This is a genomic window from Bacillus sp. DU-106, from assembly GCF_004799705.1.
In the GTDB taxonomy this organism is placed as follows: Bacteria; Bacillota; Bacilli; order Bacillales; family Bacillaceae_G; genus Bacillus_A; species Bacillus_A cereus.
Map to the genome: position 1 here is coordinate 3154705 of NZ_CP026607.1, position 57671 is coordinate 3212375.

Sequence of the window (57671 nt, forward strand, 5' to 3'; positions counted from 1 at the left end):
AATGATAGTAGGCTGGCTGTTAAAATTATTTAAGAACTGGGTTATGTTCTAAATGATAAGCTTTCATTATCAAAAAGAGTATTACTAGTTCCCTCCACAAACAAAAACACCCTATCACTTCGGTTCTAAATTTAGCACCTTCCCCTCTATCCCCTCCGTATTCAATGTAGTCGTATGATACGTGCCATTTACCCAATCATCTATTTGATCATGATACCAATCGCTTCTAAAATGGCCCGACTGTCCTGGCCCTACGATATGATAACCGTTTGACATATCTTTCGTATCAATAATGAATCTCCAAGACGCCCCGTGATTTACAATGCCGTTTTCGCCGTAACTCGCTGCTTGCACGGTAACTTGGCTCCCACCAATCGGAACTGGTTTCTCACGATTAAAAGCGAGTAATGCTAACATACTCGATGATTTCGAAATTGGATGTGTAAAAGCGAGTTGATGGTAATCGCCCCACTTCCACTCTCCAATATCGGGTCCATATTCCTTCTGCAATTTCTTCATTACATTCTCGTACGATGTATGCACAACTTTTGTGAAACCTCCGTACTTCGTAAACCAAACGCTATTTTCTCCCGCTACTTCTTTTCGAATCAATTCATCAACAACTTGTGACTTCCCTTCAAATAACTCCATTACATCTTTCGGTATTTCTTTTGAAAATAACGTATTTGAAATCTCTTTCATTAACAAATGGAATATTAATGGTGCCGCTTCATCTTTACTATCGTAAAAATTCCACTTTGTTAATTGGTCTACGCCTTCTTTCTCTACCTCATTTAAAGATGCTTTATTTAACTCTTTTAAAAATATAGGAGTAAACTCTTTCCCATATAAATTCTTTTGATCCATCTGTAACTCTTCTAAATCTTTCACCGTATACTTTTCCTTCTCTTGCAAAAATTCTTGAATACGCATTTGCCTATATGGCTGCGCCCACGTATTGCTAATATGATACGGATAATCATCATCAACAATTTTATTATTCGCAGTTGAAATAAACCCTTGTTTTGGATTAATTACTTTTGGAAGTTGATCAAACGGGATATACCCTTCCCATTCATATTCATCTGTCCATCCTGGAACAGGTAAGCTACCATCACCTTTTTTACGCACTGGTATATTTCCATTCGCTTTATAAGCAATTGTGCCATCGTTTGATGCAAACACAAAGTTTTGGGTTGGTGTATGAAAATCTTGAAGAGCGGTTTCAAACTCATTCCAGTCTTTTGCTTTGTTCATATTTAATACAGCTTTTAACTCAGCTGACGGTTCTAAAGCTGTCCACTTTAAAGAGAATACTGTTTTCGTTTTCTCCTTCCCCTTATCCGCAAACTCTGAAATTACTGGTCCATGCCTCGTAATCGTAACGTTATAAGGAATTGTCTTCCCGCCTTTTACTTTAATAGACTCGTCTACAACGGTAGCTTTCTCCCATTTATCGTTATACAGAAATTCATTTTCATTATTAGGATTTCTCTTCTCAATATATAAATCTTGCACATCAGGCCCTGTATTCGTAACACCCCACGCTATTTTGTCATTGTGTCCTAATATAACACCTGGTACTCCAGCGAAAATAACGCCACTCACATTTAAACCTTTCATTTCAAGTCTCGTTTGATACCAAATAGAAGGCGTCGCAAGAGATAAATGAGGATCATCTGCTAAAATTGGCTTACCTGACGCACTCTTCTCACCGCTCACAACCCAGTTATTACTACCGTTAAACTCCGGCGGAATTATCGTTTTTGAAAAACTTTGTGCTACGTCCACATTTGTATTTTTCAGTTCAGCTAGCAATCTAGGAGCATCTTTCGGATATGCAGGAAATAGCTCATTCGCTTGCTCTTTCGGAAGATTTTTCAGCGCCCAATATCGAAATGCCTGTCCGTGCCAATGTCCTCCTAAGTCAAACGCCATATACTTCCCAATCGTTAAAGTATCAACAATTGACCACTCAGCAGGTTCATAACCTAATATAGTAAACTCAACTGGTAATTTCTTTTCCTTTTTCGCCTCACGTATAAAAGCGTTCACCCCATCAGCAAATGACTGCAGGGCATCTTTCGCTTCTCCATTATATTGACTAACTGAAGCTTCGGCCGCTCGCCGTAAACCGAGTGTTCGAAACAATTTATCTCGGTCAACAGCTGCTTCCCCAACAACTTCACTTAACATACCAGACGCTTGTCTTCTACTTAAGTCCATTTGAAACAAACGATCTTGCGCTTGTACATATCCTTGTGAAAAATATAAATCATGTGCATTTTCCGATTTAATATGCGGGACACCTTTACTATCACGCTTCACCGTAACAGCGTGTTGTAAATCCTCTAGCTTTATCGTTCCATCTATCTTTGGCATAGATTTCAGCGTATATATGTTCAAAAAAATCGCAGCGGAAATAACTAACAAAAGAACGATACTACTAGCCCAAATAAAAATTCTTTTTCCCCTTTTTCGTTTCTTCTTTATAACGACTTCCATATAACCACCCCTTTCTCACACTATTCGCTTCTATAGTAAAAGAACCTTTTAGACTAGAAAAAATCCTTATCCAAACTATGGATCATACGAACCAAATACTTCTCTCCTATGCATTCCTTCACTAAAATCTACTCGTCCTTTCTTACACCAATTCCTCAAAATCCCCTTCACATAAGCTAACGTTTTCTTATTATTTTCAAACGCAATTTTAAGTGCCTCTAACACTTTCTCTCCAGAAAGTCTTTGTATCCAATTCTTCAATTCCTTCACAATATATGGGGATAAACTACTAATATTTTGTTCATAAAACTTATAAACTTCACTATTTGGAACGTCCTCTTCTATGGTTTCCACCTCTATCTCTTCCGCTTCTTCTTTCTCTTCAATAACTACTTGTGAACTACTATTATCCTCTTCTTTTGGCATACCAAAATGCTGCAGTACTAATGGAATCTTGTATTCTTTTTCAAGGCATTTACGTAAAAATATATGTATGAACTCATTACTTTTTATAGTCTTTAACTCACGTAATACGCACTTCTCCACATTCGTATTTGAAATAGGGTTATAGTGTAACCAATTTATTATGAATACCTCTTTCGTTTCCGTATCATATAGAATCTTTCCATACTCAACAAACCTGTTTAGCAACTTCTCAACAGTCTCCATACTATAACCTGTTTCAAGCTCTGCCACACGCTTCGGTAATATGTAGATACCACATTGCTTCGTTTTCGTACCAGTTAACAAATATATGTAAAAATAACGCTCCTCTGGCGTTAAATCTAATATGAATTCATCTTGCCAAAAGTTCACCTGCACATTACGGTATACCGCCATATGTTTCCCTCCACTCTTTGCTAGTAAATAGGAAAATTTTAATCCTTCATTATAAAGATAGGAATGCGGGAATGGTTTTGGCATTCGAATTACAATTTTTTTACTACTACAACGCCGGTTTCATTTTTTCGCGCTTGTTTTGTTCTTGTAGTTGTTTTTGTTTTTGCTTTTGTTTTTTCTTAGTGATTTATTACTTGGTAGGGGCTTATGAGGGGCTTGGAAGGGCATTCTACATTACAATCTATCAAATACAATTGTTCTTCCTACTAAATAGGAGCTATTCCAAATTATTATTTTGGATAGCTCCTTTCAAATTCTTCTTATTTTTTACTTCTACCAATGTCAGCTTCTACATACAATTTCTTCTGCTATTTGCGGGCAGTAAAACTCTCATTTCAAAATTTGGTGAATAAACTGCTTGATTGCAATGCGAGTGGCCCTCACTGATTAAAGTTTCATTTTATTTTTGCATTGAATCTAACATCTTCACAATAAAGGCAGCCGCCTGACCACGAGTTGCTGTGCCTCGAGGATCAAACTCATTATTTCCAATACCATTAACTACCTTTAAACTGTATAATCGTTGAACCGATTCTTTGTATGTTATTAAATGCTTATCTGTAAATGGTAATGCTACTAACTCACCTGTAATTCCTTTATATCGTAATGCTTTGTCAATCATAATAGATACTTCTTCACGAGTAATTGGTGAGTTAGGATCAAAAATCCCTTCACCACGACCATTAATAATTCCTGCACTTGCACAACGTTTAATACCGTCATGAAGTGATGGATGTGCCTCATTGATATCTACAAATGACTTATTTCCCTCTGGTAGTTTAAGAGCATTCGAGATTAATTTCGCAAACTCCGCTCTCGTTACATTTCGATATGGAGCAAATACACCATTGCCTTCGCCTTGCATAATACCTAGACTGTTTAATTTACGAATATGCCCTTCAAACCATCCACCTGTAATATCATCTTTTGGTTTTTGTACTTCTTCCTTAGGCTTTTGCACTTCTTCCTTTGGTACATTGTAGTTAATTTTAATCCAACTTGGGTCATAGAAAATCCATTCTCCAATACCTACTTTATACCAACCATTTTTAACCGCTAATACTTTGTAACGATCTCCGTTTGAAGCTTTACGTACAACACGATGTTCAATGCCCGCATCACTACGTACATTGATGCCACTACCATTTACCACTAGTTCCATGCTAGGTTCAGCTGGATTATTTTCATTTGGATTAAATGAGTCATTTTTATCTTGTAAAGGCGTATCAATCTGCGCATTTATATTTGCATACCACTGAATTCCTTGTACGAAACCAGCCCAATTACCTCGTGAAATTAAAATGTCAGGACATTTTTTCCCGCTCCATTGTTGATGCTTGTATATATGATCTGCACCAATTCCTTCTTTGTTCATTAAATAACCTGCAAGTCGTTTTGCATTTTCTAACGCTTTATTGTAATCACCGTCTTGGTTAACCGCAATCTCGATACCGATAGACTCCCTGTTTCCTGAACCATCTCCATCTCCTGCATGCCAACCATTTTCGTTTGTTGGTAAGTGTTGATAAATTTGTTTATCATCTACAGTAAAATGCCATGAAGCTGTTCGGAAAGTGCCTTCAGTTGCTTGCTTGTATAAATATTTCGCATGATTTTCAGCATTAGCACCAGCAGCTGTATTTGCGGTCTCATGGATTGTAATGTAACGTGCTTTCATCGGATTCGCAGGACGAATATCAGGATTTCCTGCTGGAACAATCCACTCCACAAATGGAACTCCTGCAAGTGTTCCATATTTCTTCGTACTCTGTGCACTATATTGAATACCTCTTGGCTTTGCAACAGGTTTCATTTGACGATCAGATCCATCATTTCGACCATCTACAGATTCAAATGCCTTTTCAATGTTTGAAATAGCTTCCTTTTCTGCTACTTGTCCCTTCTTAGCATCTTGCATTTTGTTTAATTCTTCTGTTTCAACATGTTTATGCTTATATTCTTCTAAAAGCATTTTTTCATTTCCAGATACTTCTGCTTCGTTAATTTGTACATGATCAGGAACTTCCAACTTGAAATTAGAATAATTTAATCCGCTCGTTCCGTGTTCTCCTTGGGCAATATTAAGTTGATCAGTTTGAGATTTGTTGATCTCTTCTGCTGATGCTGATAAAGGTACGCTCCCTAAAATCACTAGACTTGTTGATAGTGCGATTACTTGTTGTTTGATTGTCTTATTCATTATTATAATAAATACATACACACTCCCACCGTGTATGTATCTCAACCTCCCTTTATTGTCACATTAATTTTTAAAAATATGAATCTACTATGTAATCCTAATATATTTTCTTTTTATTTATATATTTAAATTATCATATTTTATACCCATTAAGAAAATATTTATATGTCATCCCTACAGATGAATTTCATCTAACATACTTTTTATAAAATTCATCAACAAACATTATTTTACAACTAATTACAAATACCGTCAAAATAATCAATTTAAACTTAGACAAATAACTGGCATACAATTTCATAATAAGAGATCCTATACTATCGAAATACATCTATTACAAATTCCCTTTAACGTTTTCAACAATCTCATTTATCGTATTCCGATCAAACTTATCACTAATTTCATATGACTCACGATCTCCTACGAATTGCACGCCTACGATATCATTGCGATCCTTACCGTATTGCACTTCAATAATAGATCCTCGCTCTATTTGTTTCCAAATGAGACCTGCTTCATCTTTATTATCTAAAATAATGCAGTCTTCAATATTTTCATCAATCCCAATTAATTTATTATCATCCATATATCCAATCTCGTATTGTTGCCGTTCTTTCGCTTTGCCACTTACTAATATACCTTTGCTACCATATGAGTAATCCATATAGTCCTTTTTCTCCGTTTGTACCGCTTTCGACTTTTGTGCTTCAGTTTTTTCAGCAGTCCCACAACCTGTAATAAGACTGATTGGGATAACCACTATTAATACGAATCTAGTAAATTTCTTTATCATTTGTAACCAACCTCATATATTTAATGCAAAACTCCATTTATTACTCTATTAAAGAATAACATGATATTAAGTAAACAGAACGAAAGATAACATATTATTTACATACTCGCACTTTAATGAAGGACTAGGCCATTTAAACCTAGTCCTACATAACTTTAACTTTGCTTCACATACTTAATTGTATGAAATGACGTCTCATTAAATAATTGCAAGTTTTCCCCATCATAATCTTGAACTTTATATGCTATTTTCTTTTTTTGAATTGTATCTTCTACACCGTCTACTAAACGTTTATTGAGATGTAAATAGATTGTAAAAGCTTCCTTATCATATTCCCAAGTGCCTTCAATATAATTCTTTTTATTTGGATACTCACCTTTACCATACGTTTCAAATGTCTTATCACCTTTTAGAATAAGTGACATAATGAAACCGTCTGTTCCTTTGAATCCCCAATTACCGATTAATTCCGTACCATCTTTCACATTCTTCATAACGTTATCCGTATTAATTCCAGCTTTCTTATCTAACTCTTTCAAATCTTTCACAGATACTGTACCGTCACCGATTTTAATATCCCCTTCAAGATCTTTGAATGCCTTAAGCCAGTAAATATCTCCTTCTTTCACTAACTTTTCAGATTTCTCCATTAACTCTTTATCAGTCTTATCGCCTTTTTCTCTTTTTTCTTTTCGGGTGAATACTTCATTTATTAAAGAAAAAGACTCTCTAAAATAACCAATTGCTTTTTCAAAATCCTTTTGTTGATTTACATACTCTGCAGGGGGATCTATCGACTCAAATTTATCTAACACTTTATTTAATTCTTTCACACTATCTACTATATCTGATTTCTTTTTCTTACCGTCAAAAACCTCTCTTGTAATATTGTTATGCTCCGCAAACAACTTATCAAACTCTACCCCTAATTTATACACTTTATTAGGATAGTCTTCCTTTGAAACTTTTTCTTTCTTACTATTAGACTTCGATTCTTTTACTTTAGACTCTTCCGTTTTCTCCTGTTTAGAAGTGTTCGTTTTCTCAGAAACTCCACAACCAAATAACAACATGACCGGAACTGCTACCCCTAGTAGTTTCTTTGCATTCATGACTGATTTCTCCTTCTACTTGAATGGATTACTCTTGCTATACCCATCCTCTTTTTTTATCTTGTAATTAAAGTTACAATCGCAATAACTCCTAGAATCGGTCCCCAATATTCCATTTTTATAAAAAATAATGAGTGCTTTTTGTTAAACATAACTTTTTCACCAGTTTCGGCATCTATATAAACTTTCCCATCTGGCTTATTAATATATTTACCTAAATACCAAGACATAACCCCTGATATAATAAACATTACCGCCATTGGCCAACTATGGTCTTGAAAATATGTAGCGTCCCCCGTTATAGATCCAAAGATAGCCTTACCCAAAAGAGTATTAATAATTACAATAATTGCGACTAAAAAACCCCAACCAGACCAAATAATCATCTATTTCTCCTCCTAAAGCGTACAACTTTGTACTTTATGTTAATTTGAACTGCAAACGAAAATGTTTAAAAAACCGAATATTCAGACGTTTATAATTATATTTAGCTTACATTCGATTCTAACTTTAATGTCCTAAATGCAAATGAACCAGATATAATTTGTAAAATTGTCGGAATAAGTAAAAAGAATAATGACATAAACAACATAACTATAGGAATCACAATCATACAAACTCCATAAACTTTATTATTAACCTTGTTTACTAAACACGATAAAATGAACAATCCTATTTGAACCGTTAAAATAATAGAGTAATAAGCTAAAAGTTCGTAATCAACACCTTCCATAATATTAAACGCTACAACTATTAATATTATGGAAATAATAATTCCCAAAATGCCACCAATTAAACCTAATACAAATTCAGGTGTTCTTTTCAATTCAATCCCCCTTTTTTGAAAAACTAACAACTTGTATATTTTTCCCATTCACCATCATACCAAATATCCATTGGAAAAACTATACAAATGTATTTTTTATTCTACTATACTTTGCTTCTAACTATAGATAGCTTGTAGCAGTCACAAAATCAAAAGCTTCAAAATTACTTACTGAATTGTCATATTGAAAATTATAAATTAAAACGATAGAATTATAGGATTTATTTAATTTAACTACTTCCTTAATTCGAGAAAGTATTTTATCATCATATGAACATCCCGTTAATAACATAGAAATGTCATCACTCGCTTCTTCTAACACTTCCTTTTCAATAAAATCTTCATCTACATCAATCATATCAATATTAAAATCAACAAAAAATCTTGCTGGTATAGAGTCTCCTTCTTCATCATACGTAACATCTATATATGTATCCAACTGATCTTGCGTTTGCATATTACCGAACCATATTGAAACCATTCCGTGTACTTCCATTAATAGCGTCCTCCATTATGAATATATATTCTCATTCAACTTACGCTTTAAAATTCATGATTTTTATAAAAACCATTTCTTCTTTCCTTTCAGTCAAATAGGATTATTCGGAAATTCATTGTCATACTTATTAATTAGCTCTTTATCATTTTCATCAATTGGTACTTCACCTAAGTATTTATGTTTCCAAATAATCATCTGATCACTAAAACTATATTCTGTATCGAACCAATTTGTATAATCGAAATGCATGTTAAATTTCCCACTATGTTCAAGAGACATTGTAAAGGAATACCAAAGTTCTTGGTGGTTATCTTTGAAAACATTTCTTAATTCCTTACTCAATTTATATAAAAAATCTTCTTTCCTTTCAAACTCCTCTTCATCAACTTCGTATTTAAAAGGAATTTCTACACTATACTTATAATTTTCTTTATTTCTGAAGTTGTTATAGAAAAAGTAAGTTCCCCCTCCATCTTCTGATATTTGTGCATAAAAATAAAATTTCTCCCATTCTTCTGGAATCATGGCATGAACCGTTTCCGCTATCTCTCTATATAATCGATTCAATTTTATTTCCAATTGAATACCCCCTATTTGATTTTCATCATTCACTTTTTCTATATTATACCACCCTTTTAATTAGCTCTTTATTTCATCTAAAATTCAAACCAAGTTTCGATACTTTTAGAAAGTAGACATACCTCTTGAATACAATTAGTATTAAAATAAGAAATATGAAAGACTTAAAAAGGCTCTTACATGAAGGAAGGAAGTGCACAGCTATGGATTTTAAAACAGTTATGCAAGAACTTGAGGCTCTAGGTAAGGAACGAACGAAAAAAATATACATATCTAACGGTGCGCATGAGCCAGTATTCGGAGTAGCTACAGGTGCTATGAAACCAATCGCTAAAAAAATAAAATTAAATCAAGAGTTAGCTGAAGAGCTTTATGCCACAGGTAACTACGATGCTATGTACTTTGCAGGTATTATTGCCGATCCAAAAGCTATGAGTGAGTCTGATTTTGATCGCTGGATAGACGGGGCATATTTTTATATGCTATCTGATTATGTAGTGGCAGTAACTTTATCAGAGTCAAATATCGCACAAGATGTTGCTGATAAATGGATTGCAAGTGGGGACGAGCTTAAAATGTCTGCCGGCTGGAGTTGCTACTGTTGGCTATTAGGAAATCGCAAAGACAATGAGTTTTCCGAAAGTAAAATTTCCGATATGCTTGAAATGGTGAAAGATACAATTCATCATTCTCCAGAACGAACAAAATCCGCTATGAATAATTTCCTAAACACTGTGGCAATCTCATATGTACCACTACATGAAAAAGCAGTCGAGATTGCAAAAGAAGTTGGTATAGTTGAAGTCAAACGTGATAATAAAAAAAGCAGTTTGTTAAATGCTTCTGAAAGTATTCAGAAAGAACTTGATAGAGGAAGACTTGGTTTCAAGCGTAAGTATGTAAGATGTTAAAAGTATGAAGGTGTCAATCTAGGAGAGATTGACACCTTTTTAGTGGACATTACTAGACTAACGGAGCTGCAAGTTAAAGGGAACCAATCATTCATCTCCCACTATACATCTCAAACTTCTTCTTTCAATTTATATACCCTATCTCTTTTCTCATCATCTTTGATAAAAATAAGTTTTCCTTCTGTAACAAAACCTTCTAATAGTAAGCATACTTGCCCATATGCTTTAGGCTTATTCGTTGTGAATCTTTCATCGGGTATTTTACCAGATCGTATTAATCGTTCACATAGCTCAAGCGCACTTATTTCTTCAGAATCAATTAATTCTAAAATATCTTTTTGTAATGGTGATAAAGGGGCTGGTACCTTACATACCTCAGCTACCTCCACCTTTTCTTTTTCTTCTTCAAATAAATCTTCAAATGAAATTTGATTCATTACATCTTTTCCTTTCTAACAATTGATTTATATAACATGAATTGAATTCTATAGGTACAAGAACTTTAAATATTAGCTATTGTTATGTATTGCTTGCTTACCTTATTACATGAATTTCAAACTCATATACATCATTTCATATAGTATATTTTGATTATACCAAATATATGTTCTGTTTTCTATTGTAGAATTTTCATAACAGAAATGAAAGTAATAGTGAACATTTTTCTTCTCTTTAGTTGTATAAAAAATCACGTAAAAAGTTTACATAATAAAATTATAGTGCTCTGTTAAATTTCTACGCTAAAACGCAAAAAAACACTCGTTGCCTTTAATCGACAATCGAGTACTTTAAGTTCATCTATTTTTAAGTAGCATAAATTTATAAATTTTGTAGTAACAGTATGACACCATTTATATGTCGTGACAACGACTATGTTAACACTTACGAGTTTGTATGAGTTCGTTAGTTTAATATGCATTCCATGTGTTTTGAAGTATGCACTTTTTAATAGCCTACTCTTTTTTTTCCACTGCAAATACACTTTATTTTCTATTCATCTACATATATGATTGTTATCTTTAGCCAAGCACCACATTTTTTAGCATTCTCATGTATAAAGTATAGTTTTAGCATTTATAAATTTACTGTAACCCATTTCATATATTTGCTTAATATCTTAAATTATTAATTACAACATACAAAAGCTGGTAATTAAGGATTCTTCAATCCATTAATAAAATCCTTAAAGCTATCAGCTATTTTATACGTATTTTCTTCTTCACTAGACTGTGGAAAATAAAAAGAGTGATCCCAATAATATACACCATGGTTTTCAGTATCTGTAATAAGTACAATTAACCCTGAACTCGGATCATCTCCTATGATTAAACTGGTCGGTAACATATCTTCTTCAAACTCTTCATAGCATTCACTTAAATCAAAAGTTTTTTTTACACCTATACCATACAAAACATCTAAAGGGATTTCCTGATTTAATTCTTTAACAAAAAATTTACTATACCTAACTTTCGAAGTCCCTCCGTTATATTCACTTAAAAATTTTTTATAATCTTTCGGAAGTAAAAACCCTAAAAACTCTTCTAATTCTTCAATTGATTCTTCAGTTGCTTTACCAAAAGCATTTAAATTCATTTATTTCACTCCTATTTAATCTTTTAACTTCTTAGCTAATGACATTCCACCCATATGTCGAAATCTTCTGTGCATCTCTTTACTAACTTCTTGCATTGTTGTTAAATCTTGATGATGGTGCCATGTGTTTTCATCTAATTTTGGTCCATTTGGAGCTAATTCATCAGCTTTAGCAAAATCAATGTCATATCTATTAAATTCACCTATCGGAACTTCTTGTCTTACCAACCCAGCAGATTTAAAGTTGGGAAAACCTCCAAGATAAGAAACTCAATTTGGAGGAATCTCCCAATCAATATAAGTCCATATTCCTTCCTCACTAATTTCGATTTCCCCACCTTTTTCTGCCATTTTTCAGGATCTCTAGAATATAAGGGTTTAGTAGATAATTGTTCCTCTGTAAATTTCACTATTTCTGGATTTTTACCCGTACCCTTACTAGCAAGAGAAGCCTCTACACCCTTAATCTTATCATCTATAATCTTATTACTTTCTGTATGATGCTTATTCACCCAGCTTCGTTTAGACGTTATTAAACCTTAATCGTCAATTTCAAAACTTTTCGATTTGACTTTCATATCATCTATGCTTTTCGCTATTTTTTTCAATCTTATCCCCTTATGAATTCTGGATTTCTCTATACTTAGCAAATTTGCAATAGCATAGGTAGTAGTTTGTTGAACCTCTCTGTTAAATAACCGTTCTATTCTAAAATAAAAAGGGGTAGCTCATAAGCAAGTGAAACCCACCGCTTATAAGATAGCCCTTTAATTTTAACGCTCTATTAATCATGTAATTTACTTAAGAACTCTGTGAACGTATTAGCAACATAAAATACATTTTCTCTTGCGATTTTCTCTGCTTCTTCTGCCGTAATCCCTTCACTTTCCATCAGCGCTTCCTTTTCCCATGCATCTTCATGTTCCCAAAAAACAACAATTGGATTTTCTTCATGATTTTTATAATCAAAGCAAATTAAATTTCCTGCTGGGTCAAATGCAAATGGAATTAATTCTTTAGGTAATGTATCACTAAAGTCATTATATACTTCAACTATATATTCGTCACTATTTTCATCAAAAGATAATAAAGTCCCAAAAACTCTTTCATGATTATTCACATTAAATATTTCTGGTTCCACATTAGCACCATTATTCACAGCTACACATTTTATATAATCGTTTGGAAATTTAACACCTATTTCATTACCAATTTCCCCTACAAAATCTTCACTTACAGTTGCATCAGCAAATTGCCACTCTACTTTTCTCATCTAATTCCATCTCCCCATAATTTATTTCCGCCTAAGTGATTTACTTTATGTACTTTTGAAATAACTAATTGCATCTTGCCAGGGACTTGATGGTGATGCCAAGTTAATCCTTTTATTCTTGCCTTACCAGCATTTATTTGAGCTAATTGATCTGGAGAAAACAATTCTTTTGAAATCTTGCCTGAATCAATCGCTTCTTTTAATTTCCTTGTACATTCCTTAAATTGTGCCTCATCTGGACTAATATGTAAATTCTTATCTAGTCTCATTGTAAATTTAACATCGTCCCCTTTAAATATTGGGAATCCTAAAATATCAAAATCTACTCCTTTTTTCACATGTGTTCCTTCTGCTAAAGGCTTATTTAATATATTATTTTTCGTTTTAGTATTCAAATATGTTTCTGTTAGTTCTACAACTTCTTTAAACTCTTCAACACTATCATACCCAAATTCTTTGATAGTAGTATCATCTACTTGTTTTAAGAAATCTTCAACACTATCATATCCCTTAGGCACAATTGATCTATTAATCAAATTTCCATCTTTATCGTCATTATTTTTAATTACTTCGTCAATTTCAGATCTATGAACAGCGTTACCCGTACCCTTAACCCCTCCACTCTCCAAATTCGAGATCCTACTCTGAATACTCGCCTTTGAGGCGTCATGGGCTTCTTGGAATTTCCCGCTATAGTTTGTTCCAGTTCTAGCGACACTTCCATCTGGCAGTATTTCTACACCTTTAGCGAATGGGGTTACGGAGTCCGCACCTTTTGCTAGTTTAATTTCAATTATATAATACTAGGAATTTATGTTAGCCTTAATTCATAAAAAATTACTTTTTATAAATTTAACCCAAGTTTCTCGTTACCACATTTCTATATTATAACATTAACTCAATCGTATCTTTTAAAGCTTCATTTACATTAATAGCCTTTTAAATAAAAAAACTGAAAGAGGATTAATCCACCTTCCAGTTTCTTCTTTCATTATTCTATCGGCCCCATAAATTGAGTAATTAAATAAACATGCTCGATAAGTTTGACTTTTTGTAAGTTTTCTACTTTTTCTGGTCCACCTAGTGCAAGTAAAGGTGTGTAACCAAAACATTCATCTATTTCAAGCTTTCCGTATTTATTTAATGCCTGCTGATAATGCTTCCAATCCAATACTTTCTCTAAAAAATAATCATCTTTCGTATTTTTAAAGAAAAACTTGAATTTTCCAGCTACTACATCTACCGTACCTTTTCGATACTTAAGTAATAATAAATAGTTATTTTCCCACACAAGAATATCTCCCATACCTGTTGTAAAAATTGGGATAGCTTCTTCATAACGGATATAACTTTCCTTTAATATATCTAAATATTTTTCTGGGTTTATTGCTCTTAAGTATCCATTTAACATACTCCCAAACCCATAGCATTTCCATAAATCTATTATTTGATCTGGAACTTTCCCTGTATACTTTTCAATAACCTCTGTTGATGGTTTTTCGAAAGATATAAAATCATTTATATTTTCCATAGTATCCCCTACTCCGATTTCAATCTAACATTAAGATATGTCAAATTTTTTTCTTCCTCTGATAAGGTGTCAGCAACTCGTCTAATTTCCTTATCCACATTACCAATCCTGCTTTTCCACTGCGAACCTATTGATGAATTAATTCTAGAATCACCCATGCCAGTTATTTTTAATGGATTTCCACCCGCAATTTGATCTGGGTCATGTAATGTAGCTTTATCCTTTATCCACTTTAAAGCTTGCTCTTCTGCTTCCCTAAATGAAAAACCTTCTTCCATAAATTCATCAATTTTATCTTGCACAGCTTGTTTTCGTGTTAATCTTTGAGCTGAATTTGCTTGTTTTGATCTCCCATATTTTAAAAATTAGTTCCGATTCTAAATAAACTCATAAACTGTCAATTTTCCCAGTCCATCTTCTTGGTTTTTTAATTGTCATATAAACTCATCTTCATTATGTTTCCGATTACGTTTAAATTTGATTCCAATTTCGTCAGTACGCGAGCTATTATTACCCACTCCGCTAGTTTTATTACTTCCTTCTAATTTACTATGCCCATGAGCAAGTTGATAAACGTCATCCCTAGTTACCGTACTTGCCTTTGAAAACTTTCCAGTTACTTCTCCAACAGTTGAAGGAAGCTTCACTCCTATTCCAGTATCCACCATCCTAACCGCTACTGGAATAGGAGTATTTTTCATAGCATCTAGTGCATTCTTTAAAGTCTTATTTTCCCTAGGCGATTGTACCACATTATTTCTACGCTAAAACACAAAAAAGCACTTGTTGCCTCAAATAGACAATCAAGTGCTTTAAGTTTCATCTGTTTTTAAGCAGCATAAATTTGTAAGTTTTGTAGTAACAGTATGACACCTTTTATATGTGGTAACAACTACTACGTTAAAACTTACGAGTTTGTACGAGTTCGTTAGTTTAATATATATTCCATGTGTTTATATTCAGCACCCAGTAAAATGTCATCTCGCCAAAGCACGTACTTCTTTTTCTTTTCTATCATTGTACATAGTACTCCATGATGGTACAACCATCATGGAGTTTACTCTTCAAAATAGCCATTTCTTTTTCTACCCACTTCTCATATATGCTTATGCATGTTTACGTTAAACCACTATAAACTTTTATCATATATGGTATTGCACTCAATTTTTTGTATCTTCAAGATTTTTAAGATGCTTTTCTAAGTATTTTTTCCCTGAATTACTTTTAGGCATAAGACCAAGATGTTCATATTCCCAAATAATCATTCTCTCGTGGGAATTTTCATCTGAAAGGTCATCATAATTAAAGTCAATATTAAACTTTCCTGTATTATCAAAAATCATAGTGAAATTTGTCCAAGCTTCTTGATCATTATCAATAAACTCTTTCTTCATTCTCTTAATACAATCTAACAAACGATGCCACTTCTTAAAATATTCTTCTTCTGGGACATTAAAGAGTTCAAAAATACTATGACTGTAAATAGGAGTACTATTCTCTTCAGGGTAGTAATAAAAATATGATTCTTGAGCACCTTCCCCAACCTCACCATACAGGTAAACCTTAAACCACTTCTCTGGAATTGTATCAATTACAACCTCTGCTATTTCATTGTATAACTTGCTTAATTTTTCATCATTCATCTAATTTTCCTCCTGGTACATTATCAAAATTCTTTAATCTCCATCTATCTTCATCACCAATTTTATATCTAATAACAAAACTGTCTGGACGTTTTGAATTCCCGCTATAATTCGGCGTTATTTTCACCCTAACTTTATCACCATCATTAAGAGCATTAGCCCATTCATTCTCTAGTTTTTTCCATTCTCCTCTGTTTAAGTTACTATTCATTGGAACTAAATTATCCATATTACCAGAGCCTTTAAATATAGTTGCAATTAAATGTCCGCCGTCATCATCATCCAAACGGTCATTCCCACCTACCACTCTCTGAGCGTAGTTATTCCGCTTACCATCACCTAATTGAAGGCTACCCTCGCAACTTGCAACACGCCCTTGACTATCTGTTGTATATGTATATCCTTCTTTACTTGTATACTCAACATTTGGCTTTAATATCTTTTTACGTTTTTCCCTAGCATATTGTTCTCCATAGTTTACTTTTACAGGTCCTTCACCCGTACCCTTACTAGCAAGAGAAGCCTCTACACCCTTAATCTTATCATCTATAATCTTATTACTTTCTGCACTATGCTTATTCACCCAGCTTTGGAAATCTGTACCACCTTGTTTAGATATTAGTAAGCCATTTCCGTCAACTTCAAAACTTGCTGATTTGGCTGTCCTATCATCTATGCTTTTGGCTATTTTTTCGCCAAGTTGATACATCTTTTCATTTCCGGATTTCTCCATTTTAAGGCTTGCTAGTTTCAAACGGTCAAGCATAATAGCTTTATTATCACGCAATGATTGTACCACATTTTTACCCAAATTTGGATTAAAACCAGGCATTCCTTCTTTGAATTTTAATAATTTCGCTAAATCAGCTAATTCACTCGTGCCTTTGAATGCTTTTACTCCTTTTCCTACTGCTCCAACAACTGGGATTGCATCTAATCCGCCAAAAATGATGTTTCCTACCCGCTCTTCTTGGCTCAATTTTCGGTGTGTTCCCCAGTCTTCTCCGTCGATACCGCTTTTTATTTGTACACCTCCGTATACTACTGCGGCAGCGGCCCCGAGTGGTGGACAAAGGATTGTTGTGATGATGATTCCTACGCCTATTCCTATGTCTCGCACCATTTCTAGTTTTTTCTGTTCATCTTCTATCGATTTGTATTCAAATCCTCGTGTGGATGGGACTACTTTCTTGTATTCTTCATAATTTAATTTTGCATCTGGATTTTGTTTTTTTAGTTCTTTGTATTCCCCTCTCAGTACGTTATCAAATGCAGGTGAATCTCTAAAAATATCTTCTACTGTTATTTTATCTTTCTTCTTCTGTATTGTTTGTGGTACACTTCCGTAGCCTGCATGCGCACCTGGTAATACTGTCGTTGTTGTAGAGCCAATTCGGTTATTTGTTTCAAAACTGAGAATAGATGTATCTCTCATTTTTTGAGCGAATTTATCCATTTCTACTAAAAAAGGTTTATCTATATGTTCAGAGACTAATCGCCCTGCTTCTCCGCAATATTTTTGTAATGTCGAATAGCTATCAAGTAATTCCCCGATTTTTTGCGATTGATTTTTAGGATTAAAATGTATACTACCATCCGAGTCTAAATCTCGTATTCTTCCATCAATTCTTTTTAATGATTCATTTGCTTCCCGTAATTTCATGAGTGCATCTTTTGTAATTCGATTCATACCATCCCCCATGTTTTGCCATGGTTCAGGTCTATATTTCACATCCATCTCGTTTTCATCCCCCCAGCCGTATGGTGATTTCTACAACTTACTTAATATTTCACGTAATTGTTCATCCTTTTCAAACATTTCTACACATGCGTCCCTTACAACTGTCGCCGACCTATAATAGTGTTCAGCCAATTCAAGTGTTTTGTGTAATATATCAGGATATTTTTCAATTACTCTCATCGCTTCACCTTTTTGATAAAAATCACAGCTTAATAAACTCTCAATATTCGTTCCAATGACGTCTACATGGATTTTATATATATTTTCTAACTTCATTACTATATCTAGTAGTTCTTGAAAATTAACTAATACTTCTTCTCCACCACCAGAACCACTATCTCCCATTGATACTTGCATTATTGAATACCTCCTAACGAGAATTGTCTCGGGTCAATTAACTTTTTATATGGCATTTTTAACACGTCATACAATTTCTTATTAACCGCATAGAGGCTCACCCAGTCATATCGATTACGATCTACATCTATTTGAACGAAATCTTCTCCTTCAGTGAAATATAAGAAACATTCCCATTTTCCTCCTCTATTACTTCGAGGCCTCGTATACGTTTCTATCGCTATAACGTTTTTATTTGATAAATCTTTTTCCTCAAATGTTTGTTGTTCTTCTTCTGTCATTCTCTTTGAGAAAAATGTATCTTCTATTTCCCTCGGTTCTCTCAATAAGAAAGGGATGCGTGTTAATAAGGAAAAATATACGTCTGGCTTTGGTATGTAGTCGATCTCGTATTTTTTATTTGGTTCTATTTCCGTTAATACAGCCACTCGGTCTTTATCCTCTTTCAAAAAGCCAATTAATACATTATTCATTCTCGTGTATTCATGACAACTTTCATATTCCTTTAATAGTTCAATTATTTGAAAAGCTGCAGGGGTAATTCCATTTTCACTTGTAAGTAGGCCTTTTTCTTTTAAACTCGTAGTTGCTTTCGTGACACATTCTGCATCAAGTAAAATAATTGCGTCACGGTTTGGCAATCCAAATATATCGGTAACCCCAGCTGCACCTGCGAGAACATATAATTCAGCAGGTGCAAAACTCATTTCTTTCCCCATTCTTTTATCCCTCGTTTCTCCATCACAGTTGTTTTATCGCCCTTACTTCCGATTTATCTCCGTACGTTTGAATGCTTTTATCTAACTCTTTCAAAGCTTTCGTATGTCCTTCAAATGCCTCTACCATTTCTGAATTATATTGAATGATCAAATCAAGATAACTTAAAAATGCATCTCTCGTTTTTCCATTCCATTTCGCACCTGTGACATATGCTTTTAAGTCTTTCGCTTGGTTTAAAGAATCCTTCATACCATTTTCAATGTTTTGTGCGTAAGAAATGGCACTTGCAGTGTTACTTCCTATAATTTCAACCTCTTTACCACTCATGTTGGTTCCCTCCATTCTTTGTATGCTTAATGGATAAGTTTTTCAAATTCCTTTTTCTTTTCTTCAAAAGCCTTGGTCGCTGCAGCGTATGCTGACGCTTTCTCTGATTCTGCTTTCGCTTTATATTCCAAATACTTTGCATAAGCTGTACTTTTTGCAGATCCAACATCGCTTAATGCACTTTTAAAATAGGATAATACTGTATTTAAGTCTTCATCCTTTTCATGACGTTTTTGTTCAAATTCAACTGCCGGAATTTTATTAGCTTCTAAGCCATTACTTTTACTCTCATACTCTCTCTTCGCTGATTCAGCCTCTTGAATGAATTGCTTTAACTCTCTTTCTTTATCTTTTAAATAATCATGTAAATCATCATACCGATCTCGTTTCCTCGCACTTTCTGTAAAACCAGACGCATTTAAAAAAGCATTGTATAATTCATCTAACATCTTTCTCCCCCTTTAGCGCAATAACTATGTAGTTAAATTCGTATATTTAAACATGAATATTCATTACATTAAGAATTAACAAATAATTATTTTTACATATTGCTATTTTATCAAAGGGATTTTAACATTTCCATATTTTATGAATGGCTTTCGCATTTTTCTTCAATAAAGTGAAACTTTAATCAATATGACTATGTATTTATGTGCAGAAATAATAAAAAACACTGCCAGGCGCAGTGTTTTTTATTATTACCTTTTATCCAATTCATTCGTATTAAATCCTTGCTTGAGAGTAAGACCAGTTCTTTCTTATTTCATCAACAACTATTTCTGGATAATCCCAATGAAGCGTACGAGTAGGCTCCCGGACTCGTTTTACTATTCCTTGGGCTGTTTTGTTTCTATATTCATTCCAATATTTTGGCTCAGTCGCGCTTAAAAGAACAATAGAAAAAGGATCTGATATGAATATCAGATCCTTAACTTTAATTTCTTAATACATACATCTTTTTACACGATAACTGGTTCATACGTGCTCAAATTATCATACTCAGTTTTTACAATACTAGGCGGAAGGTTAACACATCCTCAGATTCACCTTTTCCTGTAGCAGTGCATAATGTTTAATAAAATTACAGCATATTTTTACTTACCAGACTTAATTTTTTCGTTATATTCTTCTAAAGTTAACCCTTTTTCTTTTAGATAAACAGCAACTTCTTTTCCTACATAACGATAGTGCCATGGCTCATACTTAATGCCAGTAATATTCTCTTTATCTTTTGGATAGCGGAGAGTAAACCCATATTCTGCAGCATTCTTATCTAACCATTTGAATGCATCGGTAGTTTCAAATTTTGCATTTAAATCTTCTACAGTATTCTGCCATTCAACTGAAATAATGTCTAACGCTAATCCAGTATGATGTTCACTTGCACCAGGATACTGAAGATATTCCAATGCCTTAGCACTAGCCTCTTTATCCGACAAGCCTTGAGATTTATAGCTTTTAACTGAAGCATCATAATAAGTTTGTTGTAATTTTATAGCTCGATAACCTGATCTTAAATAAAGATTGATTCCCTCTTTTTTTGCAGCTGCTACCATATCCTGATAAGAAGTTGCAATTCTACTATCTATTTTCATATTTGGCTTCGCATTTTGGGTGATACTTGTTAATTCAATTCCTAGTTCCTTTGATAACATATGCTCTCTATTTACAAGGATAATTCTCCAATCATTAACATCAGAGATAGGTAAAACATCTTTTTTCTTCGCATGTATTTCATTTTTATTTTTATCGTTATTATTAGTAGTTGCCTGAGATGTTTGCTTTCCACTACAAGCAGCAAGACTCCATCCCATTGCTAATACCAATGCTAAAATTATAAATTTTTTAATTGTATCTCATTCCCTTTTTGTTTATTAGTCTTTATACCAATTTCCCAACACGTCTCTAGGAATCTCCTTGAAATCCTTCAAAGAAACGGGGCCGACAAATTTTTTAATTCCATGTTTTTTAGAATTTTCATCCGAATAATCTTTTAAAAATTGAATTTTAAATTGTTTCTTACCATCAGCATAGTCGGTTACTGTCGGTACGATTGCCGCTTGTCGTATACCAAAAGTTTTATCTTCATACTTAACAAATTGTACATAAGATAATCCTCCAACCAATGTTTCTAATTTTTCTTGCGCAGAAATAAGATTTCCAAGAGAATAATAGATTAGCGTTTCATGTCCATCTTTATTTTGTTTCCACTCAATTGGTTGAATTACATGTGGATGATTTCCAATTACTACATCTACACCTAAATCTGTTAAATATTGAGCAACTTCTTTTTGTTGCTTTGAAGGTGTTGAGGTATATTCTACTCCCCAATGCACCATAACAATCACCATATCAGAGCTACTCTTCGCCTTTTCCACATCATTTTGTATCGCTTTTTTATCAATTAAATTTAAAGCCCAAGACTTATCAGCTGGAATTTTAATTCCATTCGTACCATATGTATAATTGAGTAACGCAAAACGAATACCATTTTTTGTAATCGTTTTTATTTCATTACGCTCGTTTTGACTCTCATTAATACCTACCGGGATAACATCCGGATATTTCTTCCAGTATTCTCTTGTATTCGCAACACCTTTAATACCCATATCCATAGCGTGATTTGTCGCTTGCGTCACTATATTGAATCCAGTGTCCACTAAAGATTGGCCTACTTCTTCAGGTGTATTGAAAGTCGGATATCCTTGTACTTTTAAATTATTTCCGGCAATCGGAGTCTCCTGGTTCACTATAGCAAGATCGCTTGATTTAACAGCTTTTTTGATATTTTCATAAATATAATTATAATCATATGAACCATCTTTTTGTTTGCCATCTTTAATTACTGCGTCATGATATAAATTATCACCCGTTGCTATTAAATTCACAACCGATTGTACTTTTTTATCTTCCGTAAAATTAGGAGACTGTTGGATAGGACTTTTCTCTACCCAATTCGGTGCTTTTAATGATGTATCTATATTGGATTCAGCCGGTGGTAATGAAGCTTTAGATGTCTTAATATCTGTATTACCACAAGCGGTTAAAAGCACTAAAAAAATAAGACATACTAAAAAAAACTTTTTACTTTTCTGTAAAGTATCTAACATGTGATCCTCTTTTCTGTTTTATTCCTTATAACCTGTTCTAACAAATCATTCTTTAAAAAAACGTATTTTGGTTTTACCCTTAATTATGGAAGGACACTCTGTTACACCTGCTTCGGAATATATTAATAATTGTTTTCCGCTTTCTAGCAATCTATCGATTCCATCAGAAGTAATAGATTACTAGAAAAAGATGATCCATCAGGATGTCGACTAGTTTTATATACCTGTTCCAATTGCAGTAACTCGTTTAATATTTAAACAAGATAGGAGAATCGTTCATATAGCCTCTTCTCTCGCTTTATGTTTAAGGTGCCTCCCAAAAAAGGGATCGTTGCTGTACCCCTTTACATAGTGCGAAATTTTTGCAACTAATTTCTTTCATTCAAGCGACAAACATTATACCGATAACAATAAGTAAGACCCAAGAACTTATTTTACCAATATACGAAAAAAGTAGCAATCTTTTGCCCCATATAAAGAAGCCAATTAGGAGAAATGAACGAGAGATTCATTCTATTCAATTCCTTCATTGATTAATAAAAAAACAAGCCACCCAACTATTGGATGGCTCTATACTATAAAGAGAATTTGTTATTGGATTACTTCAATTTCCCTTCAAAAACAATCTTCCTACCGCACGGCTCAACTACTGTTTTGCCGTCTTTCTTTACTTCATGAAAGATTGGCTCTTCCATACGACGAGACGGAGCGTAGCCTTCTTGTTCCATACGTGCTAAGCAGTCTGTAATTGTTTCATTTTCAAGTACTTCAAATTTTTTTTTATTAGGTTGTTTTGTCATGCCCTAACCTACTTTCTATTTTTCTTGATGCGAATTGATTTTTCATGTAGACCATATATAACATTGCGAGAATTCCCATTATAATCATAACCGCAATAAAAAAGCTTGTATACTGTATTTTTTCTATAAATACGCCGCCTAATACAGGTCCCATAATACTTCCTAAACTAAAAGCGATTCCGGATAATATATTACCTGCCGGTAGTAAGTGTCTCGGTAATAAGTCAGTCATAAATCCAAGCCCTAAAGAGAAGCACGATCCAATAACCATACCCGCTAAAAGCATGCAGGCAAAGACAATCCAGTAATATTGATCAAATACGGCGGCAAGTAGAAAAATGCCCGTACTTATGCTAAACGTCCAAGTTAATATACGGTCCCTTCCGTATTTATCACTTAATATACCGAGCGGAATTTGTGTAATAATACCCCCAACTGCAAATGCTGGTAACAAGAAGGATACATCTGAAACAGACCACCCTTTACGAAGTGCGTATACTGGTAAGTTACTGTTTAACATTGCTTCAAGTACGCCATATGCAAGTGGTCCCAGCAGTGCAATCCATCCTAATCCAACAACTTGTTTATAACGAGAAAATGATGATTCACTCTTCGCTTCTCTTTCATCTTGCGCTGGGAATGCATTTTTTGTTGGAAGTAGTAAAAGCCAACCTATTAGACAAAGTATAGTAGATATAATAAATGGTGTTGCAAGACCGTACTGCACAGTGCTTGCTAAATACGGACCAACGGCAAAACCAATTCCGAAGAATACACCGTATATCGATACTTGTCTCCCTATTTTACTTGGGTCTGATGTTGTCGTGATCCATGTTTGTGTTCCGACATGAAGCATATGATCTCCAACTCCAACTAGAAATCTAAGGATAAACCATACCCAAAATGAAAATGTTTGTGTAAAAAAGAATAATGAAATAATAACGAGAAACCCACCTATAACAATAATCGGCTTCATTCCAAACCTTTGCATCGGTTTTTCAAGAAACGGCGAAATAACTACTATCCCAATGTACAATGCCGTCGCATGAATACCATTAATACTTGAACTAACCCCTTCTTGTTCAAAAATCATTGCAATGGCCGGTAAGAGCATTCCTTGTGACAAACCCGAGATTGCTACAATCCCAACCATAATCCAAAAAGTAAAACGCATTGACATCCTCTGTCCCTCTCCTTCTCATGCTTCCACTTTTCATTATAAACTGTTTCTTCAAATGCGTGTACGAATATTCGCAATAAAAAACAAGCTAAAAGAATGAACCTTTTAGCTTGTTATCTTATCCTTCCCAAACTTGCGCTTTCACATTGTAATGAAAGTGTTTAAAATATGGATTTTCATAAAATGAAGGTCCATATAAGTAATGTTGCATATGAGCTGTTAGTGGCTGCTGCATTTGTAAAGGAACTACAGCTGGTGAAACTTGCATATACATCGGATCTATCATTATTTTTGTATAGATATGATGATTATATGGCGAATAAGCGATTAAGGATGGTTTATGCATTGATAATCTCCCCTTATACATACAAATGTTATAGTATATGCAACACTTCTCATTTCGGGGATTATTTCTGTTCTAACCAATCCTCTACATGTTTTATAAATACATCTAAACAATCAATAAACGGCGAGTGTCCGCAATCTTCTAATACCTTCAACTCTGCATTTGGCAAATGTTTCGCTAATTCCTCACCGACTACTTGCGGTACGACATAATCTCTATCACCTTGTATGACGAGTGTTGGCGCTTTAATACGATGAATTTGTTTACTTCCCTCTACAACCCCATTATGTTCATCTGAAATATTAAATGTAATGAGCGCATAATTCACATCTACGAAATTACGTTGCGTTAACATATCATCTAAATACTTTTCATAACGATCCGGTTCAGGTTGATTATGTGTATATATTAATAGATTCCATACTGTACGGTAATATAGTTTGTTCATATTTTTTATCGCATCTAATACTGGAGCGATTTGTACTGGATCTTGCGCAATTTCTTCTTTCGTCTTTACTAAACTTGATACAATCGGCTGCCCATTCGTATCTTTTTTAAAGATTGGGTATCCTTTCATTCCTACTGATTCTACTAAAATTAACTTTTCTACAAAAGTTGGGTGATTCGCTGTAAATTGCATCGCAACGCCACCACCCATTGACCAGCCCATTAATGAAAATTTCTCTAGCTTTAACTCGTCAATAAATAATTTTACATCGTCTGCAAAGTCTTGTAATGAATCTATCGACTGATTATACGTTGATTGTCCAAACCCTCTTAAATCAAGAGCGTAAATATGGTATTGATCTTGCAACTTTTCAATAACTAAATCCCAATGTTGTGACGATGTCATGTTCCCGTGAATGAGTACAAGAATATCTGTATTTCGCCTTCCAACTTCCTGATATGCAATCGTTTCTCCGTTCGATAGTGAAACAAACTCCATTGTTGCAGGCTTAATCATCACAAGTTCCCCCATTCTATTTAATAGAAAGAAAATTCTTTACTTAATTAAAGAATAGCACGTAGAATATACGTTCGCAACATAAAACCTATAAGAATTTTTTACATAAATCAACATGTCTATTACTAGACAATTATTATAAAAAAGTATATAGTTAGCTAGGTAACTAATTTGAAAGGATCAACATACATGGACGAAAAACAACATTTTTTTCACATCGTCAGCCAGACTTCTCGAAAGTTTACGAAGAAATTTAATGAACGTGTATCTCCAACAGGGTTATTTAGTGCGCAATGGGCTGTTATTTTCCGCATTAATCAAACTGGTTCTTGTACGCAAACAGAATTGTGCCAGTATTTAAATGTTGAATCACCAACGATGACTCGTACGTTAACACGTATGGAAACGATGGGATGGATTATTCGTACAGAAGGTAAAGATCGCCGCGAGAAGCTCATTTCTTTATCCGAAACAGCGATAAAGATGATTCCAGTATGGCAAGAAGAAGTTGATACTTTCGAAGAAAAAACGCTAGAAGGTATTAATGAAGATGATTTACATCAAGCATTTCAAGTGTTACAACAAATTATTAAAAATTTAGATTAAATTGGAGGGATGACGATGCAAAGTGAGAAACTTTGGACGAAGGATTTCCTCGGAACTTGTTTTAGTAGTCTATTTCTTTTCTTAACATTTTACATGCTTATGACTACTCTGCCTGTCTATGTCATAGACGGCCTAAAAGGAAAACCTGAGGAAATTGGTTTAGTTGCAACTGTGTTTCTTATTTCTTCTGTTTTATGTAGACCATTCACAGGAAAATGGCTCGATGATTTAGGAAGAAAGAAAATATTATTTATTTCACTTTCATTATTTTTAGCCGCTACTGTTATGTATTTCGGTGCGCAAAGTTTATTCTTATTACTTGCCCTTCGCTTCTTGCACGGTATTGGGTTCGGGATGGCAACGACAGCTACTGGTACGATTGTAACTGATGTTGCGCCAGCTCATCGACGAGGCGAAGCGCTTGCATATTTCGGCGTATTTATGAGTCTGCCAATGGTAATTGGTCCTTTTTTAGGTTTAACAATTATTTCTCATTTTTCGTTTACAGTATTATTTATCGTTTGTTCCGTATTTTCATTACTTGCATTTTTATTAGGACTACTTGTAGATATTCCGCACGAAGCACCTGTTAGCAAACAAAAACGTGAAAAAATGAAATGGAAAGACTTAATCGAACCATCTTCTATTCCGATTGCACTTACAGGATTTGTTTTAGCCTTTTCTTATAGTGGTATTTTATCCTTTATTCCTATTTATGCGAAAGAACTCGGTTTAAGTGAAATCGCAAGTTACTTCTTTATTTTATACGCACTTGTTGTTGTCATTTCTCGTCCATTTACAGGAAAGATTTTTGATCGCTTCGGTGAAAATGTACTCGTTTACCCTGCTATCATTATTTTCACAATCGGAATGTTCATATTAAGCCAAGCACAAACTTCATTTTGGTTCCTTGGCGCAGGTATGCTAATCGGTTTAGGTTACGGGACATTAATTCCGAGTTTCCAAACGATTGCGATTTCTGCCGCTCCAAACCATAGACGTGGTTCTGCGACAGCTACGTATTTCTCATTCTTTGATAGTGGTATTGGTTTTGGTTCTTTCATTTTAGGTATTGTCGCAGCGAAATCCAGTTATCATAATATGTATTTTATCGCAGCTATTATCGTTGCGTTCACTTTACTTTTATATTATGGATTACACGGACGAAAACAAAAATTCAAGAAACAACCTACAGACGGAAAAATTTCCGCTTAACGTTAATAAGGAAAGTAAACTTCCCCGTTTACTTTCCTTATTTTGTATTTCTTTCAAGCCGAGCGTATACTTATAGTAGAAATAAAAAGGAGGGCCATATATGAAACTAAAAAAATCTCCCCTACTCTTACTTATACTAACATTCATATTTGTAATTACAGGGCTTGGGTTTACTTACTTCAAACAAAATAAAACGACCCCATCAAAACATAATGTGACAAAAGAAAACTGGTTAAATGACCCTTACTTACGTTGGTCGTACACACACATGAAAGAATTCACTTTAGTTAATGACGTAAAAAACAATCCTGACCAAATTGCTCACTTCCCTTCCGCATTGCAAAACTTAGACGATTTTGCTGTGGAGCGTAGATTCGGAAATACAACTCCTCTAAAAAAACTTTTAGATGATAACAAAACAGATGCTTTTGTCGTTGTACATAATGGACAACTTGTTTACGAACGATATTTCAATGGGTATAAACAGAATGAACCTCATGGTATGGCATCATTAGCAAAAGTCTTTACCGGGGCAATTATACAATCTCTCGCTGAAGAGAATCGTATCGATTTAGAGAAAACAGCTGACACTTACATAAAAGAATTAAAAAACACACCGTTCGGTAATGCCACACTTCAGCAATTAATGGACATGCAAGTTTCAGCTGAATATCCTACTCATGGATATGAGCAACCTGGGCTAGAAAATCAAGATGCACAATTATATTTAGCTAGCAATATTTTACCCCGCGGCAAAAATTACGACGGTCCGATGAAAATTTATGATATGTTACGGGAAGCCGAAGAAACTGCACCGCCTGGTTCTTCCTTTTCTTACAATAACGGATCAACAGAAACGCTCGCTTGGATTATTAGAACTATTACTGGTAAATCACTAGCTGAAAATGTAAGCGAACGAATTTGGTCTCAAATTGGTATGGAAGAAAACGCGTATTACGTTACAGATGAAACAAAAGTAGAACAAGCTAGTGCTGGATTAAATGCAACTGCTAGAGATATGGCGAGATTCGGGCAATTACTATTAAACAACGGGGAATATAATGGAAAACAAATTCTCCCTTCTTCTATTACTAAAGATATAAAAAATGTCCAAGAAGGTGAACTTGCAATTGCCCCTGGAGCTTCCATTTCTTATCATAATCAATGGTGGATTCCGCACAATGAACAAGGTGCTTTCGAAGTGTTAGGTAGTTACGGACAAACACTTTACATCGATCCGAAAACAAATATGGTAATCGTTCATTTCTCTTCTAACGCAACGCCAAGTAATGAAATACATTCGGTTTACTCAAATATGTATATTGATATTGCACATCATTTAGAAAAGCTTCCACAGTAGTGGAAGCTTTTTCTTATTTCGGTTTTTTATTTGAATCCATTATATTATTCCAGGTTTAAAAGCATTCGTAAATCTACTATACTCATCATGGTTATTCATCATTAAACTTTTTATTAGCAATCCAATAAAACGTTACGAAGAGTGTCAATAAAATCCATACTATAGTTAGTAATCCATTGATTATTGCGTTTGAATTTACTCCCCCCGTGACTAACATTTCCATTGCATACTTACTCATACTGGCTGGATTAAGCTGATCCATTATTGGATTCAAACCGACGATTACTCTACAAGCTAAAAGGAAAACAATTGAAATTAATGCAATCATACCTTGACTTTGAAAAATAGCACTTATCATTGTTGTGAAAGATACGATAAAAAGAACCCAAATTAAATAAAATAGTAATCCAGTAATTAGGTGTGCGAATGGAACAACAGTAAAAAGATAATTTACATATATATAAGAAGTAACGAATCCAATTGTTACACTAAACGCTACCATTAAATAGTTCGACACTATTTTCCCACCTACATATGAAGGAACAGTAACAGGCCTTGTTAAAATAAAGGCCAACATACCATTAGCTTTATCTGTTTGAATAGCACCCATCATAGAAATCACTAGAATCATAAGTCCAAGCTGATCAAACTGGGATCCCAAAGTACTCGCTAATACTTCGCCCCCTTTTTGCGTTGCCATACTCGAATCAATGGTAATTCCCTGTCCTCCACCTAACGCTTCTAAAATTGATGGCAAATAATGAGTTACTATCGGTTGTGTTGCGCCTAAAAATATAAAAACAATTGGTAGCCAAATAATCTTGAAATCACGTAACATTTGAACACATTCTTTTTTTATCAATACAATTGAGTTATTCATTTTTGCACCACCAATTTCAAGAAGATTTCTTCTAAAGTATCGTTGCTCATTTCAAATTTAACGATGTTCACTTTATGTTCGAGTGCATTTTGCAATAACATATTTTTATTTATTTCAATGCTTTCAACCTTCACTTTGATTTTAAGCCCAACCACTTCAACGTCCTTCACATACGGTAATTTTTTTACAATTTCAATCCACTTTTGATCTTTAGCTGTTATTTCAATCATTAATTTATTTTCACTATTACGATGTAAAAGTTCCGTAATCGTTGTATCTTCTATTTTTGTTCCATCTTTTATAATGACAAATCGTTCACAGATTTCTTCCGCATCGCCTAATATATGGGTTGATAATAAAATGGTTGTATCTTTTTTTATTTCTTCAATTAAATTCAATACTTCCCGTCGGCCGATTGGATCTAATGCGGATACCGGTTCATCCATGACAATAAGTGACGGTTTATGCAATAATGCTTGTGCAATACCAAGTCGTTGTTTCATTCCACCAGAAAATGTACTAACCTTTGCGTTTTCTTCGTCCTTTAGTCCAACTTTCTCCAAAATCTTTGGAATCGACTTTGACAATTCTTCTTTTTTCAATCCCGAAAGTTGGCCCATAAAGGTAAGCGTTTCTCTCGCTGTCATCCAATGGAAAAAATTAGGATATTGCGGTAAATAACCAATTTCACTTTTCATTTTTGATATTTTTATCCCATTCAATAAAACTTCACCAGCAGTTGGATGAATAATATCCGAAATTACTTTTATTAATGTGGATTTCCCTGCTCCGTTCGGTCCAATTAATCCGACGCATTCCCCCGCTTGCAGTTCCATCGAGAAATTATTAACCGCACTTTTTCTTTTAAATACTTTTGTTACATTTTTAATCTCTAATTTCATAATTTCTCACTATCCTTTCTCCCTATAACGAAGTAGAAAATAGGTCCCAATACATTAATGAAAAGAATAATGAACGTCCATACAAGTACATTTTTTCTTGTTTTTCTATGTCGGTATAAATCAATGAATGCAATGAAAACTAAAAGTACCCCCACTGCAATAACTGGCAATATAATGGGTAGAAAAGTCATAATATCAATGTCTTTAAGATCATTCAATCCATAATGTAGTTGCATTATTGTCATTCCTCCCTAAATTCATTCTCATTATTGATAATGATAAAACATAAACGAATGAATTGCAAACTTTATTCTCATTATTTATAATGAGAATAAAAATACATAATAAATAAGGTGAGCGAATGAATAATAAAGTTGAAATTTTAATGCATCCGGTAAGAATGAAAATTTGCCAAGTGTTAATGAGAAATAAGGAAGATGGGCTAACACCATTAGAAATGGTAAAAATCATTAAAAATGTACCACAAGCCACACTATATAGACAGCTACAAACTATGGTTGATTCTGGTATCGTCCATGTAATTAAAGAAAAAAAGGTGAAATCTGTTTCTGAAAAATATTACGCAATCAATGAAGAAGATGCAAAAATTGAAGGAAGTGAATGGAAAGGATTATCTGATGATGAAAAGTTAAACTACATTTCCTATTATCAGTTATCACTTATGACACAATATCAAAGTTACCTTAAGAAATTAGAGGAACAAAACAGTCAAGAAGATACTGCTACTTTTTCTGTAGTAGAATTAAAGCTAGATGAAGAACACTTTGGAAAATTTCAAAACGAACTTAACGAATTAATGATTAAATACTACAATAGCCAAAGTAAAGGCGACGAAATAGAGACTCCGGTTCGGACTGTCGCTATTACAATTATTCCAGAAACTTAAATTTACTCGATATAAAAATGCAAATCAATAATTTGAACTAAATCCTGAAAACAGGATACCTCTCAAAACACCTAAACCATCTGCTTCCTATATTCTCTTTAGGGGCTAGGTGGTTTAATTTTTCTTGAATTCACACACAAATGTAGTAATGAATGTATTACTTTTGTTATCTTTTATAAGTAAAAAGCTTCATCTTTTTAATGAAGCTTTCTATCACTTTATTAAAAAGATAATAAATTAATCGTTTCCTTTAAAACACTTCCCTTACAAAGATTGTCTGTTCATATTGGTCGAAAATTTCTTCTATAGATGAAAATAAAGTTTCTTCCGGTATGATGAACTTTATTTTTTGATCATTTTTTAACATAAAGGAAATTGTTCCATTATCATTAAAACCTGTATGAAACGTTCCTCGTTTATTTAATAGTACCTCTTCAATTATATTTATTTCAATTGAAAAGTTATTCTTTAATTGCAAGAGTTCATGTACATCACCAGTATGTATTTTTGCATCTATTTCAGTTTCTAAGTTTAATTGTTTTTTCTCAATTTTTTTGAACCAAAACAAAAACAATAGCTCTGAAATACCAGGTAATTGTTTTTTATAAGCATGTCGGCTATGAAACTGTCCGCCAATCTTTATAAAATATATACAGTCACCTGTAATAAAAACTTTATAATATATATCTGCCGTAAACATTTTAGGCTTTAAAAGATAAAAACTTTTGATCATAATTACCCCATCAATTTTAAATGTATTTGTATAAACATTTTTAGCTAGATTTGTGCTAAAACATATTTCTCATGTAATGCAACACTATTGTATTGAATCTCCTCTCCCTTTGCAACAGTTGCTTTGAAGCCAGCTAGTAACCTTTCTCTATACTATCCCTATAAGTGCTATCCCATTTCCAACCGTTTTTCTTCTAGTATATTAAAAGCAGAATTTGATACGAGGCTCTATATCAATCTATCAATAAATTACCACTCTGTAAATATCTGAATTTTCTTTATATTGAAGGTTATCTCCTAAACAACCTCGAATAATTGTAATACATATACATAAGGAGGTTGATCTATTTTGTTTCGTTCCTTTACAAATGGTTGCGTCGCCTTAGTGCAACGCTTCTTGCCAGAACCGTTTATTTTATCATGTTTACTAACTGTTTTCGTTATCTTCTTTGGTATGTTTGCGACTCACCAAACACCTGTAGAAATGATTAATCACTGGGGTAATGGAATTTGGGGACTCCTCGCCTTTTCTATGCAAATGGCACTTGTACTCGTGACTGGATCTGCTTTAGCAAATGCTCCTCTTATTAAAAAAGGATTAACGAAAGCTGCCAGACTACCAAAAACAACTGGACAAGGCATTATTGCCATTTCAATTGTAAGTTTACTCGGTGCATACATAAACTGGGGCTTTGGAATTGTTGTATCTGTTTTATACGCAAAAGAAGTGGCAAGGCAGCTGGACGGATTAGATTATAGACTAGCAATCGCCTCTTCTTACTCTGGATTTCTCATTTGGCATGCCGGTCTTTCTGCCTCTATTCCTCTTACGTTAGCAACAGGCGGTGAAACGTTAATTAAAACGACTGCTGGAAGTATTAAAGAGGCGATTCCAATAACAGAAACGTTATTCTCACCATACGCTCTCGTTCCAGTTATTATTTTTCTCATTACGATGCCTCTCATTAATAAAGCGATGCATCCAGATGAAAAACATACGATTACAGTAGATCCTAGCGTGTTCCATGAAGAAGCTGCTGCTCAAGAAGTAGAAAAAAATACGTTCGCTGAAAAGATGGAAAATAGCATTATTATTACACTTTGCGTTGGATTGTTAGGTCTCATTTATATTTTCAATTACTTTTATACGAAAGGTTTTAACCTTACTCTCGATATCGTGATTTTTATGTTATTAATTGCAGGTCTTATTTTCCACCGTACTCCGATTCAGTATATTCGTGCTTTTTCAGACTCTACGAAAAGTGCTTCTGGCATTTTACTTCAATTTCCGTTTTACGCAGGAATTATGGGCATGATGATTGGAGCAAATAGTGAAGGACTTTCACTTGGAGGAGCTATTTCTAATTTCTTTATTAGCATTTCAAATGAAACGACTTTTCCGCTCTTTACATTTTTAAGTGCTGGCATTGTTAACATTTTCGTTCCATCTGGCGGCGGTCAATGGGCTGTGCAAGCACCAATTATGATTCCAGCTGGCGCTGAACTTGGTGTACCTGCTGCAAAAACAGCAATGGCAATTGCATGGGGCGATGCTTGGACGAATTTAATTCAACCTTTCTGGGCATTACCAGCATTAGCGATAGCTGGTTTAGGTGCTCGTGACATTATGGGATTTTGTGTTGTGAACTTACTATATGCGGGTTTTATCATTAGTCTATGTTTCTTATTTATTTAAACAAAAAGCTAGTTTTATACTAGCTTTTTTACATAATAAATCACTTATTTCCCACGCAATTTATAATCTTCTCCCACTCTGATTCCGTAAGATGTAATGACTCAAATGCAAAAAAATCTTCGCAAATTTTTCCGATCAGGTGTGGATGTTCCCTCAAAAAATTCCACTGTAACGCTTTAGGAAGAAAATATGTTTCATATTCTTTACTTCCCCTTACTACCTGATCAACTTCTCTTTCACAAATTCCTCTTATTAAATAATCATTTCTTAACTCTATTTGAATTTGCTGAAATGTTTCGCTGCATTTTTTCAATTGAAGTAAACACGTAACATACTTCCGAAAAAGTTCGCCATCATACTGAACACAGTTTATAATACGATCGACTTCATTCATAATGCACGAGCCTTTTCTTCTATTTGTAATAACCATTTCTCACGCTTTGATACTTTACTCGTTTTCACAGATTGAAACACTGAGCGTTTTATATCGCGAATGCCACAAAAACGTAAAATACCTCTCTTCATCATAATCCAATCTGCTGATCGATATAACAATGCGACGTACCATAGAGGCGAGTCTAACGTATTAATAACCCATGCTTTTTTCCCTTGCAATAATCCTTTCGGCAGAGCCCCTTCATATTTATAAGCAAATCCAGCTACGAAAATACGATCGATAAATCCTTTTAAAATTGCTGGCATCCCCCACCACCATATTGGATAGATGAATAGAAGTGTATCTGCTTCTTCTACTAACGTTCTATACCGAGCTGTTTCCTCTTCATTTACTAAATCGCGTCTTTTCTTCTCTTCATTAAATACGAGGACTGGATCAAATTGTTCTTTGTATAAATCAAGTACGGTAACTGAATGATTTGTTTCCTGTAGTCCTTTTTGCACATGATTGAAAATCGCCGCGTTAAAACTTGAAGGGTTAGGATGAGCATATATAATTAGTACGTTCACTACAAAACAACTCCCTCTATACGTTAAAGTTTCTCCTTCTTTAATAACTTCTCTACAATTTGTACGTTTTTCGAACTTTGCAACAATCGATTTAATAATATAAGTAACTCTTCTTTTTCTAAATCTTTCAGTTTCTCTTTAACTGCACTCTCACCAGCACCTTGCATATCATAAACAACTGCCACCATATGTTCACAATAATTTCCATAGGGACACTCACAGTTACTTTCTGAAAAATCTTCGAGATCGATAACTACTTCATAATTCCCTGCATTTCCAGTAACGAAAGCAAACACTTTTTTATCTTGTATTTCAACATCTTCTACATGCCCATCTTCATAATATTCATATCCCTTATCTACAATGTACTTTGGGATTCATTTCGTTATATCTTTTAATAAGTAAGCGTACATAATTGTACCCCTTCCTTTAATTCCCTTTTGACTTCAAAAATCCTGCATGTTATTCTAATTACTGTTAAGTAGCAAGTCTACGTGACAAAACGACTGACACCTATTCGGCGAAGGTGTCTCTTTTCATTTGCAGCCGATATGAATTGCCTCTTTCAGGCACATTCAATTTTTGACACTACACACTCAACACCATTCCCTGTATCAGGCTGCTTTAGCAGTCTTTTACTCTACATACTCCGTTATTTTAAGAAAAAAAGAGAGCTTAGCTCCCTTTTCTCGCCTTATACAATACCCCTTTTTCAGCATAGAGATATTCATCAGCTAATGTAATTTTCCCATCCAGTTTTAGTTCGTCTAATAATCTTGATAAATAAAATTGATGCAACATCTTTTTCGTGAATTTTCCTTCATGATGCGAAACGATATGTTCTTGAATATCTAACAATGATATCGGCTTATCTTGCTCTATCATATATTCATAAACTGTACTACGCAGTTTTACGTATTTTTCGAGTGTCACAGTAATGCGCAACCCCTTTCTTCTTAATATAAATTTTCGTAATCGGTTTTTTTGCAATAAAAAAACCTCTCCGATAAGAAGAAGTTACGTATATATCTTCGTCTTATCTCCCAGAACAAATATGTTCTGCTGGAATTAGCACCTGCATCGCGGTTGCTGGGTTTCATTGGGCCAGTCCCTCCACCTCTCTGGATAAGAAAATATTCACTTAATTCTTACTATACGTAATTCCACTTCAATTGTCAAACAAATATAATAAATATAACAAATTATATTTTCTTCCTTACTGTTCATACTACCCATATACGAACATGCAAGGAGGATTATGAAATGCATCAAAATGCTCGCGGATATGTACAAGATTCTTTTCAATCATTACAAGAAGCTAAAAATTGTTTAGAAGAAGCGCTCGAAACAGTTGAAAAAGATTTTAATCGCGCTCGTATTGAACAATCACTTTATGCTGTTGAACAAGCTATTCAACGTTGCGAGTACACCGTTCACATTTTAGAAAAAGATTAAAAACTTCCCATCAATTGATGGGAAGTTTTTTCAAATGGCATACTTCATAATTATTGCCGTTATGATTAAAAAATATACAGAATTAGCAATTTCTAAAATTCCTACTTTTATAATAGAAATTTTTTTGCCATACAACACAATTGCTCGAATGACACTTGGTATAAAAATAAGAGAACACCACGGATTGATCACAAATATGATTATCGTTAATACGATATGATATCCCCAAGATATAAGACGATACTTCGGGTTATTTTTTTCACGAATCATCGTTTTCACATAGAACGTACTACCTAAAAAGTATAAAAATGAAATAAGCGCAATGAATAATGCTGTATGATCGATTTGCTTCATTGAAAAGGAATAACTAATTAACCCACCGATACAAAACACAATAATCGCACAAATATCATTTAATAGTGCTCTTTCATTTTTTTGACGAGCGTAATACATATTCACTATAAATAATGGAATCATTACTATTACGAATAAAAGAATTCGCCACTCATATAATAAAGAAATCATCCCAAATAGGAACGCAATAATAAAATAAATAATGGCAACTTGTAAAAACTCTTTTTTTCGTCTTTGCTTTATGTACGTAAGAAATGGGTACGTAGCTAAATAGATAAAGAACCACGCTAAAAACAATGGAATATGATAAATAGTAGGTTTCCCAAGTATGACACTTAATAAAAAAGGAATAACAAGCATGGCCCATGCACCATGTTGCTTCGGAATAACTAACTTCATTAACTATACACCTCCCTTTTGAAAAAAGTTCTCACCTACAATTATACAAATAATTTTATATAATAGCGGATGCATATTGAATCGATTTTTTGACAAAAAAATGCTCCTTACATTATGTAAGAAGCATGAAAGAGGCAAACGAATATGTAAGTCGCGATCCTACCTTATATGAGTATGCTTTTCTATGTCACGTTATGCTCATCTAATATACCGTATTTCTTTTTAAATCTTGTAAGAATCGTAATCCATGAAGTACTAAATAGTAATAAGAAAATAACATTCGAAATCGCATGGCTCAAATCAAAGTAAAAACTTGCGATATAATACGAAATGACAGTTTCCCATGTTGCTTCTCGTATAAAACCGAGAAGGCCCCAGAAATTCATAATCCAGCCAAATAAAAAGCCAACAATTACTCCGTAAAGAAGTCTCCCCCATAGCTTTTTCATAAAAAATGTATTACGAAGTAAACCTGCTATAAAACCAATCATGCCCCACGAAAACATTTGCCACGGTGTCCATGGACCTTGTCCTAAAAAAATATTAGATACGATTGCTGCTGTAGCACCAATCATAAAACCAGTTTCACTTCCAAATACAATTGCAGAAACGATAATGACAAAAGAAGTTGGTTGTACACTTGGTAAAATAGAAAATGGCACCCGGCTTACTGCTGCAATTGCCGCTAATACAGCAACGAGAACAATTTCACGTGAAACAAACGCCTTTCTTTCAAAACGGATATAGAAAGGTAACATAATAACCGCTAATAGAAACAAACTACTTAACATGTAATAACCGTCCATGACAAGTGTCGTAAAAAGCAATGTGCCGATTATTACTGCAAAAATACATATTATGAATGCAACATATCGTTTGGACACGCTTCGTACACATCCTCCCATGTTAATGCATATGGCAATTCTTTTCGAATGAATCGATTAATAGATGTTGTATAAAAGAAGTTGCCGCTAAAAAATTCTTTCGGTGCATCATTCATAATGACTGTTCCATCAAATAACATCATACATTGATCCACGTATTTCGCTGCAAACTCAATATCGTGCGTTGCCATTACAATTGTTGTACCTTCTTTTTGCAGCTTCCTAAATAGTTCTCCTACTCTTTCTTTCTTCCATGGATCCAATCCCTTTGTCGGTTCATCAAGTAATAATATCGTTGGCTTTGATAATAACGTCGTACATAACGCAAGTAATTGTTGCTCTCCTCCGCTACAATCATGCGGATGGCGTTCTTTAAGCGAGTACAACCAAAACTGTTTTAGCGTATCTTCTGCTATTTCTTTTCCTTGTTCTCCATATAATTCACGCGCACGTTCATAAACCTCGTCCCATACTGTATCAAATGTAAAATGGTAATACGGATGCTGCGATACATACCCAATACTTTTAAACCGTTCTTTCGAATCGATTTTATGTACCACTTTTCCGTTCCACTTTACTTTTCCTCTTCTCGCTTTTTGTAATCCTGCTAAAATCGTTAACAGTGTAGACTTACCTGTACCGTTCTTCCCAACGAGCGCTACCCATTTTCCTTTTTCAATCGAAACTGATAAATCACGTAAAATAAGCGGACTATTTTTTTCATATTGGAACGAAATATGCTCTGCGCTTAAAATTACCTCTTGCTTTTCACTTTGTGCTATTGGGTCATTTACATATGATATCGCTGCAAAATCATTCATTTTCATTTGCGCCTCTCGCACTGTAAACGGAATATCTCTCACATTCCACTCTAAAAATAGCCTTGGAATTTGCGGAATAAATGGACGGAATGTTTCTACTCCCCACATATCCGTAATAACAATTTTAGGACTACCATCATACTTAATACGGCCATTATCCATACAAACAACGCGTGTTGCAAGCGGGATAACTTCATCTAAACGATGTTCACTTAAAATAATCGTAATTCCAAGTTCTTCATTAATCCGTTTTAATAATCCTAAAAACTCTTTTGCAGCGATTGGATCTAACTGCGCTGTCGGTTCATCTAATAATAGCAATTTCGGCTGCATAACTAATACCGCAGCTAAATTGACAAGCTGCTTCTGCCCACCAGATAACGTATGAACAGATTGATGCAATAAATCTTGAAATCCTAAAAAGCTAATAAGCTCTGCTATTCTTTTTTGAATAATATGTGATGGTAATCCGATATTTTCTAAAGAAAATGCTAATTCTTGAATCACTGTATCCATAACAATCTGGTTTTCTGGGTTTTGAAATACCATCCCAATTTCTTGGGCAGATAACAAATCAGCTACTTCCTCTATTAAAACACCCTCATAAAATATCTCTCCAGAACGCGTACCAATTGGAAGTAACTCCTTTTTAAAATGTTTTAATAACGTCGTCTTCCCAGATCCCGATCCTCCAGCAAGTGCAATAAACTCACCTTTTTGAACAGAAAGAGAAATATGCTGTAACGCTTTTTCATTTTCATCAGCATATACAAATGATAAATTGTTTATTTCTGCATGCGCCACCATATCCATTCTCTCCCTTCCATTATGATTGGTAAACTAATAAACATCGTAAATACAACAAACATCATCCCATCGTATTGCTGGAAGAAAATAGATTCGACTTTCGGATAAATAATTAATTTTCCTCCGCCATAATTACTACATACAATAGCAGCTATAAATAAAATGATTAAATAATTGAGCGTATACCAATCGCGCCTTTCCATTCTATAGCGAATATACGTCGTACGCTTCGTTACACCAAATCCACGAGCTTGCATAGAATCTGCCGTTTGCAGTGCATCTTCTAATGAACAAATTAATAATACTTGCAGCAATTGCATACCATTTTTGACGCGTTCAATTATCGAACCTGAATCTACCTGCACACCTTTCGTTTTTTGGACGAGTGTGATTTTCTTTAATCGTCTTATAAACAAAGGAACAAATCTCACTGTAATCATCGTTAACAATGCAACTTTCGGTGAAATTCTTGAAAACAAATATAAAAATTTATGACTGGAAATAATATCATTGTATGACGCAAACGTAAACATAACTGCAACTAGTAATAACCCCATTACTATTCCAAACATAATCGCCTCAAGCTTAATACGGCTATCACCTAACCAAAATAACGTAGTTCGACCTCTATGCGTTAATAACGAATTAAATAAAATTACCATAAAAAAGAAAACAATTGTGCTCGGTAACATCTTTCTTATCTTTTCGCTATTTCCTTGCATCACATTTAACATAATAATTAATACTATTGCTCCAATTAAAAAAAGAGGATGAAGACACATCGTACATAGTATCATCACCCCGATATAATAGAAAAAATTCACAAAAGGATGTAAAGAAGAAAAACTTATTTTCATAGCCCTTTACCGAATGCCTTTCTTATTGTAATACGTATACCCACTCAATTGTATCTCCTGGTTTTACCGTAGCTACACCAGCACTATGGTTTGGAAAAGCACCGTTCACACGATATTTCCATCCACTAGTATCCGTAATATCTTTTTCATATAAATCATTAATACCTTTTACATAAATACTATCTCTAGATCCGCTTGCATCAACATCTAATCCTGTACGTTGTAATACTTTATACACAGTATCGCCATCTTGTACATCCATCTTTTTCGCACCCATTATATATCCGTTATTTCCTTTTACCGAGATTGTTACTTGTTTTGCTTGTGGTTTCGGTACTGGTACTGGATCTGTTTTTGGTGGTTCAGGTTTTGGTACTGCCGGAGTCGGTATCGTTTTCTCCGCTTTATTCGGATCAACTTTTTGCTCCTGCTTCGGTGTTTCTTTCGGCTGGTTCACAACCTTTGCTTCTTCTTTTACTTCTGGTGCTTTCGGTTGTTGTTTCTCTTCTTGTACTTGTTGCTGCTCTGGTTGCTTATTTACAGCAGGTTGCTCTTTCGGTTGTTCCTGTTGTTTCTCTTCTTTCTTTACCTCTGATTGTGCCTGCGGCTTTTCCTCTTTCGGCTTCTCTTCTACTTTTTGTTCTTGTTTCTCTTTCTGTTCTTCTTGCTGCTTTTGCTCTGATTCAGCTTGCTTTTCTTCTGCTTTTTCTTCTGGCTTCGCTTCATCTTTTTGTTCTTCTTGTTTCGCTACCTCTTCTTGCTTTGGTTCTACCTTCTTTTCAGGCTTTACAGCTGCCTCTTCACATCCGGCAAGTAGCCCGAGCGAAAGCAGTAAAGAAATGAACCATTTCACCTTACTCATCCTATCTCTCACCTTTCATACGAAAATTAGGAGCAAATAATTGCTCCTAATTTTTTGTTAAGCTGCTTTACGTCTCCATAATACATATGCAGAAGCAATACATAATACACCCATACCTACTTCTGTTGCTGCACTATGAGAAGATGCTCCTGTTTTTGGTAGACTGTTACCGTTTCCGATTTTTTTATTCTTAACCGGTTCGTTATCTACAACTACTTTTAGATTTTCATCTTTTGTTTCTTGTTGTACTTGTTTTTGTTCTTTCGGTTCTTCAGTAACTTCTTTTTCTACTACATTATTTTCTGGTTCAACGACCTTTTCTGGCTCTTCAATCGGTTTTGGCTTAATTACATTACCAGCGTCTACATTAGACCAATCATAAATAGATTTTCCCATTTCCTTAAATTGAAGTAATGCTAAAAGAGCCTGTTCTGTAGCCATTCCGTTACCATTTTGATCACTTGGTAACCATTTAAATTCACCATTTGAAAGTTGATATGATAATAGGTTTTGCATTGCCTTATGAAGACGATTTTGATCTACATCTTTAACAAGCGATAATCCAATAATTGCTTGCGCAGTACTATTTGAATTTTCTTGTCCATCAGCTGAAAAACCACCATTTTGCAGCTGTTCGTTATATAAATATGCAACAGCTTTTTGTATAGCTGGTTTCACATCTGATCGCTCTTGATAAGGAGCTAATGCTGATAAAACCATACCTGTTACATCAACGCTACTAGCACTATCTTTACTACCTGAACTATTATAAGTCCATCCACCGTCTGTATGCTGATTATTTAACAGTGCTTCAACTAAAGCAACTCTGTTCCATTTTGATTCAACTGGAATCTCATACTTCTTCGTATCAAATGCAAGTAAAGCAAATGCATAACCTGTAACAGAATTCACTTTATCTGACTCATACAATTTTTGAACTAAATTATGCCCACCTACATTTTTAGGGTCTGCACTCATTGCATTCATCATAATAATTGTTCTAGCTAAATCTGTCGCTGAAAAACGATTAATGCGCTTTTCTACTTTTTCAGTTACTGACTTAACATAATTTAATTTTGCCTCAATTGGCACATTCTTTCCAGAACGAGAAAGCGCTACAGCTACCCAGTCACTTTCAATTCCATCTTGTAACATCTTATCTGATGTTTTAGAAATGGCTTCGTTTAATTGTGCACTTGGATCTTGAATGTTCTCTTGCTTTGGTTGTTCTGGTTTTTCATCATTTATTTTTGTACCCTCTGGTTTTTCTTGTTTTGGATCATTCGTCTTTGGTTCTTCTGGTTTTTCTTGTTTTGGATCATCCGTCTTCGATTCTTCTGGTTTTTCTTGTTTTGGATCATCCGTCTTTGGTTCTTCTGGTTTGCCACCGTTAGTTTCTTCTGTTTTACACGTCCCGAACTTATCTAACGTTTCTTTCAATGTTTCCTGGCTTATATTGCTCCAGTCTGAAACAAAGCGAAAGACAACAACATCTCCAGATTTTAATTTATAACTATCTGCTCCGACTTCTGCAGACTTATCATTTACATCATATAGCCAAGCACTTGTAGCCCCGGCCATTAAACCATCGATTCCTTTTACATATGTTCCAAACGACATCGTTTCAGATTCTACTTTGTCCCCCATGACCTTTTGCAGCAAACTTAAAGCTGTTTCCCCATCTTTAATTTGCTCTTCTTTCGGACATAACATAATGCCCTTTTGTGATTCCCCAATAATTGCAAGTTTTGCTGTATTTTCTTCAGCAAACGTAATATGTACTGTATTCGCAAAAGAAACAAATACAAGTGTCACTGCCATTAACGACGTAAGCAGCCACTTTTTCAACATTGCCATCCCAAAATTTCCTCCCTTACTACCATTTACACAAAAAAAGGCCCTTCAAGGGCGTGCGATTGACACTCTCTTTTTGTAAGTGTCGAACAAAAATGTACAACACCTCCTACCCGCATTATTCGCGGCTATATTTGTATAGGAAAAATAATTTTGTTTATGAACGTATCATTGTGATAACATTCACTTTTCTTGGCACAACTTACTTCCATTTAAGTTATCGTAAAACGATAAACCTATACATTCTGTAAATTTTAAATTTCTGTATTATTTTACTATTGACAAAGAATTTTGTCCATGCTTTATCGGATTTATTTTCTAAGAATAATAACTTATTAACTCTTAACGATGTAAACTCTTTTCACTAATAATGACGCCATCTTCATCCGCATAGACATATTCATTTGGATTCCAATCCACTTGTCCAAAGTGCAATGAAATATTTCGTTCTCCTTTTCCTTCTTTCACACTTCTATTTGGCATCGTTCCTAACGCTAAAATACCAATATTAATATTCTTTAGTTCACTAGAATCACGAACATACCCATTCACAATAATTCCTGCTAGCTTTCTTTCTTCCGCAATAGCTGCCAAATTATCACCAAGTAACGCACAATTCGTAGACGCTCCGCCATCAACAACTAATACTGTTCCTTCTGGTAATGTTTGCAATCCTTCCTTCACTAGTACATTATCATCTTTCACTTTTACAGTTGCAATTTTCCCGTGGAATTGTTCTTTCTTCCCAAAAGACCGAAAAGACTGGCGACATATTTGTAATTCCTTTTCAAATTCATCACATAGATCAGTAGTTTTCCACATCTTGTTCCCTCTTTTCCTTTTTCTTTCTACATAACATATTCTTGGCTTATTATCGTTTCCCTGTCTAATATTGCAATAATTTGTACGTGCGGGAAAAGGATACAAAAACTATTGCCTTAAGAAGCTACCTTTATTATAATCTATTTCACAGATTAAATTCAGAATATTAAAAATTAACCAAGTGAAGAAGGAGGGATTTTATGCAAATACAAACTGAGGCAAAAAAACAACCTAGTAAACAAAAGTTTAAAATGCCTGATGCGTACGTACTACTATTTTTTATTGCCTTACTTTGCGCCATTGCTACTTATTTCGTTCCTGCTGGAGAATTTAAAAGGGTTACAAACGGGACCGTTACAACGACAATACCAGGTAGCTATCATTCTGTTCCGCAATCACCCGTAGGATTTGTTTCTTTTTTTACCGCTATTGAAAAAGGAATGACACTTGCTGCCCCTATTATCTTTCTAATTTTATTTACAGGTGGAGCCATTGCAATTCTTGAAAAAACAGGTGCTCTTGACGGTTTAATCTATCATGTTATTAACAAATTTCGTAATCAGCAATTACTTTTCATTTGTATCGTTGCCGCACTTTTTTCTATTCTTGGAACGACTGGCATTATCGTTAACTCAGTTATCGGTTTTATCCCTATCGGCATCATCGTTGCCCGCACGTTAAAATGGGACGCTATCGTCGGTGTAGCAATTATTTATTTAGGCACTTATGCTGGTTTTAATGCTACTATTTTATCTCCCTCACCTTTAGGCATTTCACAAAAGATCGCAGAACTTCCGATGTTTTCCGGGATTGGTTTACGCACCGCAATCTATATATCTTTTTTACTTGCTACCATTCTATATATAAATTGGTATGTAAAGCGCTTGAAAAAATCGAATAAAGGAAGCATCCTTGGCGACAACTGGTTTCCAAGTAACGCTCTTTCAAGCGAAAAAGAAGCAGAGAAAAAGGAAGTTCCTTGGACGATACGTCATAAATTAATTTTACTCGTTTCAGCTTTATCATTAATTGCATTTTTAATAGGCGCTTTTCGTCTGCATTGGACGGACGCAGAAATGACCGCTACTTTTATTTTCATAGCAATTACAGCCGGAATAATAGGTGGCATGAAAGCAAACGATATCGCTTCTACTTTTCTAACTGGCTGCCAAAACCTTATCTATGGTGCTTTAATTGTCGGAATGGCTCGCTGTATTTCAGTCATTTTAGAACAGGGCAAATTACTTGATACTATCGTTAACCAGCTCGCACAGTCTCTTGAAGGACAAAGCCCTGTATTTGGCGTTATCGGTATGTACGTAAGTAGTGCTGCATTACATTTCCTTATTTCATCCGGGACAGGAGAATCGGTTATTTTTATTCCGATATTAGCTCCATTAGCTGATTTCATGCACATTACACGCCAAGTTACAGTACAGGCTGTTATGCTCGGAGAAGGTGTAGTAAACTGCTTAAATCCAACTTCCGGTGTTTTAATGGGCGTTCTCGCAGCAAGCGGGATTTCTTATGGAAAATGGATTCGTTTCATGGCTCCACTTGCACTCATTTGGTTTATCATTGGACTTGTTTTTCTTATTGTTGGGGTGAATATTGAGTGGGGACCTTACTAAATACTTAACTAGATAAATAAGTACTATCGTTCCATATAAATATCTATTCTATTTCCCCTCACTAGTCCTATAAAAATCATTTATTCTAGTAAAAATATAAGAAGGGATTGATCATAATGATCAATCCCTTTTATCAAAATATAATACCTTTAAAAATCTTAGTTCCAGATTTTATTTACCCATTCTGGATGATCAATAAAAGGATTGCGGTTATGTTGATATTTTGTAAAAATCACTTCATTACGCTTTCGCTCTAAATCATCGACCGGGTCTTGTTCATTCCATTTTAATAAAACAGATAGTTTCCCCATGTATGGATCTTTATTGTTATTCACTTTTTCATTTAGTTCTAAATCTATTTCGCCGTTGTCCCCCTCGTAACGAACAGCCATATAAAACAGCATTCTAGCAATATCTCCTTTTACACTATCACGAGGTTCCCAAGAATCACTATCATATTTACATTCTGTCGCTTCAGAATGATTTACACCACCGTTATCAAAATCTAGATTTCCACGTGAACTATTTACAGATACATCCGTCGCTCTTAAATGATGTAGATCTGTTCCAGGTCCTGCAGTCGTTCCAAAGTCACCGTGAGATTTTGCCCAAACATGCTCTCGGTTCCAGTTATTTACTCCTGATCCATTCGTAAGTTTCCCTTGCGAACGACCAGTATATAAGAGTATCACATTATTTTTATTATTTGGATCTTCATCAGTATCTCTTAACGCTTCCCAAACCGCACTGTATGATAACTTTGTATGATTATCAATAATATTATGCAGTTCCTTCTTTAATTCTAACCCCGTTTTTCCTATTGCGTTATTATAATATGTATCGTCATAATTTTTTACAATAATCTCCTGTGCTGATGCAGGAACCACTTCACCGTGTATAGTATCTGTGAATGATAGAGATGCAGAACCTAAAATAAAAAATGAAGATAGTGTAACCATAGCGATCTTTGTATTTCGAAACTTCATATACCCATTCCCCTTTAAAATATAATTTAAAGCTATTAACTAAAAAGTGCTTTCTAACCCCCGAAACCTTTTAGAAACCCATACCCCTTTTCTGTTTATTTAATACAAGACTCTATCCAGTCTGTATCACTTCTAAACTTTTTGTTTATTCACATTCCAAACAATTTCACTTTTTACAAGGAATATCCTTTTCTTATAAAGATTATTAACATATTCTTTACAACTAAAAAGTAGTTTAATATTAACTTATAAATTTAAATTTATTTATGCAATAATGCATATTTGATAAATACTTTAAAAAACAGTTTGAATAAAATGCATTCAAAGAAAACCGTGCCACAAAACAGATACGGTCTAAGACAGAAATAATAAAAATTAAGATGATAGCTCGACTTTTCCCTTTTCCATAACTATCTTTATTTTTGTGTAAAACCTTTCTTTCTCTGAATAATACGTACAAAAATAGATTGGATACCATGTAGGCACCAATCTATTTTAATTAAAGAAACTGTGTCAATTCTGAGTTCACAACACGTTGTGCAGTAATAATAACATTTTCAGCTGTTAGTCCATAAACACTATATAGTCCACCAGGTTGATTAGGAACAATTTGAACTTCATATTCAAATGCTTGTCCAAGAGCAGGATGAACTAAACTTAGAGTTGCAAAAGTAGAAGCATTAGAATTCACATTGAAGTTTACCTGTTCAATTAATACTAATGAACCGTCAAGTCTAAAAACTCTAGCTACTCCAGTAAGTGGGCCCGCAGTACGGTTAAGGATCTTCACCCTAACTTTATTTGCATTAGCAGGTTGATTTCCTACGTTTTCAATTGGTCCTGTAGTAAGAGCCATATAACATCACCTCCATTATATTCAACGATAAACATTAATGTTATAGTCTAATTACCCAATTTACTTAAAATAAAAAGAAGCTCCAAATTCTATTATATTTAGGTCATAGATATTAAACTTAATAAAATCAAAGGCAGGAACATATTTGATATGTTCCTGCCTTTTTATTGTGAGAAACCGATAAATAGCCCTCTAGCTAAGATTTTAAAGTGCTACAAAATCAAAAATTTTATCTCACCAAAGTTTTCTATGAGAATCCAGTGAACAGCTTATTTACATAATTTTTGTTCTCAGAAGTTGATCTTGTAGCGCTCTTTCTCGTAATTCACTATGTTTTCCAAAGAAAATAGTGAAAAACAGGGCGGTGAATACATTTACAAAATGACAAAACTGTAAGAATACACGAATGTTTGTAAGAAAGTTCGATGTTTTCTTTTTCCTTTTTTTATTATAGTGAAAAAGAAGAACAAAATATTCTCTTATGTAGGAAAGGAAGATAATAATGATCGATCTATTAAATAAATGGATGTTAGAAAGTACAGCCAATTTTAATATCGTTGTAGGACTTACAGCACTTCTATTTTTTGGTTCAGTAATTGCACTTATTATTATTTACAAAAAAATTGGTAAACCGGTTGAAAGAACAAATACTATTTATTTAAAAATTACTTCTCGTATGTTTACTACTCAAATTCTAATGAATGCTATATTTATTTCTTTAGTTGGTAAAGATATTGAGAATTTTCGTCAAATCTTTATATTATTTGAAGCTTTTGTATTCTTTATTGGAGCTATTTATTCGTTTAAATTATATAGACAGGAGTACAAATGATTCACTTATAAGAAACAATAAAAAACAGTAGTGATTTTGAACTGACCCCATAAAGTTAGACACGTTATTTCATTAAGCGGCTGTTAGGGCGTGAATTCGGTATTGTACTGGACTCACGCCCTTTAATTTTGCTTTAATTCGTTTGTGATTATAATAATCGATATATTTTTCAAATTCTTGTTTAAAGTGTTCTATACTCTCAAAATCTTTGAGATAAAGAAATTCAGATTTCATAATACCAAAGAAACTTTCAATAACCGCATTATCGTAACAGTTCCCTTTGCGAGACATACTTTGAGTAATTTTATGTTCTTGTAGGGCATGACGATACTTCTTCATTTGATACTGCCAACCTTGATCCGAGTGAATCAAGAGTTCATCTTCTTTTGTTAATCGTTGAAAGGACTTCTCTAACATTTTCGAAACAAGTGAATAGGTTGGTTTTGAACCGATTGTATAAGCAATAATCTCCCCATTAAATAAATCTAACATCGGTGATAGATAGAGCTTCTCGCCGAATAATTTAAATTCTGTTATGTCTGTAACCCACTTTTCGTTAGGCTTTTCAGCTATAAAGTTGCGGTCTAAAATATTTGGCGCAATCTTACCTACTTTCCCTTTATAAGAGCGATATTTTTTCATACGAACTAGGCTCTTCAAACCTAGCTCTTTCATGATTCGTTGAACTTTTTTATGGTTGACTTTGTGTCCTTGATTCGTCAATTCATCACGAATACGACGGTATCCATAGCGACCTTCGTGCTCGTCATAAATCGTTTGAATTAAGTTTTTTAATTCTCTATCTTTATCTGAGCGATTGAAGTTTTTTACCCAGTAATAGTACGTGCTGCGTGGGATCTCTGCTAATTTCAGAAGTGCTTTCACCGAAAAATCGTTCCTCAGTTCATAGACTACTTGTGATTTGTCTTGTTTGGTGATTTTTCTTTGTTTTGAACTAAGGCATTCAACTTTTTTAAATAAGCATTCTCCATACGTAAACGCTCTAACTCAGCTTGTAGCTCCTCAACTGATCCTTCAGCTGGTGTTTGATTTTGGATTGATTTTGGATTTTTTTTAGTCATGGATAGACGCCCCTTCTTCTTTGATGCAAGGGCGTCTATTCCTTTTGTACGTAATTGAGTGCGCCATTTTCTAATAAGTGCAGGTGAAGAAATATTAAAAATAACGGCTGTTTCATTTGGAGACGTCCCATTCTCATTCATATAATTAAGTACGTCTAGTTTATACTCCATGGAATAGGATGTATAGCCTTTTTTAAATGCATGTATTCCGTGAGATTCAAATTGCTTTACCCACATCCGAACGACTTCATAATTCGCACCAAATGATTTCGCAATATCCCATATACTTTCATTTCCATTTTGATAACGTATTACAGCATTTATTTTCTGTTCTGAATTAAATTTAGTCATAAAAAACTGCACCTCCAATTGTTAGACGGTGTCTAACAATTGGGGTGCAGTTCATTTTACATTACTGTTTTTTATTGTTCATTTTTAATTGTAAACTTTTCATTTTTAGTTAACTGTATATTCTATACATATGAGGTTAACATAACCCATCATTAGCGTTAGCGAGGAAAAAGGACAACCCTGCTCTCACAAGTGAACCCTTTTTTAGTTCTATGAATCTATACATATTATATACATTCCTATCCTAACGTGGTTTTAGTGCTCTTGTTTGTTACTGGATTAGCCAAAAAACTGTATAAAATCTTGCATACTATTAGCGTGTTTTTTCAAAAATACTGGCATCCCCCAATTGGTGCTTTCTTATGGATATTGCTTGACTCCTCATTAAACACTCTCCGGTTCTTTGTCTATCTTTAGGAATAAACCCTGCTTGTTTATTTCAAGTTCTTGCATCGAGGTTTTACCTTCTCCCAAAGCCAAACAAACAATTCAGATTACATGCCTATATCAAACTAAACATTCAATCTTTATCCAGTTTGTAAATAAAAAAGGACAATCAGCCCTCACCAATCGGGCTTTTACGGGCAGTTGATCCCCACCTAATTTCTTTGCTTCCGCCGAAATTTGAGATGAGGGTCTTACTGCCCGGCAAATAGCGGGATAAAACTAGAACTTCTTTTCCTATGTATATTTACTTCGTTACCTCTCCAAACTGCGCTCTCGTCACTTTCGCCAAGTCATCTACTTTAAGCTCAATTTGTATACCAATTTTCCCGCCACTTACTATCATCGTTTCAAGTGATTGGGCACTTTCATCAATACATGTAGAAAATAACTTCTTCATTCCGACTGGTGAACAACCACCGCGAATATATCCTGACACTTTCGTAATATCTTTAACAGGAATCATTTCAATTTTCTTTTCACTTACTGCTTTTGCGGCAGCTTTTAAATTTAGTTCCTCATCTACCGGAATAATAAACACATGATAATTTTTACTATTCCCTTGAGCGATTAACGTTTTATATACTTCTCTCACTTCTCGTCCAATTTTCTCGGCTACTGATACGCCATCAATTTTCCCATCGTCTGGATCATATGACATCATCGAATATTCAATTTTTTCTTTATCTAATATTCGCATCGCATTTGTTTTATCTTTTTTCATAGTGATCTCCTTAAAAGGTTATTTCATATTATTAAGTTTTATTATACACCCTTTTCCATTTCTCCTACATAACTTCACGTATATTTCAAAACTAAAAATATTGATAATTCAAAAATCATCTGATATAATTTGGAAAAACTTACGTTAAGGAGAGATTTGCAATGCTAAATTTTAATACTTCTTTCCAACTTCATCATCAAACGTAACGCCGTGTATCCGAAGAAAAATTTTTCTTCGTGGGTACAGGGCTTTTCCTGTTGACCCACGAAGCGTTCATAAAGCTATGTGGGTATTTTTATACCTGCATAGCTTTTTTTAATTTGAAAAAGGAGTGATTATGATGGAAATGAGAAATGTAAAAGGAACGAAAGACTATTTACCAGAGGAGCAAGTGCTGCGAAATAAAATTAAAAGAGCTTGTGAAGATACGTTTGAACGATACGGATGCAAACCTTTAGAAACGCCGACGTTAAATATGTATGAGCTTATGTCTTACAAGTACGGCGGTGGCGATGAAATATTAAAAGAAATATATACACTTCAGGATCAAGGAAAACGTGAGCTCGCCTTACGATACGATTTAACTATTCCATTCGCAAAGGTTGTGGCAATGAATCCGAACCTCCGCCTCCCTTTTAAACGTTATGAGATTGGGAAAGTATTTCGAGATGGGCCAATTAAACAAGGAAGATTTCGTGAATTTATACAATGCGACGTTGATATCGTCGGTGTTGAGTCTGTCATGGCAGAAGCTGAACTTATGGCTATGGCGTTTGAGCTGTTCCGAACGTTAAACTTAGAGATAACGATCCAATATAATAACCGAAAATTGTTAAATGGTATTCTTCAGGCCATTAACATCCCTACTGAGTTAACAAGTGACGTCATTTTATCATTAGATAAAATCGAAAAGATTGGGATTGATGGTGTACGAAAAGATGTATTAGAGCGCGGAATTTCTGAAGAAATGGCTGATACGATATGTAATACCGTATTATCTTGTCTAAAGCTTACTATCGCTGACTTTAAAGAAGCTTTCAATAATCCACTCGTTGCCGATGGAGTAAACGAACTACAACAATTACAGCAATATTTAATCGCCCTTGGAATAAATGAAAATACGATATTTAATCCGTTTTTAGCGCGAGGACTCACAATGTATACAGGTACTGTATATGAAATCTTTTTAAAAGACAGATCGATTACATCTAGCATCGGTAGCGGCGGCCGTTACGATAACATTATCGGAGCATTCCGTGGTGATAATATGAACTATCCAACAGTCGGTATTTCATTCGGTTTAGACGTTATTTATACAGCACTATCGCAGAAAGAAACCATCTCATCTACAGCGGATCTATTTATCATCCCACTCGGGACAGAGTTACAATGCTTACAAATTGCCCAGCAATTACGTTCTACCACTTCCTTAAAAGTCGAACTAGAACTAGCAGGACGCAAATTAAAACGTGCCCTTAATTATGCCAATAAAGAGAATATCCCTTATGTGCTTATTATTGGGGAAGACGAACTTAGTACAAACACTGTTGTGTTGCGGAATATGAAGGAAGGTAGTGAGGTGAAGGTTCCGATTTCTTCTTTAAGTAATTATTTATAATACGAACCACCCTCGTTTGGGTGGTTTTTCTATTTTATAGATACCTAACAATTAGTTTACATAAAATTATTATAATCTATTAAAAATACAAATAAACAATATCCAATTACCTATTATTTTTGGTAATATATAGATATGAATTATTTTAGGAGGATTCACTTTGAAAACCTACATCCAATTACTAAAGTGGACTACAGGAATCTATCATCTTTTATTACTTCCTTTTTATTATGTATTTCCAAGTCTTGTTAACCTATATGGGATACCTTTACTACTATTGATTGTTTTACATATCAATACTATTTTATTAGCTAAAAAAGAAGGCATGAATACGTCCCCTCATTATATCGGTATTATCGTTACTCTAGTTGCCTTTTTCCCTTATATAGAAATCGTTCTACATATGATAGCAGCCATTTTCCTTTTATTAGATGCTGCTTCTACGAATGCAAAAGAAGTGTATGATTCATAGATGGATAAAATGAAACTTTCATCCATTGAGTTTTGAAATAGGTCAGCAAAAAGGGTTTACTTTTTAAGTAAACCTTTTTTCATTTTTAATTACTCTCCTTACTTCAGAATAATAAAAGAATATTCTGTTTAATTTTTATAAATTTCTAAATATTTATAAAACATTCAAATTAACATACATTTTAGTTATGTAAAAAATCTAAGTTTTAAGGAGATGAATCCATGCTGAAAAAGTTGGTAGCAGGTGCATTATTAACTGTTTCGTCGTTAACTGGAGGACTGGGATCAGTATCAGCTAGTACCGAAAAAGATTATACGATTTCCTCTTTCGAATATGTAACTGTAGATGAAAAGACTGTTGATTCGTTTAACAAATTGAGTGCTCCATCAAAGGAAGACATAAAAATAACGTTAGTTCTACCGAAACAAAATCAAAATGGAGACTGGTTATCTTATGGATTTTCGAGCAAAGAAAGTTTAGAGTCTTTTATTGAAAAAGATAAACAAAGGTTGAATAATTCAATCACTCCCCTTGGTGTTGGAGGAAGCGGACCTGGTAGTACAGACTTCTATAAACGCACAAATCAAGGTAGCGAGTATTTTTCTCTAAGTAGTGGTTATAAAAACTTGTCTGCTAGTTGGCAAAATCAAATTGTTTCTGTACGTACAGCAGCTCCTACTGCTAGCTACTCAACAACACTATGGGAACGTACTTCAACTGACGGATATGGAAAAGGTGTTGTTTTTAAACATGCTGATTGGTATGGTCAAACTGCAAACTTAAATAACTTTCCAACTTCAGCAGTTGAAGTTAAAAAGTAAAAAACATAGAAATAAAAGGTGTTTTCACGTATGGAAACACCTTTTATTTCTACAACTATTTCACATAACTCGTCTATACCAATTTCAACTCTTAACTATTATTTTTCGTATTCCTACTCTCCAAAACTTTCTCCATATTATGAGTTGCCCATTCCATCATTAATAGAATCACTGGACGTAGTGATTCACCAAGCTCAGTTAACGAATATTCAACTTTAGGTGGCACTTCACGGTATACTTCACGATGTATAATGCCATCAGCTTCAAGTTCTCTCAGCTGCAGCGTTAACATTCTTTGTGTGATATTTGGTTTTAATCTTTTTAATTCATTAAACCGCTTTGTACCATCTAATAAATGATACAAAATTACCCCTTTCCATTTCCCTCCAATCACCTCAACCATAGCTTCAACTGGACAAGAATATTTATTTAAAAATGGATAATTTATATTATTTTCGTTTGGACAATCCATAATAAATCCCTTCCCTTAACATTAGTATCTTTTTTGATACTATACCACATAAATGTGCGTACTTGTATCTATGTTACTTTAAAAATATAATTTACTTACAAAAATAAATTCATGAAAAGAGGAACTTTTATGACAAATACAAACGAAATTACAAAAGAAAAGATTATGAAGGCTTTTCATTTCAGACATGCATGTAAAGAATTCGATCCTATGCACAAAATTTCAGAAGAGGATTTCAAATTCATTTTAGAAACAGGCAGACTATCTCCTTCTTCTTTTGGATATGAGCCTTGGAAATTTATTGTCGTACAAAATAAAGAATTAAGAGAAAAACTACAACCGTATTCATGGGGCGCTGGTGGGCAACTTGCAACAGCTAGTCATTTTGTTATTGTTCTTTCAAGAAACATTAAAGATATGCATTATGATGCAGAGTATATTAAATATATGATGAACGATATTATTGGATTGCCTGAAGACACTCAAAAAATTAGATATGAATTCTTCAAAAAGTTCCAGGAAACAGATTTTAACTTATTACAATCCGATCGTGCTGTATTTGATTGGGCATCCAAGCAATCTTATATCGCTTTAGGTAATATGATGACGAGCGCAGCTCAAATCGGTATTGATTCTTGTCCAATAGAAGGATTTGATAAAGAGGAAGTAGATTCTTTACTTCGTCAAGAAGGCATTATACAAGGCGATAATCTTGAAGTATCAGTTATGGTTGCCTTTGGTTACCGTAAAGAAGAGCCAAAGCGTGATAAAACAAGACAGACTATGGATACAATTGTTGAATGGATTAAGTAATATAGCACAGACAAATAATGCTCCTAATAGCTGTATACTCATACTAAAGAAGAATGAATTGTTTTCTTACGTATGAATTTGGTTTTTCATGGAAAGATATGTTAGTATGTATACAGTTTGAGTGCTCTATTTTTAGAGTCGAACAGGAGGAGAATGAATATGTCTGATATTGAAGTTGGCGAAGTGTTTACTCTTAGTGATGAGAATAACGAAGAGCAAGAAGTAGAAGTACTTGGAGCGATGGATGTCGAAGGTGCAGAATATATTGCAGTTGCCTTTGTTGAAGATATCCAAACAGAAACTGAGGAAGACATTGATATTTTCTTTTTAAAAGTAGAAGAAGATAATGAGTTTTCATACATTGAAAATGATGAAGAGTTTGATAAAGTATCTGCTGCGTTTGAAAAGATTTTGGATGAGCAAGAGCAAGAATAGTATGAATGAAAAACACGAGGGCGGATGCATATCCGCCCTCTTTTTATTTATTACTCATCCAGAGACTCACGCAGTAATTGCAGTACATCTTTCATCGCAAAAGGTCCATCTTTTTTAACATGCTCTGCAAATTCTGAAACGAGACGTAATGTTCTCACACTTTCGATTGGATGTTCTCCTGATGCACTTTCAGCTGAAAGCATAACTGCATTCGTCCCGTCCAGTACAGCTTGAAACACATCAGTCACCTCTGCTCTTGTTGGAATAGAATGATCTACCATAGATTGAAGCATTTGTGTTGCTGTAATGACATATGTATTCGTTCGATTACATTCCTGAATCATCATTTTCTGTAAAAGCGGAATGCATTGATACGGTAACTCTACTCCTAAATCGCCCCTTGCAATCATAATTCCATCTGCTTCTTTACATATATCTTGAAAATTCTCGATTGCTTCCATCGTTTCTATTTTTGCAATTACATTAGGTGACGTTTCTTTATACTGTTGTATAAAATCTCGTATTTCTTTTATATGACTAGGTTTTCTTACGAAAGAACACGCGATAAAATCAACATTCTCTTCTAAAAGAAACTGAATATCTTTTTTATCTTTCTCTGTAATAGCTGGTAAACGAACAGCCGCATCTGGTAAATTAACTCCTTTATGAGATGAGATATTGCCACCTGTTTTTACCTTCGTTTCTATTTTGTCCGTACTTATCTTTTCAACAATTAATTCAACTTCTCCATCATTAATTAAAATTCTACTGCCTACTTTCACATCATTCGCAATTCCTTCATAATCAACACTCGCTTCTGTATTACTCCCTGTAACTGGTTGTGTATGTAAAATAAAAGAATCTCCTGCCTGAAGTGTAATTTGCTCTCCCTTCACTTCACCTAATCTTATTTTAGGACCTTGTACATCACCCAAAAATTTAATAGAGTCATCTAATGATTTCACTAAACGAATGATGTCTTTATGACTTTCATGCGTGCCATGCGATAAATTCAGTCGAACAATTTTCATACCATTCTTTATTAACTGTGCTAATGTTTCTTTATTATTACTTGCGGGTCCAATTGTACAAATTCGATCGATTGTCATTTTTGTCACCATCCTTTTTTTAATAAGTTTCCCATATGGACTTAAAAATAACAGAGATTCTGACATGAATAGATTTAAATTTACATGAATTTCATAAAATTAAACCTGTATCCCTTGCTGGCTAAGCATTAGAAGATATATTCGCTTTTTTGCAAATGAAGACATGTTGAATCGAAAGTAAAAGAAAAGTTAAGTATGGGATAAACCATTGAGAGTTTCGAAATTTTCATATATTGTATGAATTGAGTTCGAACTCAAAAATTTAAAAAGGTGGGAAAATTAGTGAATATGAAAAAATCTTTATCGGTGACAACTTTAGGGTTAGCGGTTTTAGGTTTTGGTTTTACTAATAACGCAAGTGCTTCAGAGGTCGATACTGTAGACAAGCAGCCCGTTTTAGTTGACTTTGATACAATTCAATCAACAAAAACATCTAGTGTTCCTAGTTTGACTGTTGCAGTTGCACCTAAGAATGACTCTAACATTAGCGTATATACTCCCTTTTTTGGTAACACATATGCAGTTGCTAAATCGAAATCAACTACGACCGAAGACTATGTTTATGCAAAAGCAAGAACTTTCAATGGCGATGGCTCATTAGTGAATACGAAAAGTAATAGTGCAAAAAAATCATCCTTTGTAAGTGCTACAGCGATCAACACAAGCATCTATTATGGAGATGATTACGCTATCGGTAATCATACCTATAAATTAAGTGGTTATAATGATGTGAATC

General features: G+C 34.2%; 65 protein-coding genes, 2 pseudogenes and 1 riboswitch (1 of these 68 running past the window's edge). Of the genes and pseudogenes, 15 read left to right on the forward strand and 52 right to left on the reverse strand.

The window, feature by feature from the left end; translation table 11 throughout:
• Positions 1 to 114: 114 nt before the first annotated feature.
• The 9 genes from C3Y97_RS16045 to C3Y97_RS16090 form a co-directional block, all read right to left on the reverse strand.
• Positions 115 to 2505, reverse strand: a complete 2391-nt coding sequence (locus tag C3Y97_RS16045; protein ID WP_069358124.1) for a penicillin acylase family protein — start codon at positions 2503 to 2505, stop codon at positions 115 to 117.
• Positions 2506 to 2580: 75 nt separating this feature from the next.
• A complete protein-coding gene (locus C3Y97_RS16050; protein ID WP_100655059.1) occupies positions 2581 to 3429 on the reverse strand; it encodes a DnaD domain-containing protein in 849 nt (282 codons plus the stop codon).
• Between the two features lie 376 nt (positions 3430 to 3805).
• Positions 3806 to 5605, reverse strand: coding sequence for an S-layer homology domain-containing protein (locus C3Y97_RS16060; RefSeq protein ID WP_002041482.1), 1800 nt, complete (start codon positions 5603 to 5605; stop codon positions 3806 to 3808).
• Positions 5606 to 5939: 334 nt separating this feature from the next.
• The gene (locus C3Y97_RS16065; protein WP_000591627.1) at positions 5940 to 6398 is read right to left on the reverse strand and encodes a hypothetical protein; all 459 of its coding nucleotides are present in this window, start codon (positions 6396 to 6398) and stop codon (positions 5940 to 5942) included.
• A 155-nt stretch (positions 6399 to 6553) separates the two neighbouring features.
• Entirely contained in the window at positions 6554 to 7510 is a 957-nt protein-coding gene (locus tag C3Y97_RS16070; protein ID WP_000992202.1) for a DUF3994 domain-containing protein, read from the reverse strand.
• A gap of 56 nt (positions 7511 to 7566) precedes the next feature.
• Positions 7567 to 7896, reverse strand: coding sequence for a hypothetical protein (locus tag C3Y97_RS16075; RefSeq protein WP_000587853.1), 330 nt, complete (start codon positions 7894 to 7896; stop codon positions 7567 to 7569).
• Between the two features lie 101 nt (positions 7897 to 7997).
• Entirely contained in the window at positions 7998 to 8336 is a 339-nt protein-coding gene (locus tag C3Y97_RS16080; RefSeq protein WP_000831724.1) for a DUF4064 domain-containing protein, read from the reverse strand.
• A gap of 121 nt (positions 8337 to 8457) precedes the next feature.
• Positions 8458 to 8832 (reverse strand): immunity 22 family protein, encoded by a 375-nt coding sequence (locus tag C3Y97_RS16085; protein ID WP_000451795.1) that lies wholly within the window; start codon positions 8830 to 8832, stop codon positions 8458 to 8460.
• 93 nt (positions 8833 to 8925) lie between these two features.
• A complete protein-coding gene (locus tag C3Y97_RS16090; protein ID WP_000403546.1) occupies positions 8926 to 9414 on the reverse strand; it encodes an antitoxin YezG family protein in 489 nt (162 codons plus the stop codon).
• A gap of 203 nt (positions 9415 to 9617) precedes the next feature.
• On the opposite strand from C3Y97_RS16090, the gene C3Y97_RS16095 reads away from it, so the two are divergent.
• Positions 9618 to 10325 carry a DNA alkylation repair protein gene (locus C3Y97_RS16095; RefSeq protein WP_000346317.1) on the forward strand — a complete coding sequence of 236 codons (708 nt, stop codon included), beginning with the start codon at positions 9618 to 9620 and terminating at the stop codon, positions 10323 to 10325.
• 110 nt (positions 10326 to 10435) lie between these two features.
• On the opposite strand, the gene C3Y97_RS16100 is transcribed toward C3Y97_RS16095, so the two are convergent.
• From C3Y97_RS16100 to phaZ, 21 genes and pseudogenes are all read right to left on the reverse strand, one after another.
• Positions 10436 to 10762, reverse strand: a complete 327-nt coding sequence (locus C3Y97_RS16100; RefSeq protein WP_001071909.1) for a DUF3895 domain-containing protein — start codon at positions 10760 to 10762, stop codon at positions 10436 to 10438.
• A gap of 715 nt (positions 10763 to 11477) precedes the next feature.
• Positions 11478 to 11918: an SMI1/KNR4 family protein gene (locus C3Y97_RS16110; RefSeq protein ID WP_001052209.1), complete on the reverse strand. Its 441-nt coding sequence runs from the start codon at positions 11916 to 11918 to the stop codon at positions 11478 to 11480.
• Between the two features lie 15 nt (positions 11919 to 11933).
• Positions 11934 to 12146: an HNH endonuclease gene (locus C3Y97_RS28155; protein WP_002041488.1), complete on the reverse strand. Its 213-nt coding sequence runs from the start codon at positions 12144 to 12146 to the stop codon at positions 11934 to 11936.
• A gap of 185 nt (positions 12147 to 12331) precedes the next feature.
• Positions 12332 to 12565, reverse strand: a pseudogene (locus C3Y97_RS28160) (hypothetical protein); the annotation flags it as partial.
• Between the two features lie 137 nt (positions 12566 to 12702).
• Positions 12703 to 13191 (reverse strand): SMI1/KNR4 family protein, encoded by a 489-nt coding sequence (locus tag C3Y97_RS16125; RefSeq protein ID WP_001233227.1) that lies wholly within the window; start codon positions 13189 to 13191, stop codon positions 12703 to 12705.
• Positions 13188 to 13922 (reverse strand): HNH endonuclease, encoded by a 735-nt coding sequence (locus C3Y97_RS16130; RefSeq protein WP_242260077.1) that lies wholly within the window; start codon positions 13920 to 13922, stop codon positions 13188 to 13190. The genes C3Y97_RS16125 and C3Y97_RS16130 overlap by 4 nt, the downstream gene beginning before the upstream one ends.
• Positions 13923 to 14182: 260 nt before the next feature.
• Positions 14183 to 14722, reverse strand: a complete 540-nt coding sequence (locus tag C3Y97_RS16135; RefSeq protein WP_000427866.1) for a T6SS immunity protein Tdi1 domain-containing protein — start codon at positions 14720 to 14722, stop codon at positions 14183 to 14185.
• An 8-nt stretch (positions 14723 to 14730) separates the two neighbouring features.
• Positions 14731 to 15024 (reverse strand): polymorphic toxin type 15 domain-containing protein, encoded by a 294-nt coding sequence (locus C3Y97_RS28165; RefSeq protein WP_001152727.1) that lies wholly within the window; start codon positions 15022 to 15024, stop codon positions 14731 to 14733.
• A gap of 132 nt (positions 15025 to 15156) precedes the next feature.
• Complete coding sequence (locus tag C3Y97_RS28170) at positions 15157 to 15423, reverse strand: hypothetical protein (RefSeq protein WP_002041492.1); 267 nt, start codon at positions 15421 to 15423, stop codon at positions 15157 to 15159.
• A 459-nt stretch (positions 15424 to 15882) separates the two neighbouring features.
• The gene (locus C3Y97_RS16150; RefSeq protein ID WP_000997350.1) at positions 15883 to 16365 is read right to left on the reverse strand and encodes an antitoxin YezG family protein; all 483 of its coding nucleotides are present in this window, start codon (positions 16363 to 16365) and stop codon (positions 15883 to 15885) included.
• The gene (locus tag C3Y97_RS16155) at positions 16358 to 18103 is read right to left on the reverse strand and encodes a DNA/RNA non-specific endonuclease (protein WP_000382752.1); all 1746 of its coding nucleotides are present in this window, start codon (positions 18101 to 18103) and stop codon (positions 16358 to 16360) included. The genes C3Y97_RS16150 and C3Y97_RS16155 overlap by 8 nt, the downstream gene beginning before the upstream one ends.
• Positions 18104 to 18136: 33 nt before the next feature.
• Positions 18137 to 18463, reverse strand: coding sequence for a hypothetical protein (locus C3Y97_RS16160; RefSeq protein WP_001198202.1), 327 nt, complete (start codon positions 18461 to 18463; stop codon positions 18137 to 18139).
• Complete coding sequence (locus tag C3Y97_RS16165) at positions 18463 to 19182, reverse strand: DUF5081 family protein (protein ID WP_000514125.1); 720 nt, start codon at positions 19180 to 19182, stop codon at positions 18463 to 18465. Before C3Y97_RS16165 ends, C3Y97_RS16160 begins: the two co-directional genes overlap by 1 nt.
• A gap of 22 nt (positions 19183 to 19204) precedes the next feature.
• A complete protein-coding gene (locus C3Y97_RS16170; protein ID WP_000014535.1) occupies positions 19205 to 19510 on the reverse strand; it encodes a WXG100 family type VII secretion target in 306 nt (101 codons plus the stop codon).
• A 26-nt stretch (positions 19511 to 19536) separates the two neighbouring features.
• Complete coding sequence (locus C3Y97_RS16175; protein ID WP_000883465.1) at positions 19537 to 19959, reverse strand: hypothetical protein; 423 nt, start codon at positions 19957 to 19959, stop codon at positions 19537 to 19539.
• 645 nt (positions 19960 to 20604) lie between these two features.
• A complete protein-coding gene (locus tag C3Y97_RS16180) occupies positions 20605 to 21336 on the reverse strand; it encodes a M15 family metallopeptidase (protein ID WP_000241986.1) in 732 nt (243 codons plus the stop codon).
• Positions 21337 to 21384: 48 nt separating this feature from the next.
• Complete coding sequence (locus C3Y97_RS16185) at positions 21385 to 22620, reverse strand: CapA family protein (RefSeq protein ID WP_136363520.1); 1236 nt, start codon at positions 22618 to 22620, stop codon at positions 21385 to 21387.
• A 599-nt stretch (positions 22621 to 23219) separates the two neighbouring features.
• The gene (locus C3Y97_RS16190) at positions 23220 to 23420 is read right to left on the reverse strand and encodes an NETI motif-containing protein (protein ID WP_000166303.1); all 201 of its coding nucleotides are present in this window, start codon (positions 23418 to 23420) and stop codon (positions 23220 to 23222) included.
• Positions 23404 to 24600, reverse strand: coding sequence for an MFS transporter (locus C3Y97_RS16195; protein WP_000062807.1), 1197 nt, complete (start codon positions 24598 to 24600; stop codon positions 23404 to 23406). The genes C3Y97_RS16190 and C3Y97_RS16195 overlap by 17 nt, the downstream gene beginning before the upstream one ends.
• Positions 24601 to 24718: 118 nt before the next feature.
• The gene (locus C3Y97_RS16200) at positions 24719 to 24946 is read right to left on the reverse strand and encodes a hypothetical protein (RefSeq protein ID WP_000549500.1); all 228 of its coding nucleotides are present in this window, start codon (positions 24944 to 24946) and stop codon (positions 24719 to 24721) included.
• A 61-nt stretch (positions 24947 to 25007) separates the two neighbouring features.
• Positions 25008 to 25910 carry an intracellular short-chain-length polyhydroxyalkanoate depolymerase gene (phaZ, locus tag C3Y97_RS16205; RefSeq protein ID WP_000594877.1) on the reverse strand — a complete coding sequence of 301 codons (903 nt, stop codon included), beginning with the start codon at positions 25908 to 25910 and terminating at the stop codon, positions 25008 to 25010.
• Positions 25911 to 26099: 189 nt separating this feature from the next.
• Here phaZ and C3Y97_RS16210 point away from each other — a divergent pair, with 189 nt between their 5' ends.
• The 3 genes from C3Y97_RS16210 to C3Y97_RS16220 all read left to right on the forward strand — a co-directional run bounded on the left by C3Y97_RS16210 (position 26100) and on the right by C3Y97_RS16220 (position 29091).
• Complete coding sequence (locus C3Y97_RS16210) at positions 26100 to 26516, forward strand: MarR family winged helix-turn-helix transcriptional regulator (protein WP_000343680.1); 417 nt, start codon at positions 26100 to 26102, stop codon at positions 26514 to 26516.
• Between the two features lie 15 nt (positions 26517 to 26531).
• Positions 26532 to 27731, forward strand: a complete 1200-nt coding sequence (locus C3Y97_RS16215; protein ID WP_001190318.1) for an MFS transporter — start codon at positions 26532 to 26534, stop codon at positions 27729 to 27731.
• Positions 27732 to 27831: 100 nt separating this feature from the next.
• On the forward strand, positions 27832 to 29091 hold the full coding sequence (locus C3Y97_RS16220) for a serine hydrolase domain-containing protein (RefSeq protein WP_060851914.1): 1260 nt from the start codon (positions 27832 to 27834) through the stop codon (positions 29089 to 29091).
• A 91-nt stretch (positions 29092 to 29182) separates the two neighbouring features.
• Here the strand turns inward: C3Y97_RS16220 and C3Y97_RS16225 are convergent, their stop codons facing one another.
• The 3 genes from C3Y97_RS16225 to C3Y97_RS16235 are packed head-to-tail and all read right to left on the reverse strand — an operon-like array spanning position 29183 to position 31109.
• Positions 29183 to 29971, reverse strand: a complete 789-nt coding sequence (locus tag C3Y97_RS16225) for an ABC transporter permease subunit (protein WP_001065773.1) — start codon at positions 29969 to 29971, stop codon at positions 29183 to 29185.
• The gene (locus C3Y97_RS16230) at positions 29968 to 30873 is read right to left on the reverse strand and encodes an ABC transporter ATP-binding protein (RefSeq protein ID WP_086401351.1); all 906 of its coding nucleotides are present in this window, start codon (positions 30871 to 30873) and stop codon (positions 29968 to 29970) included. Before C3Y97_RS16230 ends, C3Y97_RS16225 begins: the two co-directional genes overlap by 4 nt.
• Positions 30870 to 31109 (reverse strand): PLD nuclease N-terminal domain-containing protein, encoded by a 240-nt coding sequence (locus tag C3Y97_RS16235; protein ID WP_001175971.1) that lies wholly within the window; start codon positions 31107 to 31109, stop codon positions 30870 to 30872. Before C3Y97_RS16235 ends, C3Y97_RS16230 begins: the two co-directional genes overlap by 4 nt.
• A 125-nt stretch (positions 31110 to 31234) precedes the next feature.
• Between C3Y97_RS16235 and C3Y97_RS16240 the strand changes: the two genes are divergently transcribed.
• Positions 31235 to 31780 carry a transcriptional regulator gene (locus C3Y97_RS16240; RefSeq protein WP_001060889.1) on the forward strand — a complete coding sequence of 182 codons (546 nt, stop codon included), beginning with the start codon at positions 31235 to 31237 and terminating at the stop codon, positions 31778 to 31780.
• Between the two features lie 250 nt (positions 31781 to 32030).
• Here the strand turns inward: C3Y97_RS16240 and C3Y97_RS16245 are convergent, their stop codons facing one another.
• Positions 32031 to 32513 carry a hypothetical protein gene (locus tag C3Y97_RS16245; RefSeq protein WP_000597306.1) on the reverse strand — a complete coding sequence of 161 codons (483 nt, stop codon included), beginning with the start codon at positions 32511 to 32513 and terminating at the stop codon, positions 32031 to 32033.
• A gap of 348 nt (positions 32514 to 32861) precedes the next feature.
• On the opposite strand from C3Y97_RS16245, the gene C3Y97_RS16250 reads away from it, so the two are divergent.
• Complete coding sequence (locus tag C3Y97_RS16250; RefSeq protein ID WP_000490030.1) at positions 32862 to 34208, forward strand: short-chain fatty acid transporter; 1347 nt, start codon at positions 32862 to 32864, stop codon at positions 34206 to 34208.
• A 40-nt stretch (positions 34209 to 34248) separates the two neighbouring features.
• Here the strand turns inward: C3Y97_RS16250 and C3Y97_RS16255 are convergent, their stop codons facing one another.
• From C3Y97_RS16255 to C3Y97_RS16270, 4 genes are all read right to left on the reverse strand, one after another.
• Positions 34249 to 34602 (reverse strand): hypothetical protein, encoded by a 354-nt coding sequence (locus tag C3Y97_RS16255; protein ID WP_001006479.1) that lies wholly within the window; start codon positions 34600 to 34602, stop codon positions 34249 to 34251.
• Positions 34599 to 35174: an NAD(P)H-dependent oxidoreductase gene (locus tag C3Y97_RS16260; RefSeq protein ID WP_001101572.1), complete on the reverse strand. Its 576-nt coding sequence runs from the start codon at positions 35172 to 35174 to the stop codon at positions 34599 to 34601. Before C3Y97_RS16260 ends, C3Y97_RS16255 begins: the two co-directional genes overlap by 4 nt.
• Positions 35175 to 35197: 23 nt before the next feature.
• A complete protein-coding gene (locus C3Y97_RS16265; RefSeq protein ID WP_232305177.1) occupies positions 35198 to 35551 on the reverse strand; it encodes an SWIM zinc finger family protein in 354 nt (117 codons plus the stop codon).
• Positions 35552 to 35849: 298 nt separating this feature from the next.
• Positions 35850 to 36107: a hypothetical protein gene (locus tag C3Y97_RS16270; protein WP_000171476.1), complete on the reverse strand. Its 258-nt coding sequence runs from the start codon at positions 36105 to 36107 to the stop codon at positions 35850 to 35852.
• 100 nt (positions 36108 to 36207) lie between these two features.
• A riboswitch (SAM riboswitch) is annotated at positions 36208 to 36306 on the reverse strand.
• Between the two features lie 131 nt (positions 36307 to 36437).
• Between C3Y97_RS16270 and C3Y97_RS16275 the strand changes: the two genes are divergently transcribed.
• Positions 36438 to 36629 carry a hypothetical protein gene (locus tag C3Y97_RS16275; protein WP_000554032.1) on the forward strand — a complete coding sequence of 64 codons (192 nt, stop codon included), beginning with the start codon at positions 36438 to 36440 and terminating at the stop codon, positions 36627 to 36629.
• Between the two features lie 30 nt (positions 36630 to 36659).
• On the opposite strand, the gene C3Y97_RS16280 is transcribed toward C3Y97_RS16275, so the two are convergent.
• From C3Y97_RS16280 to rraA, 7 genes are all read right to left on the reverse strand, one after another.
• Positions 36660 to 37382 (reverse strand): YwiC-like family protein, encoded by a 723-nt coding sequence (locus tag C3Y97_RS16280; protein WP_000779983.1) that lies wholly within the window; start codon positions 37380 to 37382, stop codon positions 36660 to 36662.
• Between the two features lie 182 nt (positions 37383 to 37564).
• On the reverse strand, positions 37565 to 38266 hold the full coding sequence (locus tag C3Y97_RS16285) for an ECF transporter S component (RefSeq protein ID WP_000044904.1): 702 nt from the start codon (positions 38264 to 38266) through the stop codon (positions 37565 to 37567).
• Positions 38239 to 39900 (reverse strand): ABC transporter ATP-binding protein, encoded by a 1662-nt coding sequence (locus tag C3Y97_RS16290; RefSeq protein WP_033689027.1) that lies wholly within the window; start codon positions 39898 to 39900, stop codon positions 38239 to 38241. Before C3Y97_RS16290 ends, C3Y97_RS16285 begins: the two co-directional genes overlap by 28 nt.
• The gene (locus C3Y97_RS16295) at positions 39873 to 40751 is read right to left on the reverse strand and encodes an energy-coupling factor transporter transmembrane component T (protein WP_002204741.1); all 879 of its coding nucleotides are present in this window, start codon (positions 40749 to 40751) and stop codon (positions 39873 to 39875) included. The genes C3Y97_RS16290 and C3Y97_RS16295 overlap by 28 nt, the downstream gene beginning before the upstream one ends.
• A 22-nt stretch (positions 40752 to 40773) precedes the next feature.
• Positions 40774 to 41613, reverse strand: coding sequence for a DUF4430 domain-containing protein (locus tag C3Y97_RS16300; protein WP_136363521.1), 840 nt, complete (start codon positions 41611 to 41613; stop codon positions 40774 to 40776).
• A gap of 57 nt (positions 41614 to 41670) precedes the next feature.
• Positions 41671 to 43470, reverse strand: coding sequence for a DUF4430 domain-containing protein (locus C3Y97_RS16305; RefSeq protein ID WP_001241062.1), 1800 nt, complete (start codon positions 43468 to 43470; stop codon positions 41671 to 41673).
• Positions 43471 to 43809: 339 nt separating this feature from the next.
• Positions 43810 to 44289: a ribonuclease E activity regulator RraA gene (gene rraA / locus C3Y97_RS16310; protein ID WP_000266037.1), complete on the reverse strand. Its 480-nt coding sequence runs from the start codon at positions 44287 to 44289 to the stop codon at positions 43810 to 43812.
• Positions 44290 to 44489: 200 nt separating this feature from the next.
• Between rraA and C3Y97_RS16315 the strand changes: the two genes are divergently transcribed.
• A complete protein-coding gene (locus tag C3Y97_RS16315; RefSeq protein WP_001166974.1) occupies positions 44490 to 45920 on the forward strand; it encodes a YfcC family protein in 1431 nt (476 codons plus the stop codon).
• Positions 45921 to 46078: 158 nt separating this feature from the next.
• Here C3Y97_RS16315 and C3Y97_RS16320 read toward each other — a convergent pair whose 3' ends face one another.
• The 3 genes and pseudogenes from C3Y97_RS16320 to C3Y97_RS28480 form a co-directional block, all read right to left on the reverse strand.
• Complete coding sequence (locus C3Y97_RS16320) at positions 46079 to 46906, reverse strand: endonuclease I family protein (protein ID WP_000672193.1); 828 nt, start codon at positions 46904 to 46906, stop codon at positions 46079 to 46081.
• Positions 46907 to 47405: 499 nt separating this feature from the next.
• Positions 47406 to 47762 (reverse strand): hypothetical protein, encoded by a 357-nt coding sequence (locus tag C3Y97_RS16325; RefSeq protein ID WP_001229415.1) that lies wholly within the window; start codon positions 47760 to 47762, stop codon positions 47406 to 47408.
• Between the two features lie 276 nt (positions 47763 to 48038).
• Positions 48039 to 48125 (reverse strand): annotated as a pseudogene (locus tag C3Y97_RS28480) (transposase); the annotation flags it as partial.
• A gap of 139 nt (positions 48126 to 48264) precedes the next feature.
• Between C3Y97_RS28480 and C3Y97_RS16335 the strand changes: the two are divergent.
• On the forward strand, positions 48265 to 48594 hold the full coding sequence (locus C3Y97_RS16335; RefSeq protein ID WP_000566269.1) for a hypothetical protein: 330 nt from the start codon (positions 48265 to 48267) through the stop codon (positions 48592 to 48594).
• Between the two features lie 72 nt (positions 48595 to 48666).
• Here C3Y97_RS16335 and C3Y97_RS16340 read toward each other — a convergent pair.
• Positions 48667 to 50027 (reverse strand): IS3 family transposase gene (locus C3Y97_RS16340; RefSeq protein WP_136363522.1). Its coding sequence is split into 2 segments (ribosomal slippage): positions 48667 to 49571 and positions 49571 to 50027, totalling 1362 coding nucleotides; the frame shifts between segments, so codons are not numbered across the junction.
• A gap of 691 nt (positions 50028 to 50718) precedes the next feature.
• Positions 50719 to 51195, reverse strand: a complete 477-nt coding sequence (gene ybaK / locus C3Y97_RS16345; RefSeq protein ID WP_000710860.1) for a Cys-tRNA(Pro) deacylase — start codon at positions 51193 to 51195, stop codon at positions 50719 to 50721.
• Between the two features lie 337 nt (positions 51196 to 51532).
• On the opposite strand from ybaK, the gene C3Y97_RS16350 reads away from it, so the two are divergent.
• The 3 genes from C3Y97_RS16350 (at position 51533) to C3Y97_RS16360 (ending at position 54106) form a co-directional block, all read left to right on the forward strand.
• Complete coding sequence (locus tag C3Y97_RS16350; RefSeq protein WP_324256723.1) at positions 51533 to 52813, forward strand: histidine--tRNA ligase; 1281 nt, start codon at positions 51533 to 51535, stop codon at positions 52811 to 52813.
• A 160-nt stretch (positions 52814 to 52973) separates the two neighbouring features.
• Positions 52974 to 53285, forward strand: a complete 312-nt coding sequence (locus tag C3Y97_RS16355; RefSeq protein ID WP_000860727.1) for a hypothetical protein — start codon at positions 52974 to 52976, stop codon at positions 53283 to 53285.
• Positions 53286 to 53506: 221 nt separating this feature from the next.
• Complete coding sequence (locus tag C3Y97_RS16360) at positions 53507 to 54106, forward strand: hypothetical protein (protein WP_000914420.1); 600 nt, start codon at positions 53507 to 53509, stop codon at positions 54104 to 54106.
• A gap of 91 nt (positions 54107 to 54197) precedes the next feature.
• Here the strand turns inward: C3Y97_RS16360 and C3Y97_RS16365 are convergent, their stop codons facing one another.
• A complete protein-coding gene (locus tag C3Y97_RS16365) occupies positions 54198 to 54578 on the reverse strand; it encodes a winged helix-turn-helix transcriptional regulator (RefSeq protein ID WP_000340581.1) in 381 nt (126 codons plus the stop codon).
• Between the two features lie 129 nt (positions 54579 to 54707).
• On the opposite strand from C3Y97_RS16365, the gene C3Y97_RS16370 reads away from it, so the two are divergent.
• Positions 54708 to 55391, forward strand: coding sequence for an NAD(P)H-dependent oxidoreductase (locus tag C3Y97_RS16370; RefSeq protein WP_098213139.1), 684 nt, complete (start codon positions 54708 to 54710; stop codon positions 55389 to 55391).
• A gap of 153 nt (positions 55392 to 55544) precedes the next feature.
• Complete coding sequence (locus C3Y97_RS16375; protein ID WP_002005464.1) at positions 55545 to 55826, forward strand: DUF1292 domain-containing protein; 282 nt, start codon at positions 55545 to 55547, stop codon at positions 55824 to 55826.
• Positions 55827 to 55876: 50 nt separating this feature from the next.
• Here the strand turns inward: C3Y97_RS16375 and C3Y97_RS16380 are convergent, their stop codons facing one another.
• Positions 55877 to 56935, reverse strand: coding sequence for a pyruvate kinase (locus C3Y97_RS16380; RefSeq protein ID WP_000151079.1), 1059 nt, complete (start codon positions 56933 to 56935; stop codon positions 55877 to 55879).
• Between the two features lie 282 nt (positions 56936 to 57217).
• Here C3Y97_RS16380 and C3Y97_RS16385 point away from each other — a divergent pair, with 282 nt between their 5' ends.
• Positions 57218 to 57671, forward strand: the 5' portion of a protein-coding gene (locus C3Y97_RS16385) for a XoxI protein (protein ID WP_136363523.1). It continues 23 nt past the right edge of the window; only the first 454 of its 477 coding nucleotides appear in the window; the start codon lies at positions 57218 to 57220; the stop codon falls past the right edge of the window.

Coding starts and splice junctions, on each gene's coding strand:
- C3Y97_RS16045 (WP_069358124.1), bottom strand. CDS start 2,505: ATGGAAGTCGTTATAAAGAAGAAACGAAAAAGGGGAAAAAGAATTTTT.
- C3Y97_RS16050 (WP_100655059.1), bottom strand. CDS start 3,429: ATGCCAAAACCATTCCCGCATTCCTATCTTTATAATGAAGGATTAAAA.
- C3Y97_RS16060 (WP_002041482.1), bottom strand. CDS start 5,605: ATGAATAAGACAATCAAACAACAAGTAATCGCACTATCAACAAGTCTA.
- C3Y97_RS16065 (WP_000591627.1), bottom strand. CDS start 6,398: ATGATAAAGAAATTTACTAGATTCGTATTAATAGTGGTTATCCCAATC.
- C3Y97_RS16070 (WP_000992202.1), bottom strand. CDS start 7,510: ATGAATGCAAAGAAACTACTAGGGGTAGCAGTTCCGGTCATGTTGTTA.
- C3Y97_RS16075 (WP_000587853.1), bottom strand. CDS start 7,896: ATGATTATTTGGTCTGGTTGGGGTTTTTTAGTCGCAATTATTGTAATT.
- C3Y97_RS16085 (WP_000451795.1), bottom strand. CDS start 8,832: ATGGAAGTACACGGAATGGTTTCAATATGGTTCGGTAATATGCAAACG.
- C3Y97_RS16095 (WP_000346317.1), top strand. CDS start 9,618: ATGGATTTTAAAACAGTTATGCAAGAACTTGAGGCTCTAGGTAAGGAA.
- C3Y97_RS16100 (WP_001071909.1), bottom strand. CDS start 10,762: ATGAATCAAATTTCATTTGAAGATTTATTTGAAGAAGAAAAAGAAAAG.
- C3Y97_RS16110 (WP_001052209.1), bottom strand. CDS start 11,918: ATGAATTTAAATGCTTTTGGTAAAGCAACTGAAGAATCAATTGAAGAA.
- C3Y97_RS16125 (WP_001233227.1), bottom strand. CDS start 13,191: ATGAGAAAAGTAGAGTGGCAATTTGCTGATGCAACTGTAAGTGAAGAT.
- C3Y97_RS16135 (WP_000427866.1), bottom strand. CDS start 14,722: ATGGAAAATATAAATGATTTTATATCTTTCGAAAAACCATCAACAGAG.
- C3Y97_RS28170 (WP_002041492.1), bottom strand. CDS start 15,423: ATGAAAAATACTCCTATTCCAGTAGCGGTTAGGATGGTGGATACTGGA.
- C3Y97_RS16150 (WP_000997350.1), bottom strand. CDS start 16,365: ATGAATGATGAAAAATTAAGCAAGTTATACAATGAAATAGCAGAGGTT.
- C3Y97_RS16155 (WP_000382752.1), bottom strand. CDS start 18,103: ATGGATGTGAAATATAGACCTGAACCATGGCAAAACATGGGGGATGGT.
- C3Y97_RS16160 (WP_001198202.1), bottom strand. CDS start 18,463: ATGCAAGTATCAATGGGAGATAGTGGTTCTGGTGGTGGAGAAGAAGTA.
- C3Y97_RS16165 (WP_000514125.1), bottom strand. CDS start 19,182: ATGGGGAAAGAAATGAGTTTTGCACCTGCTGAATTATATGTTCTCGCA.
- C3Y97_RS16170 (WP_000014535.1), bottom strand. CDS start 19,510: ATGAGTGGTAAAGAGGTTGAAATTATAGGAAGTAACACTGCAAGTGCC.
- C3Y97_RS16175 (WP_000883465.1), bottom strand. CDS start 19,959: ATGTTAGATGAATTATACAATGCTTTTTTAAATGCGTCTGGTTTTACA.
- C3Y97_RS16185 (WP_136363520.1), bottom strand. CDS start 22,620: ATGTTAGATACTTTACAGAAAAGTAAAAAGTTTTTTTTAGTATGTCTT.
- C3Y97_RS16190 (WP_000166303.1), bottom strand. CDS start 23,420: ATGACAAAACAACCTAATAAAAAAAAATTTGAAGTACTTGAAAATGAA.
- C3Y97_RS16195 (WP_000062807.1), bottom strand. CDS start 24,600: ATGTCAATGCGTTTTACTTTTTGGATTATGGTTGGGATTGTAGCAATC.
- C3Y97_RS16200 (WP_000549500.1), bottom strand. CDS start 24,946: ATGCATAAACCATCCTTAATCGCTTATTCGCCATATAATCATCATATC.
- phaZ (WP_000594877.1), bottom strand. CDS start 25,910: ATGATTAAGCCTGCAACAATGGAGTTTGTTTCACTATCGAACGGAGAA.
- C3Y97_RS16210 (WP_000343680.1), top strand. CDS start 26,100: ATGGACGAAAAACAACATTTTTTTCACATCGTCAGCCAGACTTCTCGA.
- C3Y97_RS16215 (WP_001190318.1), top strand. CDS start 26,532: ATGCAAAGTGAGAAACTTTGGACGAAGGATTTCCTCGGAACTTGTTTT.
- C3Y97_RS16220 (WP_060851914.1), top strand. CDS start 27,832: ATGAAACTAAAAAAATCTCCCCTACTCTTACTTATACTAACATTCATA.
- C3Y97_RS16225 (WP_001065773.1), bottom strand. CDS start 29,971: ATGAATAACTCAATTGTATTGATAAAAAAAGAATGTGTTCAAATGTTA.
- C3Y97_RS16230 (WP_086401351.1), bottom strand. CDS start 30,873: ATGAAATTAGAGATTAAAAATGTAACAAAAGTATTTAAAAGAAAAAGT.
- C3Y97_RS16235 (WP_001175971.1), bottom strand. CDS start 31,109: ATGCAACTACATTATGGATTGAATGATCTTAAAGACATTGATATTATG.
- C3Y97_RS16240 (WP_001060889.1), top strand. CDS start 31,235: ATGAATAATAAAGTTGAAATTTTAATGCATCCGGTAAGAATGAAAATT.
- C3Y97_RS16245 (WP_000597306.1), bottom strand. CDS start 32,513: ATGATCAAAAGTTTTTATCTTTTAAAGCCTAAAATGTTTACGGCAGAT.
- C3Y97_RS16255 (WP_001006479.1), bottom strand. CDS start 34,602: ATGAATGAAGTCGATCGTATTATAAACTGTGTTCAGTATGATGGCGAA.
- C3Y97_RS16275 (WP_000554032.1), top strand. CDS start 36,438: ATGCATCAAAATGCTCGCGGATATGTACAAGATTCTTTTCAATCATTA.
- C3Y97_RS16280 (WP_000779983.1), bottom strand. CDS start 37,382: ATGAAGTTAGTTATTCCGAAGCAACATGGTGCATGGGCCATGCTTGTT.
- C3Y97_RS16290 (WP_033689027.1), bottom strand. CDS start 39,900: ATGGATATGGTGGCGCATGCAGAAATAAACAATTTATCATTTGTATAT.
- C3Y97_RS16295 (WP_002204741.1), bottom strand. CDS start 40,751: ATGAAAATAAGTTTTTCTTCTTTACATCCTTTTGTGAATTTTTTCTAT.
- C3Y97_RS16300 (WP_136363521.1), bottom strand. CDS start 41,613: ATGAGTAAGGTGAAATGGTTCATTTCTTTACTGCTTTCGCTCGGGCTA.
- C3Y97_RS16305 (WP_001241062.1), bottom strand. CDS start 43,470: ATGGCAATGTTGAAAAAGTGGCTGCTTACGTCGTTAATGGCAGTGACA.
- rraA (WP_000266037.1), bottom strand. CDS start 44,289: ATGTGGAAAACTACTGATCTATGTGATGAATTTGAAAAGGAATTACAA.
- C3Y97_RS16315 (WP_001166974.1), top strand. CDS start 44,490: ATGCAAATACAAACTGAGGCAAAAAAACAACCTAGTAAACAAAAGTTT.
- C3Y97_RS16320 (WP_000672193.1), bottom strand. CDS start 46,906: ATGAAGTTTCGAAATACAAAGATCGCTATGGTTACACTATCTTCATTT.
- C3Y97_RS16325 (WP_001229415.1), bottom strand. CDS start 47,762: ATGGCTCTTACTACAGGACCAATTGAAAACGTAGGAAATCAACCTGCT.
- C3Y97_RS16335 (WP_000566269.1), top strand. CDS start 48,265: ATGATCGATCTATTAAATAAATGGATGTTAGAAAGTACAGCCAATTTT.
- ybaK (WP_000710860.1), bottom strand. CDS start 51,195: ATGAAAAAAGATAAAACAAATGCGATGCGAATATTAGATAAAGAAAAA.
- C3Y97_RS16350 (WP_324256723.1), top strand. CDS start 51,533: ATGATGGAAATGAGAAATGTAAAAGGAACGAAAGACTATTTACCAGAG.
- C3Y97_RS16360 (WP_000914420.1), top strand. CDS start 53,507: ATGCTGAAAAAGTTGGTAGCAGGTGCATTATTAACTGTTTCGTCGTTA.
- C3Y97_RS16365 (WP_000340581.1), bottom strand. CDS start 54,578: ATGGATTGTCCAAACGAAAATAATATAAATTATCCATTTTTAAATAAA.
- C3Y97_RS16370 (WP_098213139.1), top strand. CDS start 54,708: ATGACAAATACAAACGAAATTACAAAAGAAAAGATTATGAAGGCTTTT.
- C3Y97_RS16375 (WP_002005464.1), top strand. CDS start 55,545: ATGAATATGTCTGATATTGAAGTTGGCGAAGTGTTTACTCTTAGTGAT.
- C3Y97_RS16380 (WP_000151079.1), bottom strand. CDS start 56,935: ATGACAATCGATCGAATTTGTACAATTGGACCCGCAAGTAATAATAAA.